General features: G+C 45.9%; 62 protein-coding genes (2 of these 62 cut by a window edge). 23 read left to right on the top strand and 39 right to left on the bottom strand.

All coding sequences use genetic code 11. From position 1 onward, the window contains the following. A protein-coding gene (gene pbpC, locus MHB62_RS02370; protein ID WP_032677496.1) for a penicillin-binding protein 3 crosses the window boundary here: on the bottom strand, positions 1-1,407 show its 5' portion. Its footprint begins 600 nt before the window's first position; only the first 1,407 of its 2,007 coding nucleotides appear in the window; it begins with the start codon at positions 1,405-1,407; its stop codon lies beyond the left edge, outside the window. 150 nt (positions 1,408-1,557) lie between these two features. Between pbpC and MHB62_RS02365 the strand changes: the two genes are divergently transcribed. Continuing rightward, positions 1,558-1,845: an antibiotic biosynthesis monooxygenase gene (locus MHB62_RS02365; RefSeq protein ID WP_003234413.1), complete on the top strand. Its 288-nt coding sequence runs from the start codon at positions 1,558-1,560 to the stop codon at positions 1,843-1,845. A gap of 5 nt (positions 1,846-1,850) precedes the next feature. On the opposite strand, the gene MHB62_RS02360 is transcribed toward MHB62_RS02365, so the two are convergent. From MHB62_RS02360 to MHB62_RS02320, 9 genes are all read right to left on the bottom strand, one after another. Then, entirely contained in the window at positions 1,851-2,096 is a 246-nt protein-coding gene (locus MHB62_RS02360) for a YczI family protein (RefSeq protein WP_003240256.1), read from the bottom strand. Between the two features lie 172 nt (positions 2,097-2,268). After that, positions 2,269-2,910 carry a spore germination lipase LipC gene (gene lipC / locus MHB62_RS02355; RefSeq protein ID WP_003234415.1) on the bottom strand — a complete coding sequence of 214 codons (642 nt, stop codon included), beginning with the start codon at positions 2,908-2,910 and terminating at the stop codon, positions 2,269-2,271. A 63-nt stretch (positions 2,911-2,973) separates the two neighbouring features. Continuing rightward, the gene (locus MHB62_RS02350) at positions 2,974-3,726 is read right to left on the bottom strand and encodes an IclR family transcriptional regulator (protein WP_003246517.1); all 753 of its coding nucleotides are present in this window, start codon (positions 3,724-3,726) and stop codon (positions 2,974-2,976) included. Positions 3,727-3,741: 15 nt separating this feature from the next. Next, on the bottom strand, positions 3,742-4,749 hold the full coding sequence (gene pxpC / locus MHB62_RS02345) for a 5-oxoprolinase subunit PxpC (protein ID WP_003234419.1): 1,008 nt from the start codon (positions 4,747-4,749) through the stop codon (positions 3,742-3,744). A gap of 2 nt (positions 4,750-4,751) precedes the next feature. Next, a complete protein-coding gene (pxpB, locus tag MHB62_RS02340; protein ID WP_003234420.1) occupies positions 4,752-5,474 on the bottom strand; it encodes a 5-oxoprolinase subunit B in 723 nt (240 codons plus the stop codon). A 44-nt stretch (positions 5,475-5,518) separates the two neighbouring features. Then, positions 5,519-6,292 (bottom strand): putative hydro-lyase, encoded by a 774-nt coding sequence (locus MHB62_RS02335; protein ID WP_074794535.1) that lies wholly within the window; start codon positions 6,290-6,292, stop codon positions 5,519-5,521. Positions 6,293-6,315: 23 nt separating this feature from the next. Then, a complete protein-coding gene (locus MHB62_RS02330) occupies positions 6,316-7,530 on the bottom strand; it encodes an NRAMP family divalent metal transporter (protein WP_014478854.1) in 1,215 nt (404 codons plus the stop codon). Positions 7,531-7,544: 14 nt separating this feature from the next. Further along, complete coding sequence (gene pxpA, locus MHB62_RS02325) at positions 7,545-8,318, bottom strand: 5-oxoprolinase subunit PpxA (protein ID WP_015715254.1); 774 nt, start codon at positions 8,316-8,318, stop codon at positions 7,545-7,547. A 205-nt stretch (positions 8,319-8,523) separates the two neighbouring features. Continuing rightward, the gene (locus tag MHB62_RS02320; RefSeq protein WP_015715253.1) at positions 8,524-9,273 is read right to left on the bottom strand and encodes a phosphoglycolate phosphatase; all 750 of its coding nucleotides are present in this window, start codon (positions 9,271-9,273) and stop codon (positions 8,524-8,526) included. 132 nt (positions 9,274-9,405) lie between these two features. Between MHB62_RS02320 and MHB62_RS02315 the strand changes: the two genes are divergently transcribed. Beyond that, a complete protein-coding gene (locus tag MHB62_RS02315; protein ID WP_015715252.1) occupies positions 9,406-9,570 on the top strand; it encodes a hypothetical protein in 165 nt (54 codons plus the stop codon). A 32-nt stretch (positions 9,571-9,602) separates the two neighbouring features. Here the strand turns inward: MHB62_RS02315 and MHB62_RS02310 are convergent, their stop codons facing one another. Further along, positions 9,603-9,995 (bottom strand): 3-hydroxyacyl-ACP dehydratase FabZ family protein, encoded by a 393-nt coding sequence (locus tag MHB62_RS02310; protein WP_404978344.1) that lies wholly within the window; start codon positions 9,993-9,995, stop codon positions 9,603-9,605. A gap of 85 nt (positions 9,996-10,080) precedes the next feature. Between MHB62_RS02310 and MHB62_RS02305 the strand changes: the two genes are divergently transcribed. Next, entirely contained in the window at positions 10,081-10,689 is a 609-nt protein-coding gene (locus MHB62_RS02305; protein ID WP_015715251.1) for a dienelactone hydrolase family protein, read from the top strand. A gap of 59 nt (positions 10,690-10,748) precedes the next feature. Here MHB62_RS02305 and sipU read toward each other — a convergent pair whose 3' ends face one another. The 6 genes from sipU to MHB62_RS02275 all read right to left on the bottom strand — a co-directional run bounded on the left by sipU (position 10,749) and on the right by MHB62_RS02275 (position 16,143). Further along, a complete protein-coding gene (gene sipU / locus MHB62_RS02300; protein ID WP_003234434.1) occupies positions 10,749-11,312 on the bottom strand; it encodes a signal peptidase I sipU in 564 nt (187 codons plus the stop codon). A gap of 134 nt (positions 11,313-11,446) precedes the next feature. After that, positions 11,447-12,511, bottom strand: coding sequence for a tartrate dehydrogenase (locus MHB62_RS02295; protein ID WP_003234436.1), 1,065 nt, complete (start codon positions 12,509-12,511; stop codon positions 11,447-11,449). 90 nt (positions 12,512-12,601) lie between these two features. After that, positions 12,602-13,723, bottom strand: coding sequence for a mannitol-1-phosphate 5-dehydrogenase (locus MHB62_RS02290; protein WP_029946494.1), 1,122 nt, complete (start codon positions 13,721-13,723; stop codon positions 12,602-12,604). Between the two features lies 1 nt (position 13,724). Further along, the gene (locus MHB62_RS02285) at positions 13,725-14,156 is read right to left on the bottom strand and encodes a PTS sugar transporter subunit IIA (RefSeq protein ID WP_003246714.1); all 432 of its coding nucleotides are present in this window, start codon (positions 14,154-14,156) and stop codon (positions 13,725-13,727) included. Between the two features lie 24 nt (positions 14,157-14,180). Beyond that, a complete protein-coding gene (locus MHB62_RS02280; protein WP_010886406.1) occupies positions 14,181-15,617 on the bottom strand; it encodes a PTS mannitol transporter subunit IICB in 1,437 nt (478 codons plus the stop codon). A 172-nt stretch (positions 15,618-15,789) separates the two neighbouring features. Further along, entirely contained in the window at positions 15,790-16,143 is a 354-nt protein-coding gene (locus MHB62_RS02275) for a hypothetical protein (protein WP_003246726.1), read from the bottom strand. Positions 16,144-16,307: 164 nt separating this feature from the next. On the opposite strand from MHB62_RS02275, the gene ycnK reads away from it, so the two are divergent. From ycnK to MHB62_RS02260, 3 genes are read left to right on the top strand one after another with little or no spacing between them, the layout of a single operon-like run. After that, entirely contained in the window at positions 16,308-16,880 is a 573-nt protein-coding gene (gene ycnK, locus MHB62_RS02270) for a copper uptake transcriptional regulator YcnK (RefSeq protein ID WP_003246724.1), read from the top strand. Positions 16,881-16,914: 34 nt separating this feature from the next. Further along, positions 16,915-18,540, top strand: a complete 1,626-nt coding sequence (ycnJ, locus tag MHB62_RS02265; RefSeq protein WP_003246637.1) for a copper transporter YcnJ — start codon at positions 16,915-16,917, stop codon at positions 18,538-18,540. 12 nt (positions 18,541-18,552) lie between these two features. Next, positions 18,553-19,167 carry a YcnI family protein gene (locus MHB62_RS02260; protein WP_003246657.1) on the top strand — a complete coding sequence of 205 codons (615 nt, stop codon included), beginning with the start codon at positions 18,553-18,555 and terminating at the stop codon, positions 19,165-19,167. A gap of 44 nt (positions 19,168-19,211) precedes the next feature. Here MHB62_RS02260 and gdh read toward each other — a convergent pair whose 3' ends face one another. The 4 genes from gdh to gabT all read right to left on the bottom strand — a co-directional run bounded on the left by gdh (position 19,212) and on the right by gabT (position 23,770). Then, positions 19,212-19,997 carry a glucose 1-dehydrogenase gene (gene gdh / locus MHB62_RS02255; RefSeq protein ID WP_003246720.1) on the bottom strand — a complete coding sequence of 262 codons (786 nt, stop codon included), beginning with the start codon at positions 19,995-19,997 and terminating at the stop codon, positions 19,212-19,214. 19 nt (positions 19,998-20,016) lie between these two features. Beyond that, the gene (gene glcU / locus MHB62_RS02250; RefSeq protein WP_003234455.1) at positions 20,017-20,880 is read right to left on the bottom strand and encodes a glucose uptake protein GlcU; all 864 of its coding nucleotides are present in this window, start codon (positions 20,878-20,880) and stop codon (positions 20,017-20,019) included. Between the two features lie 122 nt (positions 20,881-21,002). After that, positions 21,003-22,391: a succinate-semialdehyde dehydrogenase gene (gene gabD, locus MHB62_RS02245; RefSeq protein ID WP_003246615.1), complete on the bottom strand. Its 1,389-nt coding sequence runs from the start codon at positions 22,389-22,391 to the stop codon at positions 21,003-21,005. Between the two features lie 68 nt (positions 22,392-22,459). Further along, positions 22,460-23,770: a 4-aminobutyrate--2-oxoglutarate transaminase gene (gabT, locus tag MHB62_RS02240; protein ID WP_003234459.1), complete on the bottom strand. Its 1,311-nt coding sequence runs from the start codon at positions 23,768-23,770 to the stop codon at positions 22,460-22,462. Positions 23,771-23,876: 106 nt separating this feature from the next. On the opposite strand from gabT, the gene gabR reads away from it, so the two are divergent. Next, positions 23,877-25,316: a transcriptional regulator GabR gene (gene gabR / locus MHB62_RS02235; RefSeq protein WP_003246571.1), complete on the top strand. Its 1,440-nt coding sequence runs from the start codon at positions 23,877-23,879 to the stop codon at positions 25,314-25,316. A gap of 1 nt (position 25,317) precedes the next feature. On the opposite strand, the gene MHB62_RS02230 is transcribed toward gabR, so the two are convergent. Beyond that, complete coding sequence (locus MHB62_RS02230) at positions 25,318-25,632, bottom strand: helix-turn-helix transcriptional regulator (protein ID WP_003234476.1); 315 nt, start codon at positions 25,630-25,632, stop codon at positions 25,318-25,320. A gap of 139 nt (positions 25,633-25,771) precedes the next feature. Between MHB62_RS02230 and MHB62_RS02225 the strand changes: the two genes are divergently transcribed. The 4 genes from MHB62_RS02225 to MHB62_RS02210 all read left to right on the top strand — a co-directional run bounded on the left by MHB62_RS02225 (position 25,772) and on the right by MHB62_RS02210 (position 29,305). Continuing rightward, complete coding sequence (locus tag MHB62_RS02225) at positions 25,772-26,059, top strand: putative quinol monooxygenase (RefSeq protein ID WP_003234477.1); 288 nt, start codon at positions 25,772-25,774, stop codon at positions 26,057-26,059. 16 nt (positions 26,060-26,075) lie between these two features. Then, entirely contained in the window at positions 26,076-26,825 is a 750-nt protein-coding gene (gene nfsA, locus MHB62_RS02220; RefSeq protein WP_003234479.1) for an oxygen-insensitive NADPH nitroreductase, read from the top strand. 163 nt (positions 26,826-26,988) lie between these two features. Continuing rightward, positions 26,989-27,867, top strand: coding sequence for a TetR/AcrR family transcriptional regulator (locus MHB62_RS02215; protein ID WP_032722956.1), 879 nt, complete (start codon positions 26,989-26,991; stop codon positions 27,865-27,867). Positions 27,868-27,886: 19 nt separating this feature from the next. Further along, a complete protein-coding gene (locus MHB62_RS02210) occupies positions 27,887-29,305 on the top strand; it encodes an MDR family MFS transporter (protein WP_015715248.1) in 1,419 nt (472 codons plus the stop codon). 46 nt (positions 29,306-29,351) lie between these two features. Here the strand turns inward: MHB62_RS02210 and yclQ are convergent, their stop codons facing one another. The 4 genes from yclQ to yclN are packed head-to-tail and all read right to left on the bottom strand — an operon-like array spanning position 29,352 to position 32,969. Then, positions 29,352-30,305, bottom strand: coding sequence for a petrobactin ABC transporter substrate-binding protein YclQ (yclQ, locus tag MHB62_RS02205; RefSeq protein WP_015715247.1), 954 nt, complete (start codon positions 30,303-30,305; stop codon positions 29,352-29,354). Between the two features lie 21 nt (positions 30,306-30,326). Further along, positions 30,327-31,085 carry a petrobactin ABC transporter ATP-binding protein YclP gene (gene yclP, locus MHB62_RS02200; RefSeq protein ID WP_014475806.1) on the bottom strand — a complete coding sequence of 253 codons (759 nt, stop codon included), beginning with the start codon at positions 31,083-31,085 and terminating at the stop codon, positions 30,327-30,329. Further along, a complete protein-coding gene (gene yclO / locus MHB62_RS02195) occupies positions 31,079-32,026 on the bottom strand; it encodes a petrobactin ABC transporter permease YclO (protein ID WP_014475805.1) in 948 nt (315 codons plus the stop codon). The genes yclP and yclO overlap by 7 nt, the downstream gene beginning before the upstream one ends. Further along, entirely contained in the window at positions 32,019-32,969 is a 951-nt protein-coding gene (gene yclN / locus MHB62_RS02190; protein ID WP_014475804.1) for a petrobactin ABC transporter permease YclN, read from the bottom strand. The genes yclO and yclN overlap by 8 nt, the downstream gene beginning before the upstream one ends. Positions 32,970-33,353: 384 nt before the next feature. Between yclN and MHB62_RS02185 the strand changes: the two genes are divergently transcribed. The 3 genes from MHB62_RS02185 to MHB62_RS02175 all read left to right on the top strand — a co-directional run bounded on the left by MHB62_RS02185 (position 33,354) and on the right by MHB62_RS02175 (position 35,155). Then, entirely contained in the window at positions 33,354-34,718 is a 1,365-nt protein-coding gene (locus tag MHB62_RS02185; protein ID WP_015715246.1) for an aspartate kinase, read from the top strand. Between the two features lie 152 nt (positions 34,719-34,870). Continuing rightward, complete coding sequence (locus tag MHB62_RS02180) at positions 34,871-34,984, top strand: YjcZ family sporulation protein (RefSeq protein WP_014478831.1); 114 nt, start codon at positions 34,871-34,873, stop codon at positions 34,982-34,984. An 81-nt stretch (positions 34,985-35,065) separates the two neighbouring features. Beyond that, the gene (locus tag MHB62_RS02175; RefSeq protein WP_015482794.1) at positions 35,066-35,155 is read left to right on the top strand and encodes a YjcZ family sporulation protein; all 90 of its coding nucleotides are present in this window, start codon (positions 35,066-35,068) and stop codon (positions 35,153-35,155) included. Between the two features lie 99 nt (positions 35,156-35,254). Here MHB62_RS02175 and phrC read toward each other — a convergent pair whose 3' ends face one another. The 4 genes from phrC to yclJ all read right to left on the bottom strand — a co-directional run bounded on the left by phrC (position 35,255) and on the right by yclJ (position 38,763). Further along, complete coding sequence (gene phrC, locus MHB62_RS02170) at positions 35,255-35,377, bottom strand: phosphatase RapC inhibitor PhrC (protein ID WP_003224994.1); 123 nt, start codon at positions 35,375-35,377, stop codon at positions 35,255-35,257. Continuing rightward, entirely contained in the window at positions 35,361-36,509 is a 1,149-nt protein-coding gene (gene rapC / locus MHB62_RS02165; RefSeq protein WP_014475800.1) for a response regulator aspartate phosphatase RapC, read from the bottom strand. Before rapC ends, phrC begins: the two co-directional genes overlap by 17 nt. Positions 36,510-36,671: 162 nt before the next feature. Continuing rightward, on the bottom strand, positions 36,672-38,093 hold the full coding sequence (gene yclK / locus MHB62_RS02160) for a two-component system sensor histidine kinase YclK (protein ID WP_072173981.1): 1,422 nt from the start codon (positions 38,091-38,093) through the stop codon (positions 36,672-36,674). Beyond that, a complete protein-coding gene (gene yclJ, locus MHB62_RS02155) occupies positions 38,080-38,763 on the bottom strand; it encodes a two-component system response regulator YclJ (RefSeq protein WP_032722955.1) in 684 nt (227 codons plus the stop codon). The genes yclK and yclJ overlap by 14 nt, the downstream gene beginning before the upstream one ends. Before the next feature lie 210 nt (positions 38,764-38,973). Here yclJ and MHB62_RS02150 point away from each other — a divergent pair, with 210 nt between their 5' ends. Further along, the gene (locus MHB62_RS02150) at positions 38,974-40,434 is read left to right on the top strand and encodes an ABC transporter permease (RefSeq protein WP_032722913.1); all 1,461 of its coding nucleotides are present in this window, start codon (positions 38,974-38,976) and stop codon (positions 40,432-40,434) included. Between the two features lie 15 nt (positions 40,435-40,449). Then, positions 40,450-41,130 (top strand): ABC transporter ATP-binding protein, encoded by a 681-nt coding sequence (locus MHB62_RS02145; protein WP_032722912.1) that lies wholly within the window; start codon positions 40,450-40,452, stop codon positions 41,128-41,130. A gap of 104 nt (positions 41,131-41,234) precedes the next feature. On the opposite strand, the gene gerKB is transcribed toward MHB62_RS02145, so the two are convergent. Genes gerKB through gerKA form a run of 3 tightly spaced genes read right to left on the bottom strand, consistent with a single transcriptional unit; the run spans position 41,235 to position 45,228 of the window. Further along, a complete protein-coding gene (gene gerKB / locus MHB62_RS02140; protein WP_003234509.1) occupies positions 41,235-42,356 on the bottom strand; it encodes a spore germination protein GerKB in 1,122 nt (373 codons plus the stop codon). Between the two features lie 24 nt (positions 42,357-42,380). Then, positions 42,381-43,604 carry a spore germination protein GerKC gene (gene gerKC, locus MHB62_RS02135; protein ID WP_003246578.1) on the bottom strand — a complete coding sequence of 408 codons (1,224 nt, stop codon included), beginning with the start codon at positions 43,602-43,604 and terminating at the stop codon, positions 42,381-42,383. Further along, positions 43,594-45,228: a spore germination protein GerKA gene (gerKA, locus tag MHB62_RS02130; RefSeq protein ID WP_003246515.1), complete on the bottom strand. Its 1,635-nt coding sequence runs from the start codon at positions 45,226-45,228 to the stop codon at positions 43,594-43,596. The genes gerKC and gerKA overlap by 11 nt, the downstream gene beginning before the upstream one ends. Before the next feature lie 125 nt (positions 45,229-45,353). Between gerKA and MHB62_RS02125 the strand changes: the two genes are divergently transcribed. Further along, positions 45,354-45,575: a hypothetical protein gene (locus tag MHB62_RS02125; RefSeq protein ID WP_015715241.1), complete on the top strand. Its 222-nt coding sequence runs from the start codon at positions 45,354-45,356 to the stop codon at positions 45,573-45,575. Positions 45,576-45,589: 14 nt separating this feature from the next. On the opposite strand, the gene MHB62_RS02120 is transcribed toward MHB62_RS02125, so the two are convergent. After that, positions 45,590-47,344 (bottom strand): right-handed parallel beta-helix repeat-containing protein, encoded by a 1,755-nt coding sequence (locus MHB62_RS02120; protein ID WP_032722911.1) that lies wholly within the window; start codon positions 47,342-47,344, stop codon positions 45,590-45,592. Between the two features lie 279 nt (positions 47,345-47,623). Here MHB62_RS02120 and MHB62_RS02115 point away from each other — a divergent pair, with 279 nt between their 5' ends. Continuing rightward, a complete protein-coding gene (locus tag MHB62_RS02115) occupies positions 47,624-49,102 on the top strand; it encodes a peptide MFS transporter (protein ID WP_032722910.1) in 1,479 nt (492 codons plus the stop codon). A gap of 40 nt (positions 49,103-49,142) precedes the next feature. Here MHB62_RS02115 and MHB62_RS02110 read toward each other — a convergent pair whose 3' ends face one another. The 5 genes from MHB62_RS02110 to MHB62_RS02090 form a co-directional block, all read right to left on the bottom strand. Further along, positions 49,143-49,988 carry an alpha/beta fold hydrolase gene (locus MHB62_RS02110; RefSeq protein WP_032722909.1) on the bottom strand — a complete coding sequence of 282 codons (846 nt, stop codon included), beginning with the start codon at positions 49,986-49,988 and terminating at the stop codon, positions 49,143-49,145. Between the two features lie 65 nt (positions 49,989-50,053). Next, complete coding sequence (locus tag MHB62_RS02105; RefSeq protein WP_015715237.1) at positions 50,054-50,518, bottom strand: pyridoxamine 5'-phosphate oxidase family protein; 465 nt, start codon at positions 50,516-50,518, stop codon at positions 50,054-50,056. Then, positions 50,515-50,742 (bottom strand): phenolic acid decarboxylase subunit BsdD, encoded by a 228-nt coding sequence (bsdD, locus tag MHB62_RS02100; protein WP_010886405.1) that lies wholly within the window; start codon positions 50,740-50,742, stop codon positions 50,515-50,517. Before bsdD ends, MHB62_RS02105 begins: the two co-directional genes overlap by 4 nt. A 16-nt stretch (positions 50,743-50,758) precedes the next feature. Continuing rightward, entirely contained in the window at positions 50,759-52,180 is a 1,422-nt protein-coding gene (gene bsdC / locus MHB62_RS02095; RefSeq protein WP_032722908.1) for a phenolic acid decarboxylase BsdC, read from the bottom strand. Positions 52,181-52,182: 2 nt separating this feature from the next. Further along, positions 52,183-52,797, bottom strand: a complete 615-nt coding sequence (locus MHB62_RS02090) for a non-oxidative hydroxyarylic acid decarboxylases subunit B (RefSeq protein ID WP_015715236.1) — start codon at positions 52,795-52,797, stop codon at positions 52,183-52,185. A gap of 89 nt (positions 52,798-52,886) precedes the next feature. Between MHB62_RS02090 and bsdA the strand changes: the two genes are divergently transcribed. The 5 genes from bsdA to MHB62_RS02065 all read left to right on the top strand — a co-directional run. Then, positions 52,887-53,759: a transcriptional regulator BsdA gene (gene bsdA / locus MHB62_RS02085; RefSeq protein ID WP_003234533.1), complete on the top strand. Its 873-nt coding sequence runs from the start codon at positions 52,887-52,889 to the stop codon at positions 53,757-53,759. A gap of 115 nt (positions 53,760-53,874) precedes the next feature. Further along, complete coding sequence (gene tcyA / locus MHB62_RS02080) at positions 53,875-54,681, top strand: cystine ABC transporter substrate-binding lipoprotein TcyA (protein WP_015382752.1); 807 nt, start codon at positions 53,875-53,877, stop codon at positions 54,679-54,681. Then, entirely contained in the window at positions 54,668-55,372 is a 705-nt protein-coding gene (tcyB, locus tag MHB62_RS02075; protein WP_003234541.1) for a cystine ABC transporter permease TcyB, read from the top strand. Before tcyA ends, tcyB begins: the two co-directional genes overlap by 14 nt. Positions 55,373-55,385: 13 nt before the next feature. Next, positions 55,386-56,129: a cystine ABC transporter ATP-binding protein TcyC gene (gene tcyC / locus MHB62_RS02070; protein WP_032722907.1), complete on the top strand. Its 744-nt coding sequence runs from the start codon at positions 55,386-55,388 to the stop codon at positions 56,127-56,129. 320 nt (positions 56,130-56,449) lie between these two features. After that, positions 56,450-56,684: the start of a YitT family protein gene (locus MHB62_RS02065; protein WP_014475783.1), read on the top strand. The gene runs 413 nt beyond the window's last position; 235 of the gene's 648 nt are visible here — the first part of the coding sequence; the start codon lies at positions 56,450-56,452; the stop codon falls past the right edge of the window.

The following is a 56,684-nucleotide window of genomic DNA, read 5'->3' as shown; positions in this document are numbered from 1 at the left end:
TGACGTAATAAGGGCGTTTTCCAAATCGACTTGTTGAAGTCTCTCAGACACACGTGTCACTGAATAGCCGCCCCAGCTCGAATCTTTTTGCCACTCCTTGCCTTTGATTGTTTTCTTCTCATCGGCTTTAAGGGTGCCGTTTTTGATTCCAATAGCAGCCGCAATCGGTTTAATGGTAGAACCTGGCGCGTATGTCTTATTGAATTTCGCTGAAAACGGGTTGTTTTTATCTTTGTTTAGCTTTTTCCATTCCTTATCGCTCCAGCCGAAAATAAATCCGTTTGGATCGTAGGAAGGCGCGCTGACAAGGGCGAGTGTTTCGCCTGTCTTCGGCTGCAGCGCGACTGCCGCCCCGCTGTCATCCTTCAGTTCATCATACAGCTTCGTTTGCGTTTTGATATCAATTGTGAGGTGAAGATCCTCGCCGTCCTTTGCTTTCTTTTCAGCGATGACTTCCCCGGTTTGCGGCACGTAGATTTTCCAGCCAGTTGTGCCTCTTAGCTTGCCTTCATACACATTTTCAAGTCCGGCGATACCGATGTTAGACGTATCGCTGTACGTTCCTTCTTTCTTTTTCTTCAGTTCTTCCGCTGTAATGGCGCGGACATAGCCTGTCAAATGGGCTGTCTTTTCGCCATACGGATAGTAGCGGGAGCTGACATTCGTTCTTGTTACGCCTTGTAATGACGTCGCTTCAGAAACTAATTTCTCCTGGTCAGGCTTGACCTTTTTGAGCGGCACAAACGAATCGTCTTTTACCCAGCCTTGATCCAGCTTTTTCTTGATGTCGTCTTCAGTCAAATCAAGTTTTTTGGCGAGTTCTTTTATAACTTTCTCTTTTTTATCGCCAAGCTCTCCGGGAACAATTCCAATTTCCGGAACATCTGTATTGACAGCTAAACCTTTTCCATTTTTATCGTAAATTTGGCCTCGTTTCGGTTCAATGCTCATAATTTGCACGGTTTTGTCGTCAGCCAGCTGCTTGAAAATAAACGATGGGTCCCAATCTATATTCCATGACTCCTCGTCATCTGTTTTTTCTAATTTCAGCACAGCAGTATTCTTGAAGCTGACTTTGCCGGCATTTGTGTTCATGCTGACTTTATACGGGATATGTTTCATTGTCTTGTTGTCTTGATCGTCCTTATCTACTTCTCCCGCAGTGACTTTCAAATTTTTTACGCCGGCCTGCTCATAGATGGCTTTATACCTGTTGACGAAATCTTTTTTGGAGATTTCTTTTTTGACATCTTTAGTCAGGCTTTGATACATGTCATCGAATTGCTGATCGTTCCACTGTTTCACGAATGCTTCCATGCGATCCTCTGGTGAATCTGTTTTGGAGCATCCGATTAACCCAATCAATCCGACGCATAGAAATACTAGTAGAATACACTTTTTTAACATGACTTTCCCCTGCCTTCCACTTGTTATTTTCTCTTAATTGAATTGGTGCGTGCAAGATTTTTTTGAAAATGAAGGAAAAGTTCACCGATTTTGCAGAAATCTCCTATCGTTTGCTGTAGACTATTTGAAAAGACAGAAAGAAGGGATAGCATGGTCAGAGAGGCAGCAATGCTTCACATTAAAGAAGGCCTTGAACAAGAGTTTGAGGATGCATTCCGGCAAGCGGCGCCGATTATTTCCGGCATGAAGGGCTATATCACGCACTCGTTATCAAAATGCATGGAGGAAACGCATAAATATCTGCTTCTTGTGGAGTGGGAAACACTTGAGGACCATACGGAAGGCTTTCGCGGTTCTTCAGAGTATCAAGAGTGGAAAGCCTTGCTTCATCGGTTCTATACCCCGTTCCCGACGGTCGAGCATTTTCAGGATGTGTAATAGATTTATATAATATGAAGTGTAAAACCGATAAGGGAGACAGACCATACAAAAACGGCGGTATAAATATTAAAAGCGCCTGAGCCGTCATTTTCTTTTTTGCGCTCTTCAAGCCCCTGCATAAACATGACCGCACCAAGAAAGACGAGCATGACCGATTGGATTACAGAGGTGTGTTCCGTATAGTTAAAAGCAATAAGCGCCAGTATAATAATGATAACCGCAAAAGACATTTTAAAAATCCGAAACAAAAGGACCATCCTTCCTTATATACGAAATATTGAACGTTATGGCTATATTTGCCTACGCCCTCCATTATTCTAGCGCACTTTGTTTGTCTGTAGAACAGAAGACAGAGAATTTTAAGTTTCTTTTAATATTTCGATCACACATAAAAAACGCGCCTGTCATGAGGCGCGTTTTCTATGAAACTGATAATTCTTTATAGCCTAGCTTGTGAACGGCTTCAGCCATCGCTTGATAGCCTTTGCTGTTCGGATGGACACCGTCAAAGGACAGATATTCCTGTTCTTTGCCTTTGAAGATGCTATAGGCATCCGCGATTTTGACATGGGGTGCTGATGCAAGTGTTTCTAAATGTGAATTAAACGAAGTGATCCATTTGCCGGCGATATCAATTTCGGGAAACGGATTGTATAAGTTGAACACACGAATGGCGTACGGGGAAGGATTTTCTCCTTTAATCTCGGCGACTTTGGCAATCATCTTTTCAAAATTCTCATGGCAATGGGCGGATACACGGCTGAAAATCGTTTCATCCTTAGAGGTTTGGTAGGCTAAGACCGAATCGATGAGATCGTTTCCGCACCCTGTGATCGTTATCATATCAGCATCTCGAATACATTTTTGCACATAGGGATATGACAGGAGTCCCAAAATCTCTTCTGTATTCAGACCTGATCTGGCAAATATGTTTATTGCCGTTCTTGTTTTCAAGTCAGCTTCCATCATGTCCCCAAAACGCTGGACGAAGCCGGGTGAAAACAGCCCGGAGCCTCTCCCTGTCGTCAAGGAATCGCCCAGAGCTGTATATCGAAGCACCATGTTCTTTCCTCCACTCTTGAACGTCGATACGTTAATGTACGCAGCAGAGAAAAGATTGGCTACTTATGTATATCCTATTTTTCTTGAAATCTGTAAAGCGGCGTCCTTCACCTTTTCTGTTAAATAGGGCAGCCTGTCTTCTGTAAATCTCGCTTCAAAGCCTGCAATGCTAATGCCGGCTGCCACCTGGCGCTCATGGTTAAAGATCGGGGCGCCGATCGCCGCCGTATAGTTTTCGAGCTCTGAATAGCTGACAGTATAGCCATTTTGCACAGAGGCATCAATCTCCTGAAGCAGTTTTTCGGGATCGGTAATCGTTCCGGAGCCAATCGAAATGAGCTCGGTTTGTTTGATGTATGCTTCGATTTCTTCACGGGGAAGAAAGGACAGAATGCTTCTGGCGCACGCTCCCGCGTATAGGGGGGAACGCCTGCCGATCGCCGTATACAGCCGCACAGTCTGTGTCCCTTCTATTTTCTCAACGTATATCGCTTCATTGCCGTCCCTCATGATCAACTGCACGGCCTCATCCACTTCCCGGCACAGCTCTTCCATCACCGGTTTCGCTATTTTTCTGATATCCAGCCTGTCAGCGACAAGCTGTCCGAATTCCAAAAACACCAATCCCAGCGAATAAGCGCCGGACGCATCCCGACTGAGGAACCCCATTTCCTCCAAGGAGCTGACCATCCGGTGAACAGAGGTCTTCGGCATTCCCGTCAGCGACACCAGTTCACTTAAGGTTAGGCTTGGTTTATGCAAAAACAAATTAAGCAGCGCCATAGATTTGACTACGGTTTTATTTTTATTCTGCATCATTCATCCCCTTTGCTATGTCAGCCATTCCATCTTCATTCTCGTTTTCAGTTCTTTTATATGCTGTTCCCGTTCTACCGCAAGCGCTTCTGCCTCCTGGAGGGACACAGGCTCAAACTGAACGTGCTCGCCCGGCATGATTTGGGAAACAATCGGAAGATCAGCGGATATGATGTGCGCGATCCTCGGATAGCCGCCAGTCGTCTGCCGGTCTGCAAGCAGGATAATCGGGTTGCCGTCAGGCGGCACCTGAACTGTTCCGAATGAAACCGCTTCCGACACCATCTCAAGCGGGGCCTTCAGTTCGAGCGGTTCTCCTTTGAGCCTGTAGCCCATACGGTCGGACTGCGGCGTGACACGAAATGCTTCTTCATAAAAACGCGTTTTTGATTCTTCTGTGAAAAAGGCAAATTGCTTTCCTTCCAGCACCCGAATGACGGGATTCTTCTTCAATGGCAGAAATCTGCCGCGGCTGACTGACCACTTCGGTGCTGCAAATCCCTGTTTTCCAAGCTGCGAACTTAAGCGAGAAAGGATGGTTTGCGAAAGAGCTGACATCTCTCCAATGTTCAGTTCATCTTCTTTTTGAAGCGCTCTGCCATGAAGTCCGCCAATGCTTCCTCTGACGTATGTGCTTTTACTTTCCATGACGGCAGGCACCTCAATGCCGCCAGCTGCCGCCAAATAAGCACGGCTGCCGAGTTTGCAGGGGCCAAAGCTGACCGTGCTGTTTTCCTTGATGAGCACAGGCTTCCATAAAGGCGCTTCCTCGTCATTAATACGCAGCGTGAAGTCCGCCCCTGTCACAGCAATCAGTGTCTGTTTTGAAAAATGAAACGACGGACCGGGCCCCATCATCGTTATTTCGAGACCTGCTTCATTTTCGCCGTTTCCTATCAACAGATTGGCAATGCGCAGTGAAACCGTGTCCATAGCGCCGCTGGCCAGAACGCCGTATTTTTGGTAACCCGTTCTGCCTATATCCTGAACCGTTGTGAGCAGTCCGGGCTTTAATACTTTCATGCTCAATTGGACTCCTCCTTATAGGCGTGATAGTCTTTTTCTGAGATGCGAACGAATTTCACAATATCTCCCGCCCGCAGCAATGTCGGCGGGTTTTCCTGCGGCCGGAAAAGAGCCAGCGGCGTTTTGCCGATCAGCTGCCAGCCGCCCGGCGTTGAAATCGGATAAACGCCTGTCTGCAATCCCGCAATACCGACCGAACCTGCGGGAATCGACGGTCTTGGCGATGATTTTCTCGGAGCTGCAATGCGTTTTGACATCCCGCCTAGAAAAGGAAAACCGGGCGCGAAGCCAAGCATATACACCACATATTCACCGTTTGTATGAATGTCGATTACTTCCTCCGGTGACAGTTGATTGATCTTCGCCACCTCTTCTAAATCCGGACCGAATTCACCGCCATAGCAAACGGGAATTTCTACAATACGGCGGTTGACCTCATAGTCTTCGGCTATTTCTGCCAGCCGCTCTTCGACATCGCGCTTGACACTCTCAAAAGGTGAGCTTATGCCTTGAGGCAAATGCTTGTACACTTCATACATATCATAAAATACGGTTAGACTTGTAAAAGCCGGGATACATTCAATGAATCCCGGAAATGGCTGTTCTTCTATATAAGCGGCCGCTGCATGGACAATGCCGTTGACCTGTTCATTGATTTCTTCTCCGAATCGGATCATCATTGCAGAATCACCGAGCTGTTCGATTTGATATCGTACAGTCATCTTTCTCACCTCTTTTAATTCTCGTTCATCAGGATGACGAGAGGCTACAGCACCGCAAGCGACTCGTCTCGAATATCTGTGATGAGCATATGCCCCGGCGCATGTGTGATGACCATTTCAGGCTTTACATTCATAGCCACGGCTTGCGGGGTCACTCCGCATGCCCAAAAAACAGGAACCTCGCCGTCACGAATGGAAACGGCATCTCCGAAATCCGGTTTCCCGAGATCGCGAATCCCGATTGCTCCCGGATTGCCAATATGGATCGGCCCTCCGTGCACAGCCGGAAAACGCGAGGTCACTTGTGCAGCACGTACAGCCAGCCGTTCAGGAACCGGCCTCATGCTGACAACCATCTGTCCGTGAAACGCCCCCGCCGGAACACAATCGATATTCGTTTTATACATTGAGACGTTTGTCCCCTCATCAATATGCCGGACAGCTATCCCATTATTGATCAGTGCCTGTTCAAAGGAGAAACTGCATCCGATCAGAAAGCCGACAAAATCGTCCTCCCAGTATGGCGTAATATCAGATACTTCTTCCGTTAGGATACCGTGCCTGTAAATACGGTATTTCGGAAAGTCCGTTCTGATATCAGCATCCGGCGCAGCCAGAGACGGCACAGGCGAACCTGCTTCAGTCACATCCAGCACGGGGCAGGGCTTTTGATTTCGCTGGCAAAACAGCAGAAAATCAAACGCAAGGTCCTTTTTCAAAACCACAAGATTCGCTTGGGCGTAGCCGCCGGACATGCCTGCGGTCGGCCCGTTTATTGTCCCCTCTCGTATCAGGGCGCGTACATCCTTTGGCGCCATTTTGTTTAATTGCTCCACTTATATCAGCTCCACAATTGAGGAAGTTGTGTAATTAACGTGTAGATTCCCATAACTGCCATTACAATCACTACAAGCGCGCCTGTGCTTGTCAGCCAAAGCGGATGCTTATAATCACCGACAATGTTTTTCTTGTAGGCGGCAACAAGCAGCGTTCCGAGCGCAATCGGCAGAATTAAGCCGTTCAGTGAACCGACAAGGACGAGGATCTTCGCAGGCTGGCCGATTGTGACAAAAGCTAACGTAGAAACCACAATAAATCCGATAATAATACCGCGTGAATTCTTTTCAATTTTTGGAGAAAAGGTTTTAAAAAATGAAACAGATGTATAGGCTGCTCCAATAACAGACGTAATCGCCGCAGACCACATGATCAATCCGAAAATTTTATAACCGACATTTCCAGCAGCCAGCTTGAAGACAGAAGCCGCCGGGTTGCTTTCATCGATGTGCAGGCCTTTCGATACAACGCCTAGAACCGCAAGAAAAAGAGCGATACGCATGACAGATGTAATTAAAATGCCGACAACCGAGCTCTTTGTCACCTGCGGAATGGATTCCTTTCCTTTAATTCCGGCATCAAGCAAACGGTGTCCTCCGGCAAATGTGATATAACCGCCGACGGTTCCGCCCACTAGGGTGACAATGGCAAATATGCTGATGTGTTCCGGGACGAATGTATTTGCGACTGCCTGTCCGACCGGAGGAGCTGTCGTCGCCGCAACGTAGACCGTTAAAATAATCATCACGAACCCCGCGATTTGCGTAAAACGGTCCATCGCTTTTCCTGCTTCCTTGATGACAAAAATCAAAATGGCGATAACGGCACTGATTAAAGCGCCTGTTTCAGGTGTAATGCCGAACAGCACCTGAAGTCCCAGCCCGGCCCCTCCGATATTCCCAATATTAAAAGCTAGTCCGCCAAGCACGACGAGAATGGCGATGAAATACCCCAGTCCGGGAAGCACCATATTCGCAATTTCCTGACCTCGTTTTCCAGAAACTGCGATGATGCGCCACACATTGGTTTGGGCGAAAATATCTAAAATAATAGAGATTAAGATGACAAAACCGAAGCTTGCTGCGAGTGTGTTTGTGAATGTTGCGGTTTGGGTGAGGAAACCCGGTCCGATTGCTGATGTCGCCATTAAAAAGGCGGCGCCCATCAGCAATGACCAGCTGCCCGCTTTTTTTCCTGCTGTCTTTTTCTGCTGCTCCATCTATTGTTCCTCCTTTATGTTGACCTCTGTTCTGAAATAGCTGTCACTTCAATTCCAGCCGCTTTGAGCTGTTTTCTGATTTTTTGCGCAAATGTCAGCGCATGGGCTCCATCTCCATGAATGCAGACTGTATCTGCTTTTAATGACACATCATGTCCTTGCTGAGATTTGACCGCCCCTTCTTTCACCATTTTGATGACCTGGGTGACGGCGGCATCATCACTTTCAATGAGTGCGTCCGGCTGGGAGCGCGGTGTCAGCGTGCCGTCCGATTGGTATGTTCTGTCGGCGAACACTTCATTTGCGGTCTGAAGTCCGATCCGTTCTCCCGCTTTTACAAGCTCGCTCTCAGCAAGACCGAAAAGAATCAGGCCGGGATCAACCTTATAGACAGCTTTCGCGATAGCATCCGACAGTTTTTGATCGACTGCCGCCATATTGTATAAAGCGCCATGCGGCTTGACGTGCTGCATGTGAAGTCCCTCTGCTTTTAGAAAGCCAGAGAGCGCGCCAATTTGATAAACGACAAGATCATACGCTTCCTCAGGAGAAATCGCCATATTGCGGCGCCCAAAACCGAGTAAATCCGGCAAGCCCGGATGCGCACCGATTTTTACGCCTTTTTCCGCTGCAAGCGCGACGGTTTTTCGCATAACACTAGGATCTCCTGCATGAAATCCGCATGCGATATTCGCTGATGTCACATACTCTAAAATATCTTGGTCAAGGCCTATCTTGTAGGCTCCGAAGCTTTCTCCTAAATCACAGTTTAAATCAATCTGAAACACAGAATCCCTCCTGCCAAAGCAAACGATATGCTTTATGTCATTTATTGTCCCGAAATTCGGAACGACTATTCCGAATTTTTGAACTTTATTTCATTATAAGTGAACCATATCAGTTTGTGAAATACTTTTGTCAGAAAACCTACCATGGTCCCAGAATAAAACCTGCCAAACTAAAAAAGAGAGTCCATCTTAGGACTCTCTTTTTTTATAGTACCCAATGGCGAATCGCTTTAGCGACACCATTCTCAATATTTGTATCCGTGATATAATCAGCCGTTTCTTTTACGATGTCTTGCGCATTGCCCATTGCGACGCCAAGACCCGCTTCTTTGATCATCGCAATGTCATTAAGGCTGTCGCCCATCGCCATCACATTCTCCATTGTAAAGCCGAGTTTTTCCGTAACCTTGGCAAGGGCTGCAGCTTTGTTGATGCCAAGCGCGTTGACTTCAATGTTTGTCGGACTTGAATTTGTGATTTCGAGCTCTTTGTTTTTTCTCAGCTCCTCAAGCACTTCGTTTCGGATATCGTCATCCTCGATGTCAAAGCCGAATTTGAGCCATTCATGATCCGTAATGTTTTCCGGAAACTCGCCTCTCCATACTTTATTCACCGTAGAAGCCCAGAAATTAGTGTTGTGCTTATTCCGCAAATCCCACATCATTTGAATATGGTCCGTATGAAGCAGCTTCCGTTCCACCAAATTAAAATTCGAATCCCAAATTTCACTGCCGTTTGCCGTGATTAGAAAGGATGACAGCTTTAGCGATTCCGCCAGCTCCCTGCACGTCATCAGCGTCCGGCCCGTGCTGATCACCACATACACACCTTTATCCTCCGCTTCACGAATGGCTTTGCGGTTTTCATCCGAGATCAGCTGCTCGTCGTTCAGCAGTGTACCATCCATATCAATTGCGATCAGCTTGATATCTACATCTTCTCTTTGAACAGACATATATGTACCTCTCTTTATCTTTTTGTTGTGCTTCTCTCTATTCTAATACATTATACCCAGCGGGACAAAAAAGCGATTTCCTATGTTTGAGGAGAACGGATAAGAGGAAAACAAACGGTGAGGTGATCAAACATGACAGAAAAAAAACAGCAAAACAAACCAAATGAAAACCCTGAGCACAACGACTTAACCGATCCGATTCCTAATGAAGAGCTGAAGGAAAATATGAATGATGAAAAACACAAACGCCAGCAAAGAGATAGCTCTCAAAGCGAACGGGATTACGACACAAAATAGAACCCCTCACAAAATGTTGTGAAGGGTTTTTTTCATTTTTCAATATAGATGCCGATTTCAGCTTCAGCAACAGGCTGCTCTCCAACTGACGCCTTGGCATGTCCGAACACAAACCCGCGCCGATTGCGCGTGACTTCAAACGTAAGATCAAGCCGGTCACCAGGCACAGCTTCTCCCAGCTTTTCCGCTTTCTTCACCGAAGACAATAATCCCAAGCTGTTCTCATCTGTAATTCCTGTAAAAGCCGCGGTTTGCGCAAGCGCTTCAATCACAAGTGAAAACGGCATTTCTGTTTGCGAATCAGTGATAAACCAGTCGTTCTCACTAATCAGCTTATAAGCTGCCGCATGTTTGCCGGGCTCGCTATCCGTCACGCCATCAATAAACAAAATTGGATAGCGGTGAGGCAAAGATAATGAGTTCATTTTATATCTCCTTTTTTTGACCATTATATCTCAGCCTAAAGTGAAACGATAGGATATAATGGAAAAAACACAAAAGGAGGCCGTTATGTCCCCAAAACCGCTTGTCATTCTCGTACACGAAATATACGGTGTAAACAGCCATATGAAAAAGATGGGCCGGCTGATCAAAATGGCTGGATATGATGTGTTGACGCCCAACCTGCTCGGCGAGGATGAAGTCTACACACTGCAAGAAGAAAAAACGGCATACGAACAATTTACAAAACACGAAAGGCTGAAAACGGGAGAAACCATCATCCAGAATGTGATCAGGCAAAACGCCGGACGGCACATCTTTGTGATTGGATTCAGCGTGGGGGCTACTATCGCATGGAAATGCAGCAGTATGCCTGAGGTGAGCGGATCGGTTTGTTATTACGGTTCCCGGATACGCGACTCTCTTCATCACGTGCCAGCCTGCCCGGTCCTATTGTTTTTCCCTAATTATGAGCCGTCGTTTGACGTAGCGCTTCTTATCAAAAAACTGCGGGAAAAACAGCATACCCATCTTGAGATTTACCAATTCGATGCGCTTCACGGCTTCGCCAATCCTGATTCTGTTTATTTCAACAGGGCCCTTTTCTTCAAAACGCTTTCTATCATAAAAAACGGGGCGGAAAGCCGGCTCCGCACCGTTTCATCATCATTTTTTTAAACGTGCACGGCGCTTTATTATCGGTGCCGTCATGTTCCATGTTCTTTTTGCATTGCATTTTATTTTGCCTGTCTCATCTCACCGAATGGATAAAAGACGAGAGATTCAGTACCGATGATATCGTCCTCAGAAGGCATGCCCATTCCGTTTCTGCTATCCAGTGAATTGAGACGGTTATCTCCCATCACAAAATATTTACCGGAAGGAACCTCAACTTCGAAGTCACCTGTTAAGGTTACCCCCGACTCTTTGACCTCCTGTTTATATTCCTTTAAGTATGGTTCTTCCACCTTTTTATCATTTATGTATAGCTGATCATTTTTCATTTTAATGCTGTCACCAGGCAAACCGATTAAACGTTTGACAAATGAGCGGCCGCTCTTTTTGTCATGAATGACTATGATGTCTCCTCTGTGAAACCCGCCAGTCCATTTGACTGCTTTATCAACCAGAATTCTTTCTGAGTCTTTAAGCGTTGGGGCCATTGATGATCCTTCAATAAGAAAAGGCTTGTAAAACACCAATCTGATCGTAAAAATGAGAGCTGCGATCATAATGATACTGAGTACAACGATCGTTTTGATTTTTCTTTTTTTCTTTAACGTGATTGTTTTTGCATTCAACTTCCTTCACCCGATGCTTTCCTAAGAATTCCAAATTATTATACAGCATTTGGATCTGCTTGGTTAGACTTTCGTGGAAATTTTCGTAAGGAAATGGACAGGCCGGGGCAGCCATCTGCCACCGGCCTGATTCATCAGAGCTTTCTTAAGCGCGAACAGATTTCATCAGTGACCTCAGCCGTTGTGCTTTGTCCCCCAATGTCGCGTGTTTTGATGCCGTCGGCAGTCACTTGCTCCATTACATCCAGAATTTTCGCCCCCAATTCTTCCTCTCCGAAGTGGTCGAGCATCAGCTTCGCTGTCCAAATCTGGCCGATCGGATTGGCAAGGCCCTGTCCGGCAATGTCAGGAGCTGAGCCGTGAACCGGTTCAAACATGGACGGATATTTGCCGGATGGATTGATGTTCGCAGAAGGCGCAATGCCGATGCTTCCCATCAGGCTTGAGCTGATGTCGGTTAAAATATCACCGAACAAGTTGCTCGCCACAATGACATCAAACGTTTCCGGACGCGTCACAAAAAAAGCGGCCAGCGCATCAATATGCTGAGATGATGTTTCGATTCCGCTATAATCAGCGGCTGTCTGCTGAAAGACTTCATCCCAAAACGGCATCGCGTGATAAATGCCGTTAGACTTTGTGGCGCTTGTCACATGGCTGCGCCGTTTTTTCGCCAATTCGAAGGCAAAGCGCATGACACGTTCTGTCGCTTTTCTCGTAAACACCGCATTCTGGATGGCGATTTCGTCATCGCCTCTGTGAATGCGCCCGCCGACTTCACTGTATTCACCTTCACTGTTCTCGCGAATCACCACGAAGTCAAAATCATTTGGATGCAGAAGCGGCGACGTAATGCCTGCCATTTGTTTGGCGGGTCTCATATTAATGGAAAGCTCAAGCTCCCTCCGGATTTTCAGCAGCAGCCCCCATAACGATATATGATCGGGAACCAGCTTCGGATTTCCGACAGCTCCCAAAAAAACTGCTTCAAATTGAGTAAGCGTATGTATTCCATCTTCGGGCATCATTTTGCCGTGCTCCAAGTAATAATCACAGCTCCATGGAAAAGCTGTGAATGAGAATGACAAACCTCCGTGTACCTCAGCCGCTGTATGAAGCACTTTCTCAGCAGCCGCTACAACCTCTTTTCCTACTCCGTCTCCCGGTATTGCCGCAATCTCAAATTGTTTCATCGTCATTCTCCTTCCCCTGTTATCGTAAGCGCTTTCTATTATACTAGATTGCGAGATAGTAAAAAAAGCCCGTGACATTGTGTCACGGGTGGTCGGTTATTGATTAAGTTTCTTTAAAATGATGGCGTGCAACGGTTCATGGGACTGAATGCCGCACACCTCTTGAAGTACGCCGCTGTATCCTTTTTCTTCGATCAGCGCTTGCAGTTCAACCGCTTCAGGGTCACCGGTGAAATCGAAGCGCAGTGCTGCGGCAATTCCTTCAGCCAGTGCATTCGGTTCTTTTATTTTCTTTGCCGGGCCTACAAGTCTATCATTTTCTCCCAGTTTTCTGAGAGGTGACCTCGCTACGCGGGTCACATCGTCCGAAATGAAAGGATTTTCAAAGCGACCGATGATTTTTTTGATATATTGTTCGTGTTCAGTTTGCTTAAAGCCATACGATTTGACGAGATAGTCACCAGTTTCAAGCAGCGCCGAATGAACAACACGGCGGATTTCCGGATGATCAATTGCTTCTTTGACCGTTTTGAGTCCGCGCTGATAGCCGACATACGCTGTGACCGCGTGTCCGGTATTGACCGTAAACAGCTTCCGTTCGATGTACGGCGTTAAATCATCAACAAACAGTGCGCCGTTTATGACTGGTGTTTTCCCTTTAAAGCCTGATTCATCAATGACCCATTCGAAAAATGGTTCAACCGATACTTTCAGCGGGTCTTCATGATGCTGAATCGGGACGATCCGGTCAACGGCAGAATTCGGAAAACCTACCGTTTCACTGACGGATTTCTGCTCTGCTTCCGTTAAATGGCTGTATATTTCTTTCTTTAAGAAGCTGCTTCCGCCAATCATATTTTCGCAGGCAATGATATTCAGTGTGTTTGCAGTATTTCTTCGTCTTAAACCTTCTGCGATAGACGGGGCAATCAGCTTCAGCACATTCGGGCCGACAGCTGTTGTGATGAGCGCCGCCTCATTCATCAGCCGGTACAGCTCCTCGGTCTGACTGCCGCTGTTAATAGCGCTCACCGGGCCAATGATCTCCGATGAACGTCCCTCTTCCGCCAGTTCCACTGTGTATTCTTTTTTTTCATTGAGGAGGCTGACCATCGTGTCGTTCACATCCGCAAACACCACATCATAGCCGGAGTGGTGAAGCAGCGCGCCGATAAATCCTCTCCCGATATTTCCCGCACCGAAATGTAAGGCGATCATGTCAGTTCACCTCGTTGAAAATGGCGATCAAATCTTCTTCGCTTTTAGCGGAGATCAGGCGTTCAATGTTTTCTTCTTCTGAACAGATAATGGCGATGTTAGACAAAATGTCTAAATGCTCATTATTTTTACCCGCAATGCCGAATACCACTTTTGCCGTGTTGCCTTCTCCGTACTCAACGCCCTCTGGAATCTGTATGATTGAAATTCCAGAGTGAAGCACCTCGCTTTTCGCTTCTTCTGTGCCGTGTGGAATGGCAATGAAATTCCCCATAAACGTAGAAGACGTTTCTTCACGTTCAAACATTTTACTAATGTAATCCTCTGTCACGTAGCCGTTGTCAATCAGCGTCTGGCCTGCCAATTTGATGGCCTCTTCTTTTGATGATACCGTTTGATTGAGTTTAATATTTTCCTTTGCGAGTACTTGCATGAGTATCACTCTCTTTCTATAAGATTACTTTTTCAGCTTTTCAATCAGCTCGTCGTATTTCGGGCTGTTTAAGAAGTTATCCACTGATATGTGCGTCGCGTTCGGCAGCTTTGCTTTCGCGCGGTCTGTTAAATCTTTGTGGGTGATGACAATATCCGCATCGCTTGGCAGATTGTTAATGGCCGTGTTGGTCACACTGATGTCAAGCTCCGCTTTTTTCACTTTGTTTCTTAAGATGGATGCCCCCATGGCACTTGATCCCATTCCCGCATCACACGCAAAGATAATTTTGTTCACGCTTTCAGGAGACAGCTCAGACGCTTCTTCTGCTTTGGCTTGTTCCGCCTCTAAAGCAGCTGCTGCTTGGCTTTTCTTCCCCTTCATGGACTGCATTTTTTCTGTTGCGGCAGCCAGGTCTTCTTCACTTGCTTTTGAGGATTTCAGGATCACTGCTGAAACGATGAACGATACAGCTGCAGCGACCAATACGCCCGCCAATACGCCGAAATAGCCTCCTCTTGGCGTCATTGCCATCAATGCAATAATGCTTCCCGGTGACGCTGCCGCGACAAGTCCGGCATTAAAGATCGTAAATGTTAAGAGTCCGCTTGCTCCGCCGGCAATGGCTGCGAGAATCAGGGCCGGTTTCATCAGAATGTACGGGAAGTAAATCTCGTGAATCCCTCCGAAGAAATGGATGATCGCCGCACCGGGAGCCGTTGATTTTGAAGATCCTTTGCCAAAGAACATGTACGCCAGCAAAATGCCGAGCCCCGGTCCAGGGTTCGCTTCTACTAAAAACAGAATTGATTTTCCTGTTTGAGATGCTTGCTCGATTCCGATCGGGCTTAAGATTCCGTGGTTAATGGCGTTGTTGAGGAACAACACTTTCGCCGGTTCTACAAAAACACTGGCTACCGGCAGTAAATTAGCGTGTACAATGACTTCCACACCAGCCGCCAGCAATTTATTTAGCGTCAGGACAACCGGGCCGATGGCGTAAAACGCGAGAATCGTTAAAGCCGCGCCGACAATCCCTGCCGTAAAGTTGTTGATCAGCATTTCAAAGCCTTGCTTGACTTTATCCTTGAATAATTTATCAGTCTGTTTAATGAGGTATCCGCCAAGCGGACCCATAATCATTGCGCCTAAAAACATTGGAATATCCGATCCTACAATCACCCCAATTGCTGCTGTCGCTCCGACAACTCCGCCGCGGTGGTCGTAGATCATTTTTCCGCCTGTATACGCTATCAAAAGCGGCAATAAATACGTAATCATCGGGCTGACCAGCGTGTTCAGCTGTTCATTCGGAAACCATCCTGCCGGAATAAACAGCGCGGTAATGATACCCCACGCGATAAACGCGCCGATATTCGGCATGATCATTCCGCTCAAATAACTCCCAAAGCGTTGCACTTTCACTTTCATGCCGCCTTGCTGCTGTTCTTGCTGCTGCATATATAAACCCTCCCTGTTTTGTTTGTCGCTGTAAGATACAAAAATATGTTCAGAGAATGATGCTTCCCTTTGACTCTATGTTAAAACGCTTACAGTCCCTATACAATTGAAAGTAAAGAGGACTTTGGCACATGACTGTGACAATTTTTTAAAAATAAAAAGGCTCCTGGTTTCAGGAGCCTTTTCTCTTTCCTCTATAAATGATGTTGCCATTTTGAATCACGTACTTTGCAATCATCCGCTCACTCACAATAAAAACGGGATACGCGCACACAAGCGCAAATACAGCCATCGGCACGTGCTGTACAGCTGGCAGCACTGAGCCTGCCGCATTGCGGAGGAGCATCAAAAGATAAATAAGCAGCACGATGGCCGCTAATGATACCAGCATAATCGGAGCTGAAACTTTATATTCATAAAGCCGTTCCCGGCAGTGGCCGCAGCGAAATTGACAAGGCACATTTGATGATCTGACCATATCGCCTGTCAAAGGTTTGCCGCAGTTCGGGCATGGTGTTTCTTTCATAGGGTATTCCTCACTTTCTATTCCATCTGTCTATTATACCAGAGTCCCTTCTGTTTCGTTTTGTTGCTGTTCAACACATTTTCACATTTTTTATCATCCACTTACTTGTCTCCGTCTCTAAAATCCTCTACGCTTAAATAGATCTTAATGAAGAGGGTGTATGAATGCTTCCGATTAATAGACAGCAACACATACTGAAGTGGCTGAAAGAAGAAGGCTCGCTTAGAATTTCTGACATCAGCGCAAGGTTCGGCGTTTCGGAAATGACGGTATATAGAGATGTCAATCAGCTGGTTCAGTCAAATCAGGTCATTAAAACGGCCGGCGGCATCACGCTCCCCGTCCGAACACCTCAAACAGATCATATGTGCAGCTATTGCTTGAAGCCCGTCAATCAAGCTCATTCGGTTCAGCTGATTACGGTAAACCAAGACATTGAACAGCTATGCTGCGCACATTGCGCGTTTTTGCGTTACGCGGATAAAACGGAAGAGGTTTCACACTTGATTTGCAGAGATTTTCTGTTACAGACAACCGTCAGTGCCGGTTCGGCTTATTTCGTCGTAAATGCTGAATTAAACCTGCACTGCTGCCAGCCGCAGGCCATTCCGTTTGCGACACTTGACCATGCCGAACGATTTCAAAAAGGATTCGGCGGAGCCGTCTGCACTTTCGACCAAGCGCTGGAAGACATGCTTCAAGACCGAAAGAAACGCTGCACCTGCACCAAGAAATAACACAACACATACAGCGGAAGGTGGTGTCTGAGTGATGAAGCGAAACAGATGGTGGATCATCCTTCTGCTTTTTCTTGTTTTCCTGCCGAAAACAAGCTTTGCTCACGCCTATATTGTCAAATCTTCACCTGGGGAAAACAGCGAATTAAAAAGCGCCCCTGCGCAGGTGGAAATCGAATTTAATGAACCGGTTGAAGAAGGGTTTCATTACATTAAAGTCTATAATTCAAACGGCGACCGTGTGGATACGGACAAGACTGAAATCAAAAAAGATAATCATCACATCATGACAGTGAAGCTGAAGAAGAATCTGCCTAAAGATGTGTACAGAGCGGAATGGAATGCCGTATCCGCGGATGGACATCCTGTTTCCGGCGTCATTCCGTTCAGTATCGGGAAAGCGGATGGCGGATTCAGCAGCCAAAAAGCAGCCGATTCAGCGCTGAATCCGGGAACAGCAGCAGATCGCGCGATTCTGTATACAGCCTTATCTCTGTTTATCGGAACGGTTTTCTTCCATCTTTTCTGGTATAAAGGGAAATCAGAACAGCTCGTCAAACGGACGAGACGTATCCTGACCGGCTCGATCGCAGCATTGGGGCTGGCGCTTTTGCTTCAGCTTCCGATTCAGACAAAAGCGAACGCAGGCGGCGGCTGGGGCAGCGCATTCCAGCCGGGCTACATCAGAGAAACACTGTTTGAGACAGCAGGCGGCTCCATTTGGATCATACAGGCTGCGCTGTTCGTGCTGCTCGCACTGTCTGTCATCCCTGCGATACGGAAAAACCGCTTTTCATCCTTTGGCTATTGGACAGCGCCGCTCATTTTCTTTTTCGGTCTCCTGCTTGCCAAGGCGTTTACCGGGCATGCTGCTGTCGTTGAAGAAAAAACGGTCGGCATTTTGATGGATTTCCTTCATTTAACTTCCGCTTCCATCTGGGTCGGCGGAATAGCGGCACTCGTTTTGCTGCTCTCAAAAGAATGGAGGCAGCCTGACAAAACGCTCGCGTGGGAGACGGTCAGACGGTTCTCCCCATGGGCGCTCACTGCAGTCGGCGTCATTTTGTTTTCAGGCTTGCTCAATGGATTTTTCATCATTCGTTCAATGGATTCACTGTTCCATACAGCGTACGGACAAGCTCTTTTAGTGAAAAGCGGGCTGTTTGTTTTCATGCTGGTCTTAGGCGCAATTCATTTTCTGCTTACCAGAAAGCAGCGCCGCACAGGAATCAGCCGAACGTTGAAAGCGGAGTGGGCAATCGGCATCGCTGTATTGATCACAGCGGCCGTGTTTACAAGCCTGCCAAGCCCGCCTGAGCCAGCGCCGGAACCGTTCTACCAAACCAAAGCGATAGAGAACGGACAAAGCGTTTCTCTCAGCATCAGCCCAAACCAGCCTGGAAAAAATGTTTTTGAGCTGCGGGTCACCGACCATAACGGTGATCCCGTGAAAAACATCCAGCAAATCACGTTAACCGTTTATAAAACAGGCCTGTCAGGCAGCGAAAACAAAAGCACCTTTACATTAAAAGAAAAAACAAAAGGCGTCTTCCAAGATCAAAACCTGTCGATTAATGAAAAAGGAAACTGGAAGATCAAAGTCCACGGCCTGACCGGCGACTTTAACGAAATCAATATCATGTTTACAAAGACCAATTAAGGAGTGTTTACGTTGTTGAAAAAAATCGCATTGACACTATGTCCGGCTATTGTCGGCTCCCTCTTATTCTTTACGGCCCCTGCCAGCGCGCATGTTTCTGTAAAACCGGCTGAGTCTGCTGCAGGCTCTTGGGAAACGTATACAATGAAGGTTCCTTCTGAGAAAAATCTGCCGACAACGAAGGTTGTCCTCAAAATGCCGAAGGATGTTGAATTCCAGCAATATGAGCCAATTCCGGGCTGGAAGGTTTCCACTCAAAAACATGATGACAAATCAGTATCCGTGACATGGGAGGCGACTGACGGAGGCATTCAGGAAGGCCAGTTCCAGCAGTTTACCTTTGTTGCCAAAAACCCTGACAAAGCGGAGGAAGCTGCTTGGGACGCATACCAATATTACAAAGACGGCAGCATTGTTGAGTGGACAGGTGACGAGGATGCCGATACACCTCATTCCATTACAAACATCACGTCTGCAAAGCAAGTGACAGATGAGCACGGCGCCACGAAAACAGAAGACGATTCCGAAAACTCAGGTTCTTCAGCTCTAGACATTACAGCGATGGTGCTGTCTGCGGCTGCCATTATTTTATCTGTAGCAGCACTTGTAAAGAAAAAGCGTGCCTAATAAAGAAAGCGATCCAGATGTCATGTCTGGGTCGCTTTTTATGTTTAACCGCGGCCTGCCTGGAATGAAGGATATTGTGTCATACCGCCGTCCGCGAATAACGTGATGCCTGTGACGTAGCTGGCTTCCTTCGAAGCAAGCCAGGCTGCTACTGCGGCGATCTCCTCCGGTTCGCCGATATATCCCATTGGAATCATGCTTTCTACATCAGCTTTCTGTTTAGGGTCAGCGAATTTTTCAGCATTGATTGGCGTGTTGATCGCACCTGGCCCAATATTATTGACGCGAATGCCCTTCGGCGCGTATTCCAACGCTAATGTTTCTGTCATCAGCTTTATCCCGCCTTTACTTGCCGCATAGTGGACAAATAACGGCCAAGGAATCACTTCGTGCACACTGGACATGTTAATGACATTTCCCTTGATATCGTTTTCTACGAAATATTTAATCGCTTCACGGCTTCCTAAAAAGGCACCCGTTAAGTTCGTGCCGATGACTTTATCCCAATCCTTGAGCGGCATTTCGTGAGATGGCACAGGATTTTCAAGACCGGCATTATTAATCATAATATCGAGTGTGCCGAACTCCTTAATTGCCGTTTGCACGATATTTTTTACATCTTCCTCTTTCGTGACATCTCCTTGGACGACAACAGCTTCACCGCCCGCCTTGATGACCTCTTCTTTTACCTCGTTCGGATCTTGTTTATTACTATAATAGTTGATAACCACTTTTGCCTGCTCCTTGCCGAAGCGAATGGCCATCGCCTTTCCGAGCCCTGAAGCAGCTCCTGTAATAGCGACGACTTTTCCTTTTAAATCCGGATACATATACATCCTCCTCCATTTGTTATGAATTTGTTTTGGCGATTCCTAAGAATACGGCGGCGGCAATAATCAGGATAATCCCGATCGCAATTGCTATTAGCTGGCGTTTCGTTTTCTTTTCACGCAGGATGAAAATACCGCCGAGCGTAGAAATGACAATTCCCATTTGTGAAAGGGAAAAGCTCGTTGCAACGCCGACTCGCGGCTGAGAAATAAACAAAAACATATTTCCGCCTGCCCAGATTAACCCTGGGAGAATATTTCTGATCGCATACTTGTTAAAGGGTTTGTGTCTATAGGTTAAAACTAACCCCCCGACCACCATGCCAATTGCCTGTGGCAGCAGCGCGGACCAGCCGGACACATTGAATAATCTAGCCACGACTACATAAACCAAATAACCAAGAGTCGAAACAAGGAGAATCAAAATGCCCTTTTTCAAATTGCTTGGCTCGCCCTCTTTTTTATCATTCTTATCTTCCAAGGACGTGAGAATGATTCCCACAATGATAAAGATCAAAGCGAGAACGCCAAGCGTAATCGCAATCGGTGTTGACCATTCGCGGAACACGATCACACCGAACAGCGAGGTGGAAACGAGCTGCATTCCTGTGGAAATCGGCATTGTTTTCGACACGCCCATCAATTGAATGCTTTTCAACTGGTTGGCCTGTCCAAGTGACCAAAATAAGCCGGATACGATTCCAACAATAAAAATGCGAAGGGACAGAACGGGCTGAACAAAAAAGTAAATAACGATAGAAACAATGAGTGCCCCGATCGTCGTTCCCAGTGTCTGGCTGTACGGCCCGCCGCCTAATTTCACATTGAAGAGAACAATGCTCCCCCAAAACAAAGCCGGGAGAAGAGCCAATAATAAATCCATTGTTGGGGAACCTTCTTTCAAAATGTATTTGCTGTTATTTTGGCTGGAATTGTTGTGATTATTCGCCGGAACACAAAAAGAGCTGCCGGAAAATCCGGCAGCTCTCAGGAGCGTGCATTCTTTTATAAACCGATGGACAAATATTTTGTTTCAAGGTACGGCTCGATACCTTCTGAACCGCCTTCACGGCCGATGCCGCTTTCTTTCATTCCGCCGAATGGCGCTTGAACCGCTGACGGTCCGCCGTCATTCCAGCCGATAATGCCATACTCTAGATTCTCGGAAATATAGATGCCGCGGCGGTAGTTTTCTGTGAAGAAGTAAGCAGCCAAGCCATACGGTGTATCGTTGGCAAGCTGAATCGCTTCATCAATATCAGAAAACGTGACGATCGGGGCGACCGGGCCGAATGTTTCCTCATGCATGATGTTCATGGACGTATCGACATCGGTGAGCACTGTCGGATTCACAAAGTAGCACCCTTTGTCATCGTTTCGGTCATATGTGCCCCCAGCAATCACTTTCGCGCCTTTTTCAACCGCATCATCTATTTGGCTGACGATTTTTTCGAAGCCTCGTTTGTTGATAATCGGGCCGACATTGACGCCTTCCTCAAGTCCATTTCCGACTTTCAGCTTAGACACTTGCTCGCTCAGTTTCGCAGCAAATTCATCTTTAATGGATTCATGAACGATCAGGCGGTTGGCACATACGCAGGTTTGGCCGGCGTTTCGGTATTTGGACGCCATCGCCTGTTCAACGGCAAGGTCAATGTCCGCATCTTCATCTACGATCAGCGGGGCGTGTCCGCCGAGCTCCATTGAGACGTGCTTTACGGTGTCAGCGCTGTTTTTCATAAGGATTTTCCCTACAGGTGTTGAGCCTGTGAACGTGATTTTGCGGATTTTCGGACTGCTTGTGAACACATTTCCGATTTCTTCTCCATCGCCGATCACAACCTGAAGAACATCCTTCGGAATGCCCGCTTCATATGCGAGGCGCGCTAGTTCATAAGCAGACAGCGGTGTGTCCGGCGCCGGCTTGATGATAAATGTACAGCCGGCGGCAAGAGCAGGCGCCGCTTTGCGTGTAATCATCGCATTCGGGAAATTCCAGGGCGTGATAGCAGCAACGGGGCCGACCGGCTGGCGTGTGACAACAATTCGTTTACCAGTTGTCGGGGCCGGGACCGTTCTTCCGTACACACGCTTCGCTTCCTCTGCGAACCATTCGATATAGCCTGCGCCGTAAAGTACCTCGCCGACTGCTTCCTGGTATGGTTTTCCGTTTTCCTTTGTAATTAAATCTGCAAGCTCTTCTTTATGTTCAACAATCAGCTCATACCATTTTTTCAAAAGAGACGTTCTTTCGTTCGCTGATGTTTTAGACCACGTTTTAAACGCTTGATGTGAACGTTCAATGGCTTCTTCTACCTCTGTGGCTGATTGCTGAGGAATCGTTTTGATCTCCTCGCCCGTAGCCGGGTTGTAGACCGTTAATTGATCTGGCATATTGAACATTCCTTTCTTTTCATGATTACTTAAAATGATAGCAGACCCGGCCATTTTCTTTCCAATGATTAAGCTCGCAGGCCCGCCTCCAAGATGCTGAGCCCTTCATTTAATAGGCTGTCTGAGATGACGAGCGGTGTCAAAAAGCGGATGATATTACCGTTAATTCCCGCTGTCAGCAAAAGTAATCCGTTTTGATTCGCATAGGCCGCGATCGCTGCTGCTTTTGTCTTATCAGGCTCACGCGTGTCAGGATCCTTGACGATTTCGATTGCGGCCATCGCCCCGAGTCTGCGGATGTCACCGATGAACGGGAATTCTTGTTTCCACTCATACGCCTTGTCTTCAATGATTTTGCCAATTTCTTCAGATCGCTCATTCAGTCCTTCTTCTTCGATAATATCCAAGACTGCCAAAGCCGCCGCGCAGCCGAGCGGGCTGCCGGCATACGTGCCGCCCAGCTCCCCTGGCGCTGCCGCATCAAGCATTTCCGCACGCCCGATCACACCGCTTAATGGCAGGCCTGCCGCAAGCGATTTAGAAACCGTGATCAGATCGGGCACTACATCAAAGTGCTCAATTGCGAAATAAGTGCCAGTTCTGGCAAAGCCGGTTTGGATTTCATCAGCAACAAAAACAATGCCGTGTTCTTTGCAGAATGAAGCGACGTGCTGTACGAACCGTTTCGAAGGAATAATAAATCCGCCTTCTCCCTGCACTGGCTCCATCACGACACACGCCACCGTTTCAGGCGCCACTGAAGCGATAAAGAAATCATTGAATGCTTGAATGACCATATCGTCATAGCTTTCATCACTCATGCCGGCCGGCTTCTGATAATAATAAGGGAACGGCGCTTGATAAACCTCTGGCGCAAAAGGCCCGAAACCGAATTTATAAGGTTTTACCTTGCTTGTCATGCTCATCGTCATATTCGTGCGCCCGTGAAACCCGCGTGTAAACGAGACAACGCCTTGGCGCTTTGTATACTTTCTGGCGATTTTCACAGCGTTTTCGACCGCTTCTGCCCCTGAGTTAAGAAAAATCGCTTTTTTCTCATGGCTGCCCGGCGCGATGCCGCACAGTTTTTCTGCTAATTCGATATAAGTCGGGTACATCATGACATTAAAACCAGGATGAATCAGCTCCTCCGCCTGCCGCTTCACAGCCTCAACCACCTTCGGATGCGAGTGTCCGACATTTAACGTGCCGATGGCGCCTGCAAAATCAATAAATCTCCGGCCATCCAGATCGTACAGCTCGGCCCCTTCTCCTTTGACCGCCAGACTGCGGTTGCCGTTGCTCACACCTTTTGACACAAATTGATCCCGTTTTTGCTGCCATTGTGCAGTTGTGATGCTTGCTGTTGTTTGACTCATGTGAATATCCCCCTGTCGGTATTTTCTTATCATTCTGACTTCTCTTTGGTATGATGAAAAGTACCAATTATAACTTTTTGATGGTATCAGAAGGAGAAACTACAAAATGGATATCACGATTACACTCGATCGTTCAGAACAAGCCGATTATATCTATCAGCAAATTTATCAAAAGCTGAAAAAAGAAATCCTCAGCCGCAATCTGCTGCCGCACTCGAAGGTTCCCTCCAAGCGGGAGCTGGCTGAAAATCTCAAGGTCAGCGTAAATTCAGTGAATTCAGCCTATCAGCAGCTGCTGGCTGAGGGGTATTTGTACGCCATTGAACGAAAGGGTTTCTTCGTGGAGGAACTAGACATGTTTTCCGCCGAGGAGCACCCTCCATTTGCACTGCCGGATGACCTAAAAGAGATTCACATCGACCAGAGCGATTGGATATCGTTTTCACACATGAGTTCCGATACAGACCATTTTCCGATCAAAAGCTGGTTCCGCTGCGAGCAAAAAGCGGCCTCCCGCTCATACCGCACGCTCGGCGATATGTCACATCCGCAAGGGATATATGAAGTGAGAGCGGCCATTACGAGGCTCATTTCCCTGACGAGGGGTGTAAAATGCAGGCCGGAACAAATGATCATAGGGGCAGGCACACAGGTGCTCATGCAGCTGTTGACTGAGCTTTTACCCAAGGAAGCCGTGTATGCGATGGAGGAGCCTGGCTACAGGCGCATGTATCAGCTTTTGAAGAATGCCGGAAAACAAGTAAAGACGATCATGCTGGATGAAAAAGGCATGTCGATTGCTGAAATCACCAGACAGCAGCCAGATGTGCTGGTGACCACCCCGTCGCATCAGTTTCCGTCCGGAACGATTATGCCTGTATCCAGAAGAATTCAGCTGCTGAACTGGGCAGCCGAGGAGCCGCGCCGATATATCATTGAGGACGATTATGATAGTGAATTCACATATGATGTAGACAGTATTCCGGCGCTGCAAAGCCTCGACCGTTTTCAAAATGTCATCTATATGGGAACCTTTTCAAAGTCCCTTCTCCCCGGCTTACGGATCAGCTATATGGTGTTGCCGCCTGAGCTGTTGAGGGCATACAAACAGCGGGGCTATGATCTGCAGACTTGCTCATCACTCACACAGCTCACCCTGCAGGAATTTATCGAGTCTGGTGAATATCAGAAGCATATAAAAAAAATGAAGCAGCATTATAAAGAAAAGAGAGAACGCCTGATCACCGCTTTAGAAGCAGAGTTCAGCGGAGAGGTTACCGTAAAAGGGGCAAATGCGGGGCTGCATTTTGTTACCGAATTTGATACCAGGCGCACCGAACAAGACATCCTGTCACATGCTGCCGGGCTGCAGCTTGAAATATTCGGAATGAGCCGATTTAACTTGAAGGAAAACAAGCGGCAAACGGGCAGGCCTGCTCTCATTATCGGCTTTGCACGGCTGAAGGAAGAAGATATTCAGGAGGGTGTGCAGCGGCTTTTCAAAGCGGTTTACGGACATAAAAAAATCCCCGTTACAGGGGATTGATTCACCAGCGGTCCTGGTCTACATTCAGCACGGCTTCAAGCAGTCCCGGAAATGCCTTTTCAAGGTCTTCAGCGCGAAGCGAATAATACCGGCGCTTTCCTTCTATCCGAACTTGAGCGATGCCTGATTCTCTCAAAACTTTAAAATGATGCGACAAAGTCGATTTGGCAACCTGCACATCTGCACAGGTGCTGCACGTTTTTTCTTTTGCTTCAGCTAATTGCTTGACGAGCTCTAAACGAAGCGGATCACTAAGTGCATGAAGAACCTTTGTCAGCTGCAATGTTTCTGTTTCTGGATGGTTTGGAATGTTCATGACACAAATGTATCATACAACAATTAGAATGACAATTTTACTATATAAGGGTTTTTCCTTTACCTCATTTAGAATACATGTTACATTTAGTTCGATGAAATTCGAACAATAAATTCGCATAACGACGGAGGAGATTTACATGATCGTATTACAAGCTTACATCAAAGTAAAACCAGAAAAACGCGAGGAATTTTTGAGCGAGGCTCAATCACTTGTTCAGCATTCAAGAGCTGAGGAAGGCAACGCGCAATACGACCTATTCGAAAAAGTAGGCGAAGAAAATACATTTGTCATGCTTGAAAAATGGAAAGATGAAGCGGCAATGAAATTCCATAACGAAACTGCGCATTTCCAAGGGTTTGTCGCAAAAGGAAAAGAACTGCTGAGCGCTCCTCTTGATGTTGTCCGCACAGAGCTTAGCGAGTAAAGGAAGGGTGTCTCATATGAATGAAGTGATTAAATCTTTAACAGACCACCGCTCGATTCGCAGCTACACAGATGAGCCTGTAGCTCAGGAGCAATTGGACCAAATCATTGAAGCGGTGCAATCAGCCCCTTCTTCTATCAACGGACAGCAAGTGACTGTGATCACAGTCCAGGATAAAGAGCGCAAAAAGAAAATCTCCGAGCTGGCAGGCGGCCAGCCATGGATCGATCAAGCTCCTGTTTTCCTGCTGTTCTGCGCAGATTTTAACCGGGCCAAAATTGCGCTTGAAGATCTGCATGATTTCAAAATGGAAATCACAAATGGATTGGAATCTGTTCTTGTCGGCGCAGTAGACGCTGGTATTGCCCTCGGCACAGCAACAGCAGCGGCTGAGTCACTCGGACTTGGCACAGTTCCGATCGGTGCGGTTCGCGGAAACCCTCAAGAGCTGATCGAACTGCTTGAGCTTCCAAAATACGTGTTCCCTTTATCCGGCCTTGTCATTGGGCATCCTGCCGACCGTTCAGCGAAAAAACCGCGCTTGCCGCAGGAAGCTGTCAATCATCAGGAAACTTATTTGAATCAGGATGAGCTGACGTCTCACATTCAGGCATACGACGAACAGATGTCTGAATACATGAATAAACGGACAAACGGAAAAGAAACAAGAAATTGGTCACAGAGCATCGCTTCCTACTATGAGCGCCTGTACTATCCGCACATCCGTGAAATGCTTGAAAAACAAGGATTTAAAGTTGAAAAATAAGCTCTTATTCGGCCTGTCGGATTTTCCGGCAGGCCTTTCATTTACCCGGTTAAAATCCATTGACTTCTATTTTGTTTATTTGGTAAAATTTTTTCATAGTTACTCATTGGTTTTCTGTGAACCAATGGGTTTTCTAATGTTCAAGAAAGAAGGAAGCCATGAGATGCTTGATAAAAAAACAGATATCTTGTTAGCCGCGCGAAAGCTTTTTTCGGAAAAGGATTTTACGTCGGTTTCCATGCAGGCGATCGCAGAAGAATGTAAGATGTCAAAAGCTTCGATATATAAGCTGTTCCAATCTAAAGAAGATCTGCTTTTGGAGCTGCTGTCATTTAACCAGAAGCAAATGGTGGCCGCAGCCTCAAGACTTCAGGAAAATACCGCACTTACACCGGAGGAGCGTTTGACGCAAAAGGTCAAAATGGAACTGGAGGGCTTCAGGCGGAATCAGCAGTTTTTCAATATGCTGACCTACGGAAACCCCAAGCTGCATAATGACCGGGTCAAACAGCATATCCATCAGACCAGATCGACGATTATCTGCTGGCACCGCGATTCGCTGATCCAGGCGTATGGAGAAACCATTCTCCCGTTTGTGTGGGATTTGGTTATCATTCTTCACGGCATGATGCGTGAGTTTTTAATGCTGATCAAAATCGAGGAAAAACCGCTTGAGCTTGACCCGATCGCAGAGTTTATCATCAGCACCCTCAATCAGATTATCAAAAACAGGGAAACCCGCCAGTCTCTTCTTCCGCCCGAAGCCATCGAGCTTTATATTCATTCAGCATCCTCCTACAAGCCAAAGGATAAATCAGCCCTATTATCGGAAAGCCTGAAGGAATTACATAAAGGCATCTCTTCCCTGTCCGCCGCGGACTATGACGTAGATGAACTGACATCCGCAGCCGCCATGCTGGAGGAAGAAGCGAAGAAGGAAGAACCCCGCGCTTTTTTACTCAAATCACTGATTGGCTATCTGGAACAAACCAGTGTTTTAACACAGCCCGTTTCCATGTTAAAAACACTGTTAATTACTTAGAGAAAAGAAGGGATATGTATTGAACACAAGTATTGAACAAAAACCTTTTAACCGTTCTGTCATTGTCGGCATTTTGTTAGCCGGAGCGTTTGTGGCGATTTTGAACCAGACATTGTTGATTACCGCACTTCCCCATATCATGAGGGATTTCAATGTCGATGCCAACCAAGCACAATGGCTGACAACATCATTTATGTTAACCAACGGGATTTTAATTCCGATTACCGCGTTTTTAATTGAGAAATTCACAAGCCGGGCGCTGCTCATCACAGCAATGAGCATTTTCACTGCCGGAACAGTCGTCGGAGCGTTCGCGCCGAACTTCCCGGTTCTGCTGACAGCGCGTATCATTCAAGCGGCTGGAGCCGGCATTATGATGCCGCTCATGCAGACTGTATTCCTGACAATCTTTCCGATTGAAAAGCGCGGCCAGGCTATGGGTATGGTCGGATTGGTCATCTCATTCGCGCCTGCGATCGGACCGACTCTTTCCGGATGGGCTGTCGAAGCTTTCTCTTGGAGATCATTGTTTTATATCATTCTTCCGTTTGCTGTGATTGATTTGATTCTTGCCAGCATCCTGATGAAAAACGTGACGACTTTAAGAAAAACACAGATTGATATTTTATCAGTCATCCTTTCAACATTTGGGTTCGGCGGCCTTCTGTACGGCTTCTCAAGCGTCGGCTCTTATGGCTGGTCCAGTTCAACCGTCTTGATTTCACTGCTGGTGGGTGTCATCGCGCTGCTCTTGTTTATCACAAGACAAATGAAGCTTAAAAAACCGATGCTGGAATTCCGCGTCTTCACGTTTGGCGTTTTCAGCTTAACAACACTGCTGGGAACCCTCGTCTTTGCATTATTGATCGGTACGGAAACCATCCTGCCGCTTTATACACAAAATGTCAGAGACGTCACAGCTTTTGATACAGGGCTTATGCTCCTGCCGGGAGCCGTTGTGATGGGCTTTATGTCGCCGATTATCGGCAGAATTTTTGACCGTGTCGGCGGAAGAGGGCTGGCGATTGCCGGTTTCTGCATCATCTTCCTGACATCTCTGCCGTTTATGCAGCTGACTGACCATACGTCACTCGCTTGGATTGTCGTTTTATACACCGTTCGTCTCTTAGGCACCGCCATGATCATGATGCCGGTGACAACAGCCGGAATCAATGCGCTGCCGCGCCACTTGATTCCGCACGGAACTGCGATGAACAACACGATTCGCCAAGTCGGCGGCTCGATCGGAACCGCACTATTGGTTTCCGTGATGAGCAACCAGGCGGCACATGCAGGCACGACAAATGTGAAGCACGCCGCCCTGCACGGCATGAACACCGCTTTTATAGTGGCTGCCGTCATTGCACTTGTCGGCTTCCTTCTCTCATTCACATTAAAGAAACCTCAGCGCCCTGCCGAACAGCAGCCGGCACGCTGATTAACAAAAAAAGAGCCCCGCTACTTAGCGGAGGCTCTTTTTGGTTTTACTTTTCTAAACCGTCTTTCACTTCTTTGATCATTTGTGCCATAGACTCAAGACCGCCTCCTGATAAGTACCAAGTAGCAGAATCAAGGTAGACGACATGATCATTTTTCACTGCGTTTACATTTTTCACATAATCATTTTCAACGACTTGTTTAGTAGATGATGTTTCACCGATCGCTGTACCGCGGTCAATGACAAACATGTAATCCGGGTTTGTTTTTGAAATGTACTCGTAAGAAACGCTTTGTCCGTGAGTAGACGCTTTGATGTTTTTATCAGCCGGTGTCACGCCGAACACGTCATGGATCAGGCCGTATCTTGATTTAGGACCGAATGCGCTGATCTTCCCGTCGTTCGCCATGATGACGAGACCGTTTTTGTTAAGCTTTTCAGCCGTTTTCTTTACATCTGCGATTGAATGATCGATTTTTGCGAGTTCATCCTTCACTTCATCTTCTTTATCGAAGATCTTACCGATTGTTTCTGCGTCAGACTTAAATGATTCCATATACTTCGCTGTGTCTACGCCAAGGTAAATTGTCGGCGCAATTTTAGAGAATTCTTTGTAAGACTCAGATTGTCTTCCTGAGATAATGATCAAGTCAGGGTCTAAATCTGCCACTTTCTCGAAGTCTGGCTCTTTTAAGCTTCCGACGTCAGCATATTTGTCATCCTTGAATTTGGACAGATATTTAGGAAGGGCTTGTTTCGGCAGTCCCGCTACTTTATCATCAAGACCAAGTTTATCTAATGTATCTAAGCTTCCAAAGTCAAATACGACAACTTTTTTAGGGCTCTTCGGTACTTTTGTTCCGTTTTTGTCCAGCTGGTGTTTCACCGTGAGTTGTTCTTCCTTAGAATCAGAACCTTTGCTGCTTGTGCTTTGGTTTCCGCATGCAGAAATCACAACTGCCGTCACCAAAGCGATGAATAGTAATGCGAACTTTTTCATGCTCTTCACCTCTTCTATATATTAAGAAAAATAGACACCTATTCTTTGATTATCAATCGTCTGAATCGGGATGGTCATATCGTAGATTTCCTCAAGCACTGATGTTTCTATCATTTCTTCAGGCGGTCCTTCTTTTACGATTCGGCCGTTTTTCAAAGCGACGATATGGTCAGAATAGACTGAAGCAAAATTGATATCGTGAATAACGATGACGATCGTTTTTCCAAGCTCCTCTACCAGCCGTTTCAGCAGTTTCATAATTTCAACTGAGTGTTTCATATCCAGATTGTTCAGCGGCTCATCCAGAAAAATATAATCTGTGTCCTGGGCAATGACCATGGCGATAAATGCCCTTTGGCACTGTCCGCCGCTCAGCTGATCCAAGTATTTGTCTTGAATGTCTTCCAGCTTCATATAGCTGAGCGCCTGGTTAATATGAACCCAGTCTTCCTCTGTCAGCCGGCCCTGTGAGTACGGAAACCTGCCAAAACTGACGAGGTCTTTGATCGTGAGCCTGATATTAATTTGGTTCGCCTGCTTCAAAATGCTCATTTTCTTGGCAAGCTCTTTGCTGTCACATGCTCCAATCTCTTGTCCGTCTATGTAAATCTCGCCGGAATCCTTTTTGATCAGGCGGCTCATGATAGACAGCAGCGTACTTTTGCCGGCGCCGTTAGGACCGATAAACGAGGTGATTTTGCCCTTTTGAATCGTGACTGACGTCTCTTCAAGAACAACTTTCCCGCCATATTGTTTGCTTACATTTCTGACCTCTACCATGATTTATTCTCCTTTAACAGCAAGTAGATAAAATAAATCCCGCCGGCAAAATTAATAATGACGCTCAGCGTCGTTGAGAAGGTAAACACTTTCTCAACCACAAACTGCCCTCCGACCAGCGCAATGATGCTGATGAAAACGGAGCCTGCGATTAAGTATGAATGCTTATATGTTTTCAGGAATTCTCTCGCCAGGTTGACGACCAGAAGGCCTAAAAACATAATCGGCCCGACTAGCGCTGTTGAAACAGAAACCAAAATCGCAACCACGATCAGCATCTGCTTCACCACTTTGTCGTAGTCAATGCCCAAATTCACGGCGTGCTCGCGTCCGAGCGACAGCACATCGAAAAATTTTGTAAAACGCCAGACATAAACGCCTGTCAGCAGGAAGATGATGAACGCGAGCCATAACAAATCCGTATTGATATTGTTAAAGCTGGCAAACATCTTGTCCTGCACAACTTGGAACTCGTTCGGATCAATCAGCATCTGCATAAAAGAAGACAGGCTGCTGAACAGCGTGCCAAACACGATTCCGATAAGCAGAAGGAAAAAGATATTTCTCCCCTCACCCTTGAACATGATCTGATACAAAACAAGAGAAAACAGTATCATCAGCAGAACAGAGATGATAAAGTTGATGTTTTTATTCATGATGACCATATTCGCAGAACCGAACAAAAAGATAATGCCAGTCTGAATCAGCATGTAGAGAGAATCAAGGCCCAAAATGCTCGGCGTCAGGATGCGGTTGTTCGTAATCGTTTGAAAGATCATGGTCGAAAACGCAATCGCTCCCCCCGTCAGCACAATGGCAGCGACTTTTTTGATTCGTCTCGGCAGGGTGTAATCCCAATTGCCTAAGTCATAAAACAAAAACAAGCCTATACATACAATGGCTAAAACAACGAGCAAAGCTATTTTCATCTGGTTACGCATAGGCTTTTCTCCTTAACAGCATAAACAGGAAAATGCCGCTGCCGATGATTCCGACCATCAGGCCAATCGAGATTTCATAAGGGAAGATAATGATTCTGCCCAGTATATCGCAAAACAGCACAAAAACCGCTCCCAACAGCGCAGTATGCGGCAGGCTGCTCTTCAGATTGTCTCCTCTGTAAATCGATACAATATTCGGGATGATTAAACCGAGAAACGGCAGCATACCGACAGTCAAAATAACAAGGGACGTGATCAGGGACACGATAATGAGCCCGATGTTCACAACCCGTTTGTACTTCAGGCCGAGGTTGACAGAAAAGCTTTCACCCATACCGGCCAATGTGAATTTATCCGCATACACATAGGCAATGATCACGAGCGGAATACTCAGATAAAGAAGCTCGTATCTTCCTTTCACGACTAAAGAGAAGTCTCCCTGCAGCCATGATGACACATTCTGGATCAAGTCATATTTATATGCGATAAATGTCGCGATTGAACTGACGATATTCCCGAGCATTAAACCGACAAGCGGAATAAAGATGGTATCGTTAAACTTGATTCTTTCAAGGATTTTCATAAACAGAAAATTTCCTGCAAGGGCAAAGACAAACGCGACCAGCATTTTGATTAAAGGACTGGCGGATGTAAACAGCAGCAAGGAAATTAAAATGCCGAGCCTCGCCCAATCCATCGTGCCCGCCGTCGTCGGTGACACGAATTTGTTTCTGCTGATCTGCTGCATAATCAAACCGCAGATGCTCATGCTTAATCCCGCGATGACAATGCTGATCAATCGCGGCAAACGGCTTGCAAACAGCGTTGACGCCTCTTGTTTGCTTAAATCGAAGAGATCAAGCGGCGACAGATCTTCTACACCGATAAATACAGATGTGACTGCTAATATGATAAGTAGAATAAATAAGTAACGTAGCTTCATGCTGCCTCCTTACATCCTTACAGCAAAAAGAACGTATCTCCTACTCCGCAAGGACTCAAAACAATATGGCCATATAGTAATTGATTATCATTATCATTTACATATTACCATTTTTCTAGGGTTAGTCAATATTCTTTAAAAATATTAACCTAGTCATTTATCCATTTTACTAATCATTCTAACCATTTTCCATCCCAAAACGTTAGGCTGTTTACCATATTTATCTTTATAACGCAGGTATACGGTCAGCAAACCTGACATTATTCCTCGTGGAAAATACAAATGTTCTCCCCGGATAGAAATTCCCCCTTGATTTACAGTACTGAAAGAGAGATAATAAATACTAAATTTGTGTGAAAATTTTAAACATTAGGAGATGTAAACATGAAGGTCGTTAAATTCGGAGGCAGCTCACTTGCTTCAGGCGCCCAGCTTGACAAGGTGTTTCACATCGTTACCTCAGACCCGGCACGGAAAGCTGTAGTCGTCTCAGCTCCGGGAAAACGCTATGCCGAGGATACGAAAGTGACTGATCTCTTAATCGCATGTGCAGAACAATATTTGGCATCAGGCAGCGCACCTGAACTGGCGGAAGCTGTTGTGGAACGGTACGCTCTCATCGCCAATGAGCTTCAGCTGGGGCAAAGCATTATCGAAAAAATCAGAAATGATCTGTTTACGCTTTTAGAAGGAGATAAAAGCAATCCCGAGCAATACCTTGACGCAGTCAAGGCCAGCGGAGAGGATAACAATGCCAAGTTGATCGCCGCTTACTTCCGTTATAAAGGCGTCAAAGCGGAATATGTAAACCCGAAGGATGCTGGCCTCTTTGTGACAAATGAACCCGGCAACGCGCAAGTTCTTCCTGAATCCTATCAAAACCTCTATCGTCTTCGGGAACGTGACGGACTCATCATTTTTCCCGGTTTTTTCGGATTCAGCAAGGATGGCGATGTGATCACATTCTCACGGAGCGGTTCTGATATTACCGGTTCGATTCTTGCCAACGGACTACAAGCCGATTTGTACGAAAACTTTACAGACGTAGACGCTGTGTATTCTGTCAATCCGTCCTTCGTTGAGAATCCAAAGGAAATCAGCGAGCTGACATATAGAGAGATGCGGGAGCTGTCCTACGCGGGTTTTTCAGTGTTTCATGATGAAGCGCTCATTCCGGCATTCAGAGCGGGGATTCCTGTTCAGATCAAAAATACGAACAACCCCTCAGCCGAAGGCACCCGCGTCGTCAGCAAGCGGGATAACACAAACGGGCCTGTCGTCGGCATTGCCAGCGACACCGGTTTTTGCAGCATTTATATCAGCAAGTATCTCATGAACAGAGAAATCGGTTTTGGCCGCAGAGCCCTTCACATCCTGGAGGAGCATGGTTTGACGTATGAGCATGTTCCATCGGGAATCGATGACATGACAATCATTTTACGGCAGGGGCAAATGGATGCAGCCACTGAACGCAGCGTCATCAAACGGATCGAAGAGGATTTGCATGCCGATGAAGTCATCGTCGAGCATCATCTCGCCCTAATTATGGTTGTAGGGGAAGCGATGCGCCACAATGTCGGTACAACGGCAAGAGCCGCCAAAGCATTATCAGAGGCACAGGTGAATATCGAAATGATCAATCAGGGATCTTCTGAAGTGAGCATGATGTTTGGCGTAAAAGAAGCCGAAGAAAGAAAAGCCGTTCAAGCGTTATACCAGGAATTTTTCGCGGGCGTGCTGATCTCTTAATCGTACATAAATAGCGGGCGGCAGCGCCCGCTATTTTTTATATCACCTTCATATAGCCGAATTCTTCATTTTTTCTCTTGTCCACTATTATCCCTGCCAAATGGATCGGTTCAGCATATCTTATAGTATCCTTCATAGGGAGGTGAAACCTTATGTCAGGATACTCTAACGGCGGCGGTTACGGCGGCATCAGTTCTTTCGCTTTAATCGTTGTATTGTTTATTCTTTTAATTATCGTAGGGACTGCGTTTGTTGGCGGCTACTAAGCTGCTGACCGTCTCTGCGGAACCCTGTCCGCCACAGTTTTGCAGTATATGCTGAAGCAATCTCGCAAGGAGGTGCACAAAATGTCAGGTTACGGAACTTCTTTCGCTTTGATTGTTGTGTTATTTATCCTCTTGATCATTGTGGGAACTGCATTTGTAGGAGGCTACTAAATAAACGTAATCTCCATGAAGGCGGCACCGCAAGACTATGTCCTGCGGTGTTTTTTTGAAAAGAAAAACCCCTTCTCGCTAATGAGAAGGGGCTTGTTCTTACGTCATTCCTCTTTCTGTCACATGAAAGTCGAGTGCTTCCGCATTAGCAGAAACGCCAGCCGCTGTAAAAATCGCGGCTGCGGCCAAACAAATAACAAACAACTTAGATTTCAATTTCATACAAACCTTCACTCCTTTGTATTTGTTTTCTTGCCTCTTCAACTTGTAGAAAGTAGGAAGCAGACAGTTTAAACCATTTCTGTTCATAGTAATATTTTGCTACTTCTAGGGCTAAATCCTCTATATCAGCGTACATATTTTTATTTTTTAAGTACTGGAAACATCGTTCGATTCCTTCTTCATTGGGCTGATCCTGATATAGGGATTGCAAAAACTCGAATTTTACGGCATAGTCTGCATCGTCTGTTTCTTTAGCATATTCATAGCCCCGCTTGTGATATTCCGAAGCTTTATCATGTTTTCCCTGTTTATAATAAATCAGGGTGATTAAAAAATAGGCTTGCGGGAGAGAATTGACGATCCTGCTGCTTTCAAATGTGGAGACCGCTTTTTCAAAGTAATCAATGGCAGGGTCTAGAAGGTCTTGATTGTAATAGCATAACCCGAGATTGTAGTATGCTCTTCCAACCAGCTGGGCTTTTTGTTCTGCTTGGGCCATATTGAGCGCCAATTTGAAATGGCGTGCGGCTTGTTCGAAATTTCTTTCATCCATCAGGTTGACCCCGAACACGAAATGGCACTGAATGATTCTCACATTATAGGTTTCCTGCTCCACGTAAATTTCATAGGCGTTTTTTATATTAATCAATGAAAAATACGTTTGCTTCATATAATAATAAGCTTCCGCGATTTTAAAATAAAATTCAGCCCGTTCAATATGGTCTGCGACAAAGGAGAGCTTTTTCTCCGCCTGTTTATAGTATGTAATGGCAGAAATAAATTCCCGCTTATCAAATTCATACATCCCGCGAAAAAAATTCACGTAATAGTCGAGCAGCCCTTTGAGATCTGCCTGGTTGCTGTCAATGTTTCTTGATAATTCAGACAGGCTTGGCTGGTCTTCGATATTTAATTTCTCTAACGGCTCAAGATAATCCAGCATAAGCTGGTGCCGGAATTCCATTAGTGAATAATAAAGCAGCAAGTTGGAATCATGCTGCATGTGTTTCAGTTCCTGCTGGATTTCAGCTTTTAACACTTCGGCATCCGGCACGCTGAATGTCCGGATATATCTGTACCACTCGTTAATTTTTTGACCGACCGCTGAAGAAGGAATTACCCCGCTCTTCATTCCTTCACCCTCTCCCATCAAAAACTGTTTATGTCATATTTTATCATGTTTATAGACCGTCCCAACCCGAAAAACACGCAATCTTTGTTTTCGGGAGCACGCAATAAACCGAAGCGGTGTGCAAAAAAGGCGGATGCATCAGTTGATGCGCCGCCCTGTATGCTATTGCTGTTTTGCCGTTAAAGGAAGGCGGATGATGAACTTTGTGCCTTTCCCTTCTTCACTCTTGATTTCTACTGTGCCCTGGTGCATTTCAACGAGCTGCCTTACGATCGAGAGACCGAGTCCGTATTCACCGTATGCTGTGTTCGTTCTTGAAATATCTGCTTTATAGAATCGCTCCCAAATATGCTCAATATCCTCTTTTGGAATGCCGATACCCGTGTCTTCAATTTCAATAATCGTCTCTTTATAACCTTCCATTCCGCGCAGCCAAATGTCACCGTTTTGCGTAAATTGGATGCTGTTTTTCGTAATGTTGACGAGAATTTGAATGAACCGGTCATAATCGGCATGTACGATGACGTGATCCTCTACTTGGATCATCAGCTTGTTTTGTTTTTCTTCCGCCTGCTGCTGCAAGTGCTCTTTCACGATTTCAAACACCTCGATCAGAGGAACGTCTAGCTTGTTCAAGGTAATTTGCTGGGATCTGATTTTTTCATAATCCAGATTTTCTTTTACGAGCCGCAGCATGCGCTTCGTTTCCTCACTGATCAGCGAGAAGCATTTATCCTTTTTATCCTCAGGAATCGTATGGCTGTTCAACCCTTCAACCAAACCGTTGATCGTCGTCAGCGGTGTTTTTAATTCATGTGACACGTCAGCGATAAACTGCCTTCTCCGCTTCTCAAGGCGCTCAATTTCATCCCTTGACTGCTTTAGTTTTTTCGCCATGATATTAAAGTCAGACGCCAGAACGCCGATTTCGTCCCCGTAGCTGTTTTCCAAATGGATGTCATAATCGCCGGAAGCCACTTTATCTGTCGCTTCTCTCAGCTTTTGAATCCGCTTGACATGGAATTTGGACAGAAGCCAACTCACGAGAATCGTAATCACAAGCGTGCTGATCACAGCGTAAAACATATAGAGGTTGACCTGATTGACCATCTGTTCAACACCGCTGATCGGAGAAATCAGCAGAACGGCGCCTTTAAATTCGTTCTGAACAAATATAGGCTGCGCCACAAGTGACACTTCATCATCAAAACGGCCATCTGCCCTGATCATGACAGTCTGCCCTTTTTTTAGTTTATTCCATTCTGATTTCTTCAGCTGTTCCCTTGGTGGGTGATGAAAGCCTTCAGGAAGAAAATAGGGCTGTTGCTCTTCATTAAAGATGATAAACTGCGTCTTTCTTGTGCTTAACATGTCCTGATAAGGATAGAGCCTGCGCATGTCCACCTGGCCGGCTTGGAATTCATTTGCAATCTGCACCGCATATGACGTCAATTCCTCTACTTTGTTCTGATAGGCAAATTCCTTCACAAAGTGGGAAAACAGAGAAATGATAATGACAAACGCTAAAATCAAAATGCTGATATGGCTTAGCAGCAGCTGATATAAATATTTAATCTTCATCAAATTTATACCCTACTCCCCACACAGTATACAGGAAAGGCTTGTCCTCGCTGGCAAGCTTTTTCCGCAGCCGTTTGATATGAACGTCAACCGTTCGCTCATCTCCATAAAACTGATAGCCCCATACCTGCTCAAGCAGCTGTTCTCTGGAGAACACCTGCCGCGGATTTTGGACAAGGTAATAAAGCAGATCGAATTCCTTGGGCGTGAGATTTTCTACAGGCTCTCCGTTTAATAATACTTCTCTCGTCTTCTTATTAATGGTAAAGCATTCCGTTTCGATCATATCTTCATCAACAACCGCTTTTCCTGTCGCCTTGTATCTTCTGATGACGGCTTTGATGCGGGCAACCAATGTCAGCGGGCTGAACGGCTTCGTGACATAATCATCCGCCCCCATCTCAAAACCGATGACCTGATCTGATTCAGTGTCTTTGGCAGTCAGCATGATAATCGGCACCGTGCTTGTCTCTCTTATTTTTCTGCAAATGGTCACGCCGTCCATAGATGGAAGCATGATATCCAAAATAATCAGATCCCAATTTTCTTCCGTAAAACGCTGGTATCCCTCTAATCCGTCATGAACGAATTCCGCTTCAAAACCTTCCTTAAAAAAGAACATCTCCGTCATCGTACAAACACTAACATTATCTTCTATCATTAATATTTTCATTATATCCTCCGGTTGTTTTGATGCTTTTTTATATAATAGCACCATTTTAAACAGAAGGTTTTGCGTTTCACAATTGTTAGTTTTTATTTCATCAACTAGAAATAGATTGTTCATATTTTTTTCATACCTTTGGACTACTATTAATTTATCAGCAAGCGGGCGCCCCAGAGGCGGTCTTATCAATAAAAATACCAATACGGAGGAACATAAATGAACTTTATCAAACGGGCCTTTTGGAATATGAAGGCTAAAAAGGGAAAAACGTTATTGCAATTATTTGTGTTTACAGTCATATGTGTCTTTGTTCTATCAGGCCTCACCATCCAGTCGGCAGCACAAAAGTCAAGCGAACTGGCCAGACAGGAACTTGGCGGAAGCGTGACACTTCAGGTTGACCGTCAAAAGCAAATGGAAAAACAGCAGGACAGCGGTGAAAAGCGCAGCTTCGAATCAACACCGATCAAAGTGTCTGATGCGAATAAGCTTGCAGCGCTTGATCATGTGAAGAGCTACAATTACACCGCATCAGCTTCAGCCAACGCAGGAAACTTTGATGCGATTGAAAGCTCTAGTTCAAGTGATTCCAGCTCCAGCAGTTCAAGCTCAAACGCTAAAAACAGCCAAGGTGGCGGACAAGGCGGACCGCAAATGGTTCAAGCCGATCTTTCTATTGAAGGTGTCATCAGCACAGCATTAGTTGATGATTTCTCTGACGGGGATTCAAAAATCACAGACGGACGCGCGATTACAAAATCAGATGTCGGCAAAAAAGTAACAGTGATCAACGAAACATTAGCGGAAGAAAATGATTTAAGCGTTGGCGATTCGATCACAATTGAATCAGCAACGGATGAGGATACAACAGTAAAACTGAAGATCGTCGGTATTTATAAAACAACATCTTCAGGTGATGACCAAGCCCAAAATTTCTCTTTCTTAAATCCTTATAACAAGCTTTATACGCCTTACACAGCAACAGCGGCATTGAAAGGCGACGACTATAAAAATACGATTGACTCAGCTGTTTACTATATGGACGACGCGAAAAATATGGATGCTTTCGTAAAAGCAGCGAAGAAAACATCAATTGACTTTGATACGTACACACTGAATACAAACGATCAGCTTTACCAGCAAATGGTCGGACCGATTGAAAATGTGGCTTCTTTCTCTAAAAACGTGGTGTATCTTGTATCAGTGGCAGGCGCCGTCATTCTTGGCCTGATTGTCATGATGTCAATCAGGGAGCGCAAATACGAAATGGGCGTGTTAATGGCTATCGGTGAAAAACGATGGAAATTGATTGGACAGTTCTTGACTGAGATTCTGATTGTGGCCGTTATCGCTATCGGCCTTGCATCTGTGACGGGAAATCTCGTCGCGAATCAGCTTGGAAATCAGCTTTTATCCCAGCAAATCAGTTCATCAACCGATTCAACGCAAACCGCAAGCGGACAAATGCCCGGCGGCGGTGGCGGCATGGGCGGCAAAATGTTCGGCCACAGTTCATCAAACGTAGACGTTATCGATTCACTGAACGTCGCGGTTTCTATGAACGACATGCTTATTCTGGGCGGGATCGGCATCCTAATCGCAATCATTGCAACATTGCTGCCGTCAATTTCAGTACTGCGGCTTCATCCGAAAACGATATTGACAAAACAGGAATAGAAAGAGGCGGAACCTATGAGCTTATTACAATTTCAACAAGTCGGCTACTGGTATAAAGACAAAAGCCAGCCATTGTTTCAGGATATTAACATCAGCTTTCAAAAAGGAAAATTCTACACAATCGTCGGAACATCAGGGACGGGGAAAACCACTTTCCTGTCTCTGGCAGGCGGACTTGACGCACCAAAAGAAGGAAACATCCTTTACGACGGAAAAGCGGTTTCTAAAATCGGCTTAACCAATTTCAGAAATCAATATGTATCAATCGTCTTTCAGGCGTACAACCTGCTCCCGTATATGACGGCTTTGCAGAACGTCACAACCGCTATGGAAATCACAGGTTCTAAAGAAAAGAACAAAGAATCATATGCGCTTGACATGCTGCAGAAGGTTGGCATCAACGAAAAACAAGCCCGGCAAAAAGTGCTCACACTGAGCGGCGGACAGCAGCAGCGGGTATCAATTACAAGGGCTTTCTGCTGTGACACGGATCTTATCGTAGCCGATGAACCGACCGGAAACCTTGATGAGGACACATCAAAAGAGATCGTACGGCTCTTTCAGGATCTGGCGCACAAGGAAGATAAATGCGTCATTATGGTGACGCACGATGAACAAATTGCAAAAGTGTCAGACATCAATATCAGACTTTCAAGAGGAAGCTTTACTGTGAAGGAAAACGTCGCAGTCGTATAACAAAACGCGCCTCTGCCAGTGCAGACAGGGGCGCACCCTATATCCCCCTTTTATATAGAAGTGAACATAAAAAGAGCGGCGGCCGCATCCCCCCGCTCTTTTTATCATTTTTTTGCTTCCTCCCCTTTTGACTTCTCTCTTCGTTTCTTTTTCCAAACGGCCACAATAAACAGAAAGAGCGGAAACAATAATTGAAAAGGCAAATGAATATACAGCGGCACCACGTTCAGGCCTTCATTCAAGTGCTCCGAAAAGTTAGTCGCGATCGTTATAGAAAGGATTAAGATGCCCAATCCCATCGGATAAGCCAATTGAGAGGGGTTCTTTTCCTTAAAGAGCGTAGATGTCCCAACCACAGTGGCATATAAGTAGAGGCTGACCTTAAAGAAGCCGCCGATGATCAGCGCCAGCATAAAAAAGACATCGAGCCGGTCTAAAAATTCTTCGACCTTGATTGTCTGGATCGTGCTTAAAAGCGGAAACTGGGATCTGAGTGTAAGATCAACATCAAGCACGCTAATATTAATCGCCACGGTGAGCGCCACAATCAATCCGCTAATAGCCATGGCGATCATCCCCATTTTTTTCACATCTTTTCTGTCATTCAGGTTAGGGAAAATCATCACAAATAAAACAACTTCACCAAATGGAACGTACATGGTCTGTGTGAAAACAGAGTGAAGGACAGGAGAAATGCCGTTTGCCAAAACCGGCTTTAAATTGTGCGGGTCTATAGTCCCTGAGACAATAATCAGCACAAGGCCGATCGCGCCCAGTAAATACATGGCCCCGAAAAGAAGTTCGGCCGCGCGTGCGAGTACTTCAATTCCTTTTCTTACGGCATATATGCTTACTACCATTAATAAAGCATTTACAATAATGATAGGTGTATCATGATAAGCAAACGTCAGCAGCATTTCTCCAAAGTCACGCAGCACCCTTGCGGCAATATAGGCAAAGTACAAGATATAGAGAAATGAAAACAGCCAGCTCAGCTTGGTTCCCAGCATATCATCCATATATTCTTTCGGAGAAGAATTCGGATAACATTGATAAATGCCTTGATACAAATAGAAAAGAAACAGTCCGATCGCACAGCCTAATAAAACTGCTATCCAAGCATCCCTGCCCGCCATTGATCCCGGTGTAATCAATAAGGAGCTGCCCAGTTCAAAAATGATAATCATGACAAACAACTGCCTTATGCTTATTCTGGCTTTTTCCATCTGTCACTTCCCCTTTCTTCAGACCTAATCATCTTTAAACTGGTGTTTGATCGGATTGTTTCGCAATCCCGTCCTTCTGATATACGTCTCGGCCTTCACATCGATGGGCAGTTCCGGCAAATATTCTTTGTCCCAAGTGTCCTTCATTTTCTCCCACTGCTCCGGATACTTTCTATATATCGTGTCACCAAAACCGATAAAATCTATTTTATTCTTCTTAATCTTTTTCACAGTATGGCTGATTTCCTTTTCAAGCTCTTTGTTGAGCGCTTTTTCAATAGCGGCCAGCACCTTGGGATCAGACAATTGGAAAGGGTATTTGACAGCATCTATAATACCTTCAACCGACACTTTCACATGGATGTACGGGCGTCCGTTCCGCATTTTCGGTACCAGCTTTGTATCTTGATGGGTAACCTGCAAGCTGACCGCATCCTTCGTCTTGCCCCAGTCAGCATTAATAAACGTATGCTGGATCTTATTCATAAGCCAGACTGCCCCCACGCTTTCATCATCTTCCAGCCAATACTTTAAATATCCTGCCTTATCAAAAACCGCCAAACCATCTGCCTGAAGAATGGCTTTCGGGTCAGTCGCCTGCGTGTTTTCCATGCTGACTCCTTTTTTATCGTCACCAATCATCATATATCCGGGGATGACCGGTGCCATAGTGTTGGCGGCAAGTGTTTTCAAAACGTCCTGAATATTGATTTTGACCACCCGCCCGTATTGTGCCTCCGTGAAATCGAGTGTTTTATTGACTTTATTTGACGGAATTTTATCAATCGGCGTCAAGATTTTCACAATATTTTCTGCTTTTGTTTTATGGGCAACGACGAATGTTGCTGTTGTCCTGAATTCTGTGTCCCGGTCAAGATTATCTAATACAAAATCCAAACCTTCTTCTTTTGCCAGCTTTTCATTGATCACGACTAGATTGGTATGGGCAAAATAAAGCCGCCGTGATACCTTCATGGAGGCTTTTCTGAGTGCTTCCGTTATATTGTTACCTTCAATCGAATAGACAGATACAGGCGGCCTGTCTCCAGCACCGCCTCCCTGAAGGCCGCCGGCAACATTTCCTGGATTGATAATTTGAAGATGCAGCACGTAGTTGCTGTCGTTTGTCCGATCGATGCCAATCGCCGAGATAATCGCAAGATCCGTCAGCTCCCGCTTATCCCAGCAGCCGGGCAGCACAATGACGCTCAAAAGCATGAGAACGGCTAATAGACATTTACGTACCATTCTGATCCCCTTCTTCCAAATCTTTGTTCACCATTCCTCGTGAAGCGGCCGGCTCTGGGCGTTGATCTTTCCCCTGCCGCACCTTATCTTCCTTGCTGACCGATTCCGGCCTTTTTTCATCGGCCCACCACGGAACCCGGAAAAGCGCGTCCTTTACGCCTTGTGAAGAAAAAGGTGCAAGCGGCGACATATATGGAACGCCGAATGAACGAAGACTGCATAAGTGGACAAACATCATAATGATCCCTAAAATCAGCCCGTAAAAACCCATAACAGCTGAGGCAATAATAAAGATAAACCGAATAAGCCGGGCTGAAATCGCCATTGCAAACGCCGGTGTTGCGAAGCTCGCAATCGCGGTGAGTGCCACGATAATCACCATTGCCGGAGAGACGATACCAGCCTGTACGGCAGCCTGGCCGATTACGAGCGCGCCTACGATTGACACTGCCGAGCCGACAACCCGGGGCAGCCTGACTCCCGCTTCCCTCAGAATCTCAAAAGCAACCTCCATCGTCAGCGCCTCCACAACAGCCGGAAACGGGACAATTTCCCGCTGGGCCGCAATGACCACTAACAGCTGAGTCGGTATCATTTCTTGATGAAACGTCGTGGCTGCCACGTATACAGCTGGTGCCACAAGCGAAATGAAAAAGACTAAAACACGAAGAATTCTTATGCTTGTCGCAATGTCAAAACGCGAATAATAATCCTCAACAGACTGAAAAAACTGGACAAATAAGGCTGGGGCAATAAGCACAAACGGTGTTCCGTCCACAATAATCGCGAATCTTCCTTCTAACAGATTACCCGCTACAACATCAGGGCGTTCTGTATGATACATAGTCGGAAACGTCGTAAAGGTTTCATCTTCAATCAGCTGCTCAATATATCCAGATTCCAAAATACTGTCAATATCTATTTTTTCCAGGCGCTGTTTCACTTCCTTCAGCACCTTTTCATCACATATTCCTTGAATGTACATGAGAGCGATATCCGTATTCGTAACAGAACCTTTTTTCATTTTTTCAACCCATAAATTCGGATTTTTAATGTATCGCCGGATCATGGAAATATTGGTTTGCAGAGACTCTGTAAACCCTTGGCGCGGGCCGCGGAATGACACCTGGGTGCTCGGCTCTTGGATGGAGCGCTGCTCTCCCCCTTGAGTGCTGCAAATCAAAGCTTCATCATGGCCATCAGCAAAAATGAGCGCATTGCCAAGCATTAACTCGGAAAAAAGCTTGTCCCAGCTCTTTTCCGCTTTCACCCCGCCCAGCGGGAGCGTTTTTTCAAGAATTTGCTGGATCGCATGAGTATTCTGGATAGACTCATCCTGTACCAATGGGTCAATTAACGACTCATGGATCGTGTTATTATCGACCAGCCCAGAAATATAGATAACAGCTAGGTGGACATGATCCTGCTCCCCGATTTTAATCTCGCGAATGATGACGTCAGAGCTGCTTCCGACTTCCTTTTTCGTTTCCGCTATATTCTTTGCTAAACTTGGAGAAATGAGAACCGGCCTTTCTTTTTCTTGCTGCTGTTCCTGATTCCTTTCGTCTGTATTCTGCTTGTCTTTTGAATCGGTATTGTTCTTTCGCTTAGAAAATAAAGGCATACACAAATACCTTTCCTTGTCGTTTTCTCATATTCTTCCTTTTAAAATTGAGATTATGCATTAGGGTTAGATGCGGTATAACTTCTCCGCCAACGATAGACACTAAAAGCGGAGGATGATGAAGCATGAAGATATTGGGCGTGACCGGAGTCATATTAATTTGTTTATTAGCTATTTCTGTATTGATGGACATGCTTCAAGGGTTCAGTTTAACAAAAGCCGTTTATAACAATATGTCCAGCTTTAAGATGACAACATTTGCGGAATGGGTCGTGCTTTTATTTTTTGTGTTAGTACTTGTAAGAGAAATGTACGTGATCTATAAATCGAAAAAAAAGAACCCCTAGAGGGGGCGCTTTTTTCAGACGATAAAATTGCCGTCTATTGTATCACTGCTGTGTTTGTTGATTGTCCCTTTAAAAATGCGGTTGCCGATGATTTTGGAGTTGGTTGACGTGTTTGTTTGAATAGCTGTCGCAGTGCCCGCGGAGAGGTTATTGATGGTGTTTCCTGAGACGATAGAGCCTGCAGAGCCATTGATATAAATCACAATCGGATTCCCGGCTGTTCTGTTGACTGAAATGGTATTATCAAAAATCTCATGCACACCGGCGCTGATATAGATGGTGACCAAAAGCGGAGATCTCTCTAAGTGGTTGCCGATAATTGAGGTTTTCGCACTTGTGGAGCAATAAATGGGGTAATTTTTGAACTCTTTAAATGTATTGTTTTTGATGATGGCGCCGGCATTGTTTGTGACGGAAACAGAATATGATTCCGGCACTGCTTCAAACGCGTCAGGATTCAGTGTATTCCCTTCAATCACCGCGTTCCCTTGAGCAATCCAAATGCCCCGGCTGAATTTTCTCAGGAGATTATCTTTAATGATCATATTTCCGCCGGAAACGTTCACACCGTCAACGACTTGAATGAGACAGTTATTCAGAAAAGCGATGTCATCTGACAGCACTGCGCGAAGACCGATGCTGCGCCTTGTTTCAGACAGTCCGTTTTGAATTTGGTTTCCGTCTACCTTTACATCGGAAGACTGATAAACCAATATCCCTGTGTTTTCAAAGTTGCTGATTTTGTTGTTCGTCACAAGAACGCTCTTTCCTCTGACATCAATTCCAGTTGAAAATCCGGTAATGAGGTTGCCAGCGATCACTGCATCACTGGTCTCTTTTCCTTGTGATACACCGAGTCCGGTTATCCCGACTCTTGGCGCAGCCGCCGCGTCTTCAGGGCGTCTCAGAATATTGCCCTTGATCACTGTTTGCGTCCCATATCCGTAGCTGATTGTATTGTCAGAGTGATTTCCTTCTATTAAAATGCCATACCCGTTAAAATTGGTCACAGAACTTGAAACGTTTCCAACAAAGTGGTTATTGCGAATTGATACATTAATCGGTTCCTCATAATCAACATCACCTTCGCCATATCCTTCAATGTCAATTCCGAATTTCGGCGCTGTTCCATTCCCCGTTCCGGCATCTTCAATCAAGCATTCCTCCACCGTGACCATGTCACATCCGGTAATGGAAATGTTATTTCTCCTCGACCGCCGAACCTCACAGCGGCGGATGATAATTTGCTCTGACGTTCGATAATCTTGATTGGTCTTTAATCCCCTTGGGCTGACTATGATCCCATCGCCGGTAAAATCAGAAATTTTCACATCATCAATGACAACATTCGAGCATCCTTCAATACATATGCCAAAGCCCCATTCATGGGTTGACCTTATCCCTGCCGAGGCATACGTATGCTCATCCCGTTCGCCGATAATTTGTCCCCCGGAAATGGTTATATTCTCTTGCTTGCCCACATAAAATGCGGAATAACCCCACGAACTATTCGGGATCACTTTCATGATACATTCGGGGTCCATCATAATCTCAAGGTTGCCGGGAACAATGATCCCCGCGTTTCGAAACCTCTGATTAAGATCTCCGCCAAGCGTTGCGTCTATTAAATATGTTCCCTTTGGAAACCAGACAGTATGATAGCCTTTCGATACAGCTGTACTGAGGCACTGATTAATCCGTTCTGTCGAATCCGTTTTACCATCTCCAGGAACACCGAAATCCGCTGCATTTAATATGAATTCAGCCAATTGCGAGCCTCCTTCTCTATGATTACTATCATGTTACTCACAAAGGCCCGATCTGCTTGTACATTTCTCTAAAATTTTATTAAAAAAATATAAAGGAATAGTTGTGTAAGAAAATCTCACGATAAAAAGTTTAAAAATTAGGAGGAAATCACTATTTTTAGGTATTTATAATTTTTCCAATATGGAACTATTTGAAATGAGTATAAATTATATTGACACAAGTATTATATAAGAATATGATTTTTATAATACACTTTTTTTAGAAAGGGTTTGGCTGACATGGCTTCGATTGATAACGAAAGTATCATTAAAAGCGTCCCGCAAAAAGGGTTCTTTGGTCACCCGCGAGGACTATTTACACTATTTTTCACCGAATTTTGGGAGCGTTTCTCTTACTATGGAATGAGAGCAATCTTACTTTACTATTTGTATACAGAGACGGTAAATGGAGGGCTCGGCTTTGACAAGGGCACTGCGGTTGCCATTATGTCGATTTACGGATCACTCGTATACATGTCCACCATTATTGGCGGATGGCTCGCTGACCGGGTATTCGGTACCGCAAACACCGTGTTTTACGGCGGCATATTCATTATGTTCGGCCACATTGCACTCGCCTATCCGGGCAGCGCGATCGCATTCTATATCAGCATGGTGCTTATTATTGTCGGAACAGGCTTATTAAAACCAAACGTTTCAAGCGTGGTTGGGGATCTTTACACGAAAGAAGACCCGCGCCGCGACTCAGGTTTCAGTATTTTCTACATGGGGATTAACCTCGGTGGTTTACTTGCACCGTTAATTGTCGGAACACTCGGACAGAAGTACAACTATCATCTCGGCTTCGGAGCTGCCGCGGTCGGAATGCTTCTCGGACTTATCGTTTTTGCTTTGACAAGAAAGAAAAACCTCGGGCTTGCAGGTTCCAATGTGCCGAATCCGCTGTCTAAAAAATCTGCGATTGGCACCGGAATCGGTGTTATCATCGTGGCGATCGCAGTGATGATCTCTGTACAAACAGGCGTGCTGACGATCAATCGTTTTATCGACCTTGTAAGTATTCTCGGTATTTTGATTCCTGTCATTTATTTCATCATCATGTTTACAAGCAAAAAAGCGGACAGCACAGAAAAATCCCGTCTTGCCGCTTACATTCCTTTGTTTATCGGTGCTGTCATGTTCTGGGCCATTCAGGAACAGGGAGCGACCATTCTTGCGGTATACGCTGATGAACGCATAAGACTTTCATTGGGCGGATTCGAACTTCAATCATCATGGTTCCAATCATTAAATCCATTGTTTGTCGTCATTTTTGCGCCAATATTCGCATGGCTCTGGATGAAGCTTGGCAAACGCCAGCCGTCTACACCAGTTAAATTCTCAATCGGAATTATTTTAGCCGGATTGTCATTTATCATTATGGTATTCCCTGCTATGCAAGGAAAAGAAGCACTCGTAAGCCCGCTTTGGCTCGTTCTCAGCTTCCTGCTTGTCGTGCTTGGAGAGCTGTGCCTGTCTCCAGTCGGTTTATCCGTGACAACGAAACTGGCACCAGCTGCCTTCTCTGCACAGACAATGAGTATGTGGTTTCTGACGAACGCAGCAGCCCAAGCGATCAATGCCCAAGTAGCCGGATTGTTTGATAAAATTCCTGAAACAATGTACTTCGGCACCATCGGTTTGATTTCTATCGTTCTTGGCGGCATTCTCCTGCTGCTCTCGCCGATGATCAAACGCGCGATGAAAGGGGTCTTATAATCAGAAACAGCCCGCGGATTTTGATCTGCGGGCTGTTTTTTTATTGATCCAGCCATTTGCTGAAGCTTTGATCAAAGGCTTCCGGTTCTTCCAGCATCGGCTGATGGCCGCTCTTTTCAAAAATAACCTTATCCACATGGGGATATAAACCGTCAACAGCATCCCATAGCGAAACGGGTGCAACCAAATAATCATATCTCCCTAATCCGATATACACCGGCATACGAACATCAGCTAACCGCTGAAGAAGATCAATCCGGGCAAATGTATTGCCCCATAATTCATCAATGATCGGCATATTCGTGAATACGCCATCCCATAAGGCAGCTGCATGCGGCCGCTCTTGATAAAAGCTTTTCGCTTCAGCGCGAATACACATATGCACGAAGCGTCTTTCAGGATCTTTTTCAATGTCCTGCGGCAAATTCGCGATATCTTTTTCAAAGCGTTTCTTTCTCTCAAGGCTGGCTGTTTCCATGAAAAATGATTCGCTTTTTCGCTGTCTTTCTTCACTGTTATCAGGCGCAGTATTGAAGAGCGCCACCTTCCGGACATGTTCAGGATATGTCCTGGCATATTCCAAAGCCATAAAAGCATGCCCGGAATGCCCCAGGATAATAATATCCTCAAACTGAAGAAATGTTCTCATCCTTTCGATATCAGCCAAGACGGCATCAAGCCTCGAATCCTCCGCACGAAGCCCTCGCTTAAGCTTAGCAAATCCCCTATGGTCGACAAAGACCCATTGATATTTCTGTTTGATATCTGAGGAAAAAAGGCGCGGATAGTAAACCGCACTCCCGATCACAAGGATGGGTGCGCCCTCGCCCTCAATTCGATAAGCTAAATCAAAGCCGTCCGAGTGACAGATCCCCGCACGTTCCATTTCTCACGCCCCCTTTGTTTTCATTATATAAAAAAAGCCTGACGCATGGCGTCAGGCTATCGATATTACCGCTTTAAATCTTCCAGGGTCTTTTCCCATCTGCCCAGCACCTCTTCAGGGCTGTGAAGCTGTATACGGACACCTGAAGTCAAATCAGCGTATTTCGCAACGTCCTCCTTCACTGAAACGATGCGGCAGGAAAAACGGTCTCTATCATATTCGGCATCTTTCAAAGGCGGTAAAGGCGCGCATTCAAGCTTTACATAATAGGCCGCTCCCTTCCACCACGCCGTGAACTGTGCTTTTCCTGTGCGAAGGATGTTGGCCGAAGTCATTGTGTTTTTCCACAGAGCGATTCGGATATCAGTTCGGCTCAGCGCGATAATTTCACCCGCACTGATCATAGCGGCATGCGGCCAGCCATCCTCTGATACTGTTTGCAGAACGAAGGCCTCATGCTGCTTCTCATTCAGGCATCTCCCGTCAAGCAGCTCAAAGAGACGGTCTGACATACTGTTCACGCCGATCAAGCCTTTCGTTCCGGCACCGCCGGAACTTCAATTGCTGTTTCTGTTTCCTTTGGATCAATTTTAAACGCTGGATTGTATTTTTCGGGATTTGTAATGCTTTCCGGTTCACAGGATCTCCATGTAAAAAAGCATGTTTGGCACTGATAAACTTCCCATGCGCCTTCTACAGGCGATTTGCTCATGACTTCTCCCTTTTTTGAGTCGCATCGAGGACATGTATGCATTTCGAACATCCTTTCCTTATTTATTCATTAAGTCCATTAGTTTTTGTTCCCATTCTTTCGTTGTTAGCGGAGAATCAAGCGGCTGTGAATAATGGCCTCTTGTTTCCGGCGCAACCGGTGTAGTGGCGTCAAGAATCATTTTGTGAGTGATTCCTGATGGATTGGATCCCGGATCAAGCGGCAGGACAGATAAGTCCGGAATGATGACCGCATCGTGTTTCGGATGCATTTTGGTCGAAAGCGCCCACATGACCTGCGGAAGGTTGAATGGATCGACATCCTCATCAACGACAATGACCATTTTGCAGTAGCCGAGTCCGTGCGGCGTTGTGAGTGCGCGCATGCCGACCGCTTTCGCAAATCCGCCATAGCGGGTTTTTGTGGAAACAATCGCGATTAAACCGTGTGTGTACATGGCGTTCACTGCCACAATTTCGTTCGGATACGCTTCTTTTAACTGCTGATAAAGCGGCACGCATGTGTTAATGCCGATCATGTAATCGCATTCTGTCCAAGGCATGCCTAAGTATAAATGTTCAAAGATCGGATTGTTTCTGTGATAGACGCGTTTAATTTTGATAATCGGCATGCTGCGTCCGCCGGAATAATGGCCTGTGAATTCACCGAACGGCCCTTCATATTCGCGCTCTCCGGCAATAATCTCACCTTCAAGCACCACTTCAGCGCCCCACGGAACATCAAGATCAGACAGCTTTGATTTGACGATGCGATATGGTTCGCCTTGAATCGCACCTGCCATTTCGTATTCTGATTGATCATAGAGAAGCGGAGTCGATGCCGCCGTTGTAATGACCGGCTCACAGCCGAGCGCAATAGTGACCGGAAGGTTGATGCCGCGTTCTTCAGCTTGGCGCAGATGGATTGCAATATCGTGCTGCGGGACAGGCTGAATGCCAAGGCGGTCTTTTCCTTTGACTTGCATTCTGTAAATGCCGACATTTTGTTTGCCGAAGTTGTCAGGGTCCTCAAGATCACGGGAAATGACACATGCTTTGTCTAAATAGTAGCCTCCATCACCCTGGTTAATTCTGAAAAGAGGCAGTATATCGAACAAATTGATATCTTCTGTGATTTCATTTTCATGAAATGGCGCTGTTTCCTCACGTTTGACCGGCATCGGAAACTGGTCATAACGCTTTGCGAATTCAAAAAACTGTTCTTTTACCGGTGTGTCTTTCGGCATGCCCAGCATCATGGCATGGTTTGGCCAAGAGCCGATGACATTCATCGCAATTCGCGAGTTATGATAGCCGTAAATGTTGTTAAATAAGAGCGCAGGGCTTTTATCGCCAAGATTGCTGGCTGCCCGTGCGGCGGCCCCTAAATCCGGTTCCGGCTTTACCTCTTCATTCACTGTAAGCAGCTGTCCTTCTTTTTCAAGGGCAGCGAGAAATTCTCTGAAATCTTGATAAGCCATGATCAAGCTCCTCCTTTTTGTTTTTCAATCCCATTCCAGCGCTTCGCTTCAGGAAGCCGAATGCCGAATTGGTCCAACGTTCTGAATACAATATGGTCAACCATTTCCTCTAAGCTTCTCGGCTGATTATAAAATGCCGGCATCGGAGGAAGAATGATGGTGCCCATTTTCGTAAGCGCTAGCATATTTTCGAGATGAATTTGGTTCAAAGGCGTCTCTCTCGTTAAGAGGACGAGTTTTTTTCTCTCCTTGAGCATGACATCCGCCGCACGTGTCAGCAGATTATCCGCCATTCCGGTGCGAATGCTTGCGAGAGATTTCATGCTGCACGGCGCAACAATCATTCCATCGGTATCAAACGACCCGCTTGAAATGGCTGCCGCCTGATCCTTATGTGAGTAGGTGTATGTGGCCAGTTGTTCTACTTCTTGTAAGGTATAGCCTGTTTCGTGTTTGATCGTGACGTTTGCCCAAGGAGACACAACGAGATGGGTTTCCACTCCGGCGGCCTTCAGCCACTGCAGCAGCCTGACCCCGAAAATGGCCCCTGTTGCCCCTGTCATTCCGACAACGAGTTTCACTTTGCCCCCTCCTTTACGCTTGAATTCTGCTTTCATTTCAATCATACTCCTGATATATCCATATGAAAAATATCTATTAAATCTATATTTAATACCTAAAAGGTATGATAAGGAGGCGCTTTCTTTTGGATATTCGCCAGCTTCGATACTTCATTACCATTGCCCAAGAACAGAAAATCACGTCCGCAGCCAAAAAGCTTCACATGGCGCAGCCGCCTTTAAGCAGGCAGCTCAAACAGCTGGAGGACGAACTTGGTGTTGTCCTGTTTGACCGGAACAAGAAAAAACAAATGACTCTTACATATGAAGGAGCTGTTTTTCTAAAAAGAGCAAAAGAGATTCTGCATAGGTTTGAAGATGCAGTCATTGAGGTACAGGAGCTGAAGGAGGAAGTAGCCGGCACACTTGCCGTGGGATCAACGATTTATTGCGCGGCTCTGATGCTTGAAAAAGTAACACAGATCAAAGAGAGATACCCCCATCTCACCTTTAATATTTGGGAAAATGAACCCGCGACACTGTTGGAACTGCTGGAAAGCCGGCAAATCGATGCGGCGGTCACGACAACACTGATCAAAAGTGACACAGTACAATTCAAACAGCTTGATGACATTCCATGTGTGCTCGTGCTTTCAGATGAAGCCGGATATCCGTGCGGAGACACTATTAAGATGGAGGACATTCCTTCATTTCCGCTGATCCTGCTGCGGCCTGTCAACGGAAAAGGCGTTTATAATCAGGTCATGAATGAATTTCATCGTTTGAACCTGGAGCCGCGCATTGTTTGTGAATGCCACGACTCTGCAACTTTGCTCAGCCTCGTGTCATCCGGATTCGGCGCGTCTATTTTGCCCGTCACAATGATTCCCGTTCATATGAGAAATCACGTTCACACCGTCCATATCGAAAATAATCCCTTCATTATGACACCGGCTGTCATGTGGAGAACGGACAGTTATTTGCCTAAACCGGCACAGCAATTTTTGGATTTATTTTAAAAGATTTTGCCTTATGAAAACCAATTACTTGACTCATACTAAAAAAAAGTTATCCTTTAGATTTGTAAGCTATTTTTTTATTTCAATAAAATCAACCAGAAAAGTGGGGAATAAGATGAAAAAAGCATTATTGGCTTTATTCATGGTCGTAAGTATTGCAGCTCTTGCAGCTTGCGGAGCAGGAAATGACAATCAGTCAAAAGATAATGCCAAAGATGGCGATCTTTGGGCTTCAATTAAGAAAAAAGGTGTGCTCACAGTCGGAACGGAAGGAACATATGAGCCGTTCACTTACCACGACAAAGACACTGATAAATTGACTGGCTATGATGTCGAAGTTATCACAGAAGTCGCAAAACGCCTCGGGCTTAAAGTCGACTTTAAGGAAACACAGTGGGACAGTATGTTTGCCGGCCTGAATTCCAAACGGTTTGACGTTGTTGCCAACCAAGTCGGAAAAACAGATCGTGAAGACAAATATGATTTCTCAGATAAATACACAACATCAAGAGCCGTTGTCGTAACGAAAAAAGACAACAACGATATTAAGTCTGAAGCAGATGTAAAAGGAAAAACGTCAGCTCAATCACTGACAAGCAACTACAACAAATTAGCTACAAATGCCGGCGCTAAAGTAGAAGGCGTTGAAGGTATGGCGCAGGCCCTTCAAATGATCCAGCAAGGCCGCGTCGATATGACATACAACGATAAGCTTGCCGTATTGAACTACTTAAAAACATCTGGCAATAAAAACGTGAAAATCGCGTTTGAAACAGGTGATCCTCAGTCAACATATTTCACGTTCCGTAAAGGAAGCGGCGAGGTTGTTGATCAAGTCAACAAAGCATTAAAAGAAATGAAAGAGGACGGGACTCTTTCTAAAATATCTAAAAAATGGTTCGGCGAAGATGTTTCTAAATAATCTGCCGGCATTGACGCTTGGCACGGCGATCCCGTGGGATCTGGTGCAGCAGTCATTCTGGCCGATACTTTCAGGGGGAATCTACTATACGATTCCCCTTACGATTCTTTCCTTTATATTCGGAATGATCCTGGCGCTGATTACGGCGCTTGCCAGAATGTCGAAAGTGAGACCTTTGAGATGGGTGTTCAGCGTATACGTATCCGCAATACGCGGCACTCCTCTTCTCGTTCAATTGTTCATCATTTTCTATCTGTTCCCGGCCTTTAACGTCACATTAGATCCATTTCCAAGCGCAGTTATCGCCTTTTCTTTAAACGTCGGCGCCTATGCATCTGAAATCATTCGGGCATCTATTTTATCCGTGCCGAAAGGGCAATGGGAAGCCGGCTACACAATTGGCATGACACATCAAAAAACGCTGTTCCGCGTCATTTTGCCGCAGGCGTTTCGTGTGTCGATCCCGCCATTATCCAATACCTTTATCAGCCTGATTAAAGATACATCCCTCGCCTCTCAAATTCTGGTCGCTGAGCTGTTCAGAAAAGCCCAGGAAATCGGCGCGCGGAATCTTGATCAAATTTTAGTGATCTATATTGAAGCAGCCTTTATTTATTGGATTATCTGCTTCCTGCTCTCACTCGTCCAGCATGTCATCGAACGGCGTCTTGACCGCTACGTGGCCAAATAAGGAGGTTCCGAGTATGCTTACCGTTAAAGGATTAAACAAATCATTCGGTGAAAATGAAATTTTAAAAAAGATAGATATGAAGATTGAAAAAGGAAAAGTCATCGCCATACTTGGGCCTTCAGGTTCAGGGAAAACGACGCTGCTTCGCTGCCTGAACGCTCTGGAGATCCCGAATCGCGGAGAGCTTGCATTTGATAATTTCTCCATCGATTTCTCTAAAAAGGTGAAACAGGCGGATATCCTAAAGCTTCGCCGAAAATCCGGAATGGTGTTTCAGGCGTATCACCTGTTCCCGCACCGCACAGCCCTCGAAAACGTGATGGAGGGCCCTATTCAGGTGCAAAAACGGAACAAAGAGGAAGTCAGAAAAGAAGCGATTCAGCTTCTTGATAAAGTCGGATTGAAGGACAAAATGGATTTATATCCGTTCCAGCTTTCCGGCGGCCAGCAGCAGCGCGTCGGCATCGCCCGCGCACTGGCGATTCAGCCTGAGCTCATGCTGTTTGACGAACCGACCTCAGCGCTTGATCCCGAGCTTGTCGGAGAGGTGCTGAAGGTTATCAAGGACTTGGCCAATGAAGGCTGGACCATGGTCGTCGTGACCCACGAAATCAAGTTCGCGCAGGAAGTTGCGGATGAAGTCATCTTCATCGACGGCGGCGTTATCGTGGAGCAAGGACCGCCGGAGCAAATTTTCTCTGCACCAAAAGAAGAACGGACACAGCGGTTCTTGAACCGGATTTTGAACCCGCTGTAATAAGAAAAACAGGGCGCCAGCGCCCTGTTTCAGATTATTGATAAAATCCTAAAACGATTTTCGTTTTAGGATTTTGTGATTTTCAGCGTGATTGAAAACCTTTGAAGTCTAGGAAGGGGGAGCATTGGAGCACAGCGAATGTTAAATTCGTGAGCACTGAAGCACAGGCCTGACAACGAATGCAAGGGTTTGCCAACACGCTGAAACAGGGCGCCTGCGGCGGCCCTGTTTTTTTGTTGAGCCCCTTTCGCCTATTCCGCCCTTCTGTCAGATGTGCTACAATGACAATCGACTGATTTTTACGAAAGAAGGGACCTCACGTGAAGCAAGAACTTGTTCTGCGCTGGACATTTTATTTTGCCGGTTTGATCATTTTGGCTTTTGGTGTATCCCTGACGATAGAAGGAAAAGCACTCGGCATTAGTCCGTGGGATGCATTTCATTACAGCCTGTTTCAGCACTTCGGGCTTACCGTCGGCCAGTGGTCCATCATTATTGGAGCGCTCATCGTCGGATTCACGTCATTGTTTACGAGAGCTTGGCCGAAAATTGGGG

The sequence above is a fragment of the Bacillus sp. FSL K6-0255 genome, assembly GCF_045040725.1.
GTDB lineage: Bacteria > Bacillota > Bacilli > Bacillales > Bacillaceae > Bacillus > Bacillus subtilis.
The sequence above is the reverse complement of the archived record's forward strand: the minus strand, read 5'-3'. Positions and strand labels throughout refer to the sequence as shown.

Coding starts and splice junctions, on each gene's coding strand:
- gabT (WP_003234459.1), bottom strand. CDS start 23,770: ATGAGTCAAACAACAGCAAGCATCACAACTGCACAATGGCAGCAAAAA.
- MHB62_RS02215 (WP_032722956.1), top strand. CDS start 26,989: ATGCTTGATAAAAAAACAGATATCTTGTTAGCCGCGCGAAAGCTTTTT.
- MHB62_RS02285 (WP_003246714.1), bottom strand. CDS start 14,156: ATGCAAGTACTCGCAAAGGAAAATATTAAACTCAATCAAACGGTATCA.
- gabR (WP_003246571.1), top strand. CDS start 23,877: ATGGATATCACGATTACACTCGATCGTTCAGAACAAGCCGATTATATC.
- bsdC (WP_032722908.1), bottom strand. CDS start 52,180: ATGGCTTATCAAGATTTCAGAGAATTTCTCGCTGCCCTTGAAAAAGAA.
- MHB62_RS02305 (WP_015715251.1), top strand. CDS start 10,081: ATGTCCCCAAAACCGCTTGTCATTCTCGTACACGAAATATACGGTGTA.
- gabD (WP_003246615.1), bottom strand. CDS start 22,391: ATGCCAGATCAATTAACGGTCTACAACCCGGCTACGGGCGAGGAGATC.
- MHB62_RS02365 (WP_003234413.1), top strand. CDS start 1,558: ATGGTCAGAGAGGCAGCAATGCTTCACATTAAAGAAGGCCTTGAACAA.
- MHB62_RS02280 (WP_010886406.1), bottom strand. CDS start 15,617: ATGCAGCAGCAAGAACAGCAGCAAGGCGGCATGAAAGTGAAAGTGCAA.
- tcyC (WP_032722907.1), top strand. CDS start 55,386: ATGCTTACCGTTAAAGGATTAAACAAATCATTCGGTGAAAATGAAATT.
- MHB62_RS02150 (WP_032722913.1), top strand. CDS start 38,974: ATGAACTTTATCAAACGGGCCTTTTGGAATATGAAGGCTAAAAAGGGA.
- MHB62_RS02310 (WP_404978344.1), bottom strand. CDS start 9,995: ATGAACTCATTATCTTTGCCTCACCGCTATCCAATTTTGTTTATTGAT.
- gdh (WP_003246720.1), bottom strand. CDS start 19,997: ATGTATCCGGATTTAAAAGGAAAAGTCGTCGCTATTACAGGAGCTGCT.
- phrC (WP_003224994.1), bottom strand. CDS start 35,377: ATGAAATTGAAATCTAAGTTGTTTGTTATTTGTTTGGCCGCAGCCGCG.
- nfsA (WP_003234479.1), top strand. CDS start 26,076: ATGAATGAAGTGATTAAATCTTTAACAGACCACCGCTCGATTCGCAGC.
- MHB62_RS02225 (WP_003234477.1), top strand. CDS start 25,772: ATGATCGTATTACAAGCTTACATCAAAGTAAAACCAGAAAAACGCGAG.
- gerKC (WP_003246578.1), bottom strand. CDS start 43,604: ATGGTACGTAAATGTCTATTAGCCGTTCTCATGCTTTTGAGCGTCATT.
- MHB62_RS02295 (WP_003234436.1), bottom strand. CDS start 12,511: ATGACGATGAAACAATTTGAGATTGCGGCAATACCGGGAGACGGAGTA.
- pxpC (WP_003234419.1), bottom strand. CDS start 4,749: ATGAAAGTATTAAAGCCCGGACTGCTCACAACGGTTCAGGATATAGGC.
- yclQ (WP_015715247.1), bottom strand. CDS start 30,305: ATGAAAAAGTTCGCATTACTATTCATCGCTTTGGTGACGGCAGTTGTG.
- glcU (WP_003234455.1), bottom strand. CDS start 20,880: ATGGATTTATTATTGGCTCTTCTCCCGGCTTTGTTTTGGGGGAGCATT.
- rapC (WP_014475800.1), bottom strand. CDS start 36,509: ATGAAGAGCGGGGTAATTCCTTCTTCAGCGGTCGGTCAAAAAATTAAC.
- MHB62_RS02145 (WP_032722912.1), top strand. CDS start 40,450: ATGAGCTTATTACAATTTCAACAAGTCGGCTACTGGTATAAAGACAAA.
- MHB62_RS02115 (WP_032722910.1), top strand. CDS start 47,624: ATGGCTTCGATTGATAACGAAAGTATCATTAAAAGCGTCCCGCAAAAA.
- MHB62_RS02315 (WP_015715252.1), top strand. CDS start 9,406: ATGACAGAAAAAAAACAGCAAAACAAACCAAATGAAAACCCTGAGCAC.
- tcyB (WP_003234541.1), top strand. CDS start 54,668: ATGTTTCTAAATAATCTGCCGGCATTGACGCTTGGCACGGCGATCCCG.
- bsdD (WP_010886405.1), bottom strand. CDS start 50,742: ATGCATACATGTCCTCGATGCGACTCAAAAAAGGGAGAAGTCATGAGC.
- MHB62_RS02275 (WP_003246726.1), bottom strand. CDS start 16,143: ATGAAAGAAACACCATGCCCGAACTGCGGCAAACCTTTGACAGGCGAT.
- MHB62_RS02335 (WP_074794535.1), bottom strand. CDS start 6,292: ATGGCGCCAAAGGATGTACGCGCCCTGATACGAGAGGGGACAATAAAC.
- ycnJ (WP_003246637.1), top strand. CDS start 16,915: ATGAAGCGAAACAGATGGTGGATCATCCTTCTGCTTTTTCTTGTTTTC.
- MHB62_RS02090 (WP_015715236.1), bottom strand. CDS start 52,797: ATGAAAGCAGAATTCAAGCGTAAAGGAGGGGGCAAAGTGAAACTCGTT.
- MHB62_RS02125 (WP_015715241.1), top strand. CDS start 45,354: ATGAAGATATTGGGCGTGACCGGAGTCATATTAATTTGTTTATTAGCT.
- MHB62_RS02320 (WP_015715253.1), bottom strand. CDS start 9,273: ATGTCTGTTCAAAGAGAAGATGTAGATATCAAGCTGATCGCAATTGAT.
- gerKA (WP_003246515.1), bottom strand. CDS start 45,228: ATGCCTTTATTTTCTAAGCGAAAGAACAATACCGATTCAAAAGACAAG.
- MHB62_RS02230 (WP_003234476.1), bottom strand. CDS start 25,632: ATGAACATTCCAAACCATCCAGAAACAGAAACATTGCAGCTGACAAAG.
- MHB62_RS02175 (WP_015482794.1), top strand. CDS start 35,066: ATGTCAGGTTACGGAACTTCTTTCGCTTTGATTGTTGTGTTATTTATC.
- MHB62_RS02290 (WP_029946494.1), bottom strand. CDS start 13,723: ATGATCGCCTTACATTTCGGTGCGGGAAATATCGGGAGAGGATTTATC.
- MHB62_RS02350 (WP_003246517.1), bottom strand. CDS start 3,726: ATGCAGAATAAAAATAAAACCGTAGTCAAATCTATGGCGCTGCTTAAT.
- gerKB (WP_003234509.1), bottom strand. CDS start 42,356: ATGGAAAAAGCCAGAATAAGCATAAGGCAGTTGTTTGTCATGATTATC.
- MHB62_RS02330 (WP_014478854.1), bottom strand. CDS start 7,530: ATGGAGCAGCAGAAAAAGACAGCAGGAAAAAAAGCGGGCAGCTGGTCA.
- yclP (WP_014475806.1), bottom strand. CDS start 31,085: ATGGTAGAGGTCAGAAATGTAAGCAAACAATATGGCGGGAAAGTTGTT.
- pxpB (WP_003234420.1), bottom strand. CDS start 5,474: ATGACTGTACGATATCAAATCGAACAGCTCGGTGATTCTGCAATGATG.
- ycnK (WP_003246724.1), top strand. CDS start 16,308: ATGCTTCCGATTAATAGACAGCAACACATACTGAAGTGGCTGAAAGAA.
- yclJ (WP_032722955.1), bottom strand. CDS start 38,763: ATGAAAATATTAATGATAGAAGATAATGTTAGTGTTTGTACGATGACG.
- yclN (WP_014475804.1), bottom strand. CDS start 32,969: ATGAAGCTACGTTACTTATTTATTCTACTTATCATATTAGCAGTCACA.
- MHB62_RS02185 (WP_015715246.1), top strand. CDS start 33,354: ATGAAGGTCGTTAAATTCGGAGGCAGCTCACTTGCTTCAGGCGCCCAG.
- lipC (WP_003234415.1), bottom strand. CDS start 2,910: ATGGTGCTTCGATATACAGCTCTGGGCGATTCCTTGACGACAGGGAGA.
- tcyA (WP_015382752.1), top strand. CDS start 53,875: ATGAAAAAAGCATTATTGGCTTTATTCATGGTCGTAAGTATTGCAGCT.
- MHB62_RS02110 (WP_032722909.1), bottom strand. CDS start 49,988: ATGGAACGTGCGGGGATCTGTCACTCGGACGGCTTTGATTTAGCTTAT.
- MHB62_RS02180 (WP_014478831.1), top strand. CDS start 34,871: ATGTCAGGATACTCTAACGGCGGCGGTTACGGCGGCATCAGTTCTTTC.
- yclO (WP_014475805.1), bottom strand. CDS start 32,026: ATGCGTAACCAGATGAAAATAGCTTTGCTCGTTGTTTTAGCCATTGTA.